58 protein-coding genes, 1 tRNA gene and 1 pseudogene are annotated in these 50111 nt (G+C 60.2%); 17 read left to right on the top strand and 43 right to left on the bottom strand.

What is annotated here, in order from left to right; translation table 11 throughout:
* Window positions 1-800, top strand: an 800-nt coding sequence (locus tag MHM97_RS22125; RefSeq protein WP_239325724.1) for a sulfatase-like hydrolase/transferase, incomplete at its 5' end; no start/stop codon positions are given.
* A 103-nt stretch (window positions 801-903) separates the two neighbouring features.
* A complete protein-coding gene (betI, locus tag MHM97_RS22120; RefSeq protein ID WP_239325722.1) occupies window positions 904-1485 on the top strand; it encodes a choline-binding transcriptional repressor BetI in 582 nt (193 codons plus the stop codon).
* 27 nt (window positions 1486-1512) lie between these two features.
* Here the strand turns inward: betI and MHM97_RS22115 are convergent, their stop codons facing one another.
* The 31 genes and pseudogenes from MHM97_RS22115 to MHM97_RS21970 all read right to left on the bottom strand — a co-directional run bounded on the left by MHM97_RS22115 (window position 1513) and on the right by MHM97_RS21970 (window position 28482).
* Window positions 1513-3888, bottom strand: coding sequence for a methyl-accepting chemotaxis protein (locus MHM97_RS22115; protein WP_239325720.1), 2376 nt, complete (start codon window positions 3886-3888; stop codon window positions 1513-1515).
* 394 nt (window positions 3889-4282) lie between these two features.
* Window positions 4283-4756 (bottom strand): hypothetical protein, encoded by a 474-nt coding sequence (locus tag MHM97_RS22110; RefSeq protein ID WP_239325718.1) that lies wholly within the window; start codon window positions 4754-4756, stop codon window positions 4283-4285.
* A 136-nt stretch (window positions 4757-4892) separates the two neighbouring features.
* Complete coding sequence (locus MHM97_RS22105; protein ID WP_239325716.1) at window positions 4893-5153, bottom strand: hypothetical protein; 261 nt, start codon at window positions 5151-5153, stop codon at window positions 4893-4895.
* A 155-nt stretch (window positions 5154-5308) separates the two neighbouring features.
* A complete protein-coding gene (gene ssb, locus MHM97_RS22100) occupies window positions 5309-5764 on the bottom strand; it encodes a single-stranded DNA-binding protein (RefSeq protein WP_239325714.1) in 456 nt (151 codons plus the stop codon).
* Window positions 5765-5908: 144 nt separating this feature from the next.
* A complete protein-coding gene (locus tag MHM97_RS22095) occupies window positions 5909-7147 on the bottom strand; it encodes a hypothetical protein (RefSeq protein WP_239325712.1) in 1239 nt (412 codons plus the stop codon).
* Entirely contained in the window at window positions 7137-7505 is a 369-nt protein-coding gene (locus tag MHM97_RS22090) for a bacteriophage spanin2 family protein (RefSeq protein WP_239325710.1), read from the bottom strand. The genes MHM97_RS22095 and MHM97_RS22090 overlap by 11 nt, the downstream gene beginning before the upstream one ends.
* A 29-nt stretch (window positions 7506-7534) precedes the next feature.
* Window positions 7535-8278: a M15 family metallopeptidase gene (locus tag MHM97_RS22085; RefSeq protein ID WP_239325708.1), complete on the bottom strand. Its 744-nt coding sequence runs from the start codon at window positions 8276-8278 to the stop codon at window positions 7535-7537.
* Between the two features lie 101 nt (window positions 8279-8379).
* On the bottom strand, window positions 8380-8727 hold the full coding sequence (locus tag MHM97_RS22080) for a hypothetical protein (protein ID WP_239325707.1): 348 nt from the start codon (window positions 8725-8727) through the stop codon (window positions 8380-8382).
* Entirely contained in the window at window positions 8717-9154 is a 438-nt protein-coding gene (locus MHM97_RS22075; protein ID WP_239325706.1) for a transglutaminase-like cysteine peptidase, read from the bottom strand. Before MHM97_RS22075 ends, MHM97_RS22080 begins: the two co-directional genes overlap by 11 nt.
* Complete coding sequence (locus tag MHM97_RS22070; protein WP_239325705.1) at window positions 9151-9558, bottom strand: DUF4376 domain-containing protein; 408 nt, start codon at window positions 9556-9558, stop codon at window positions 9151-9153. Before MHM97_RS22070 ends, MHM97_RS22075 begins: the two co-directional genes overlap by 4 nt.
* Window positions 9555-9878 carry a hypothetical protein gene (locus MHM97_RS22065; RefSeq protein WP_239325704.1) on the bottom strand — a complete coding sequence of 108 codons (324 nt, stop codon included), beginning with the start codon at window positions 9876-9878 and terminating at the stop codon, window positions 9555-9557. The genes MHM97_RS22070 and MHM97_RS22065 overlap by 4 nt, the downstream gene beginning before the upstream one ends.
* 12 nt (window positions 9879-9890) lie before the next feature.
* The gene (locus tag MHM97_RS22060) at window positions 9891-11024 is read right to left on the bottom strand and encodes a hypothetical protein (RefSeq protein ID WP_239325703.1); all 1134 of its coding nucleotides are present in this window, start codon (window positions 11022-11024) and stop codon (window positions 9891-9893) included.
* Between the two features lie 11 nt (window positions 11025-11035).
* Entirely contained in the window at window positions 11036-15019 is a 3984-nt protein-coding gene (locus MHM97_RS22055; protein WP_239325702.1) for a phage tail tip fiber protein, read from the bottom strand.
* Window positions 15016-15447 (bottom strand): DUF6950 family protein, encoded by a 432-nt coding sequence (locus MHM97_RS22050; protein WP_239325701.1) that lies wholly within the window; start codon window positions 15445-15447, stop codon window positions 15016-15018. Before MHM97_RS22050 ends, MHM97_RS22055 begins: the two co-directional genes overlap by 4 nt.
* Complete coding sequence (locus MHM97_RS22045; RefSeq protein WP_239325700.1) at window positions 15444-16046, bottom strand: hypothetical protein; 603 nt, start codon at window positions 16044-16046, stop codon at window positions 15444-15446. The genes MHM97_RS22050 and MHM97_RS22045 overlap by 4 nt, the downstream gene beginning before the upstream one ends.
* Window positions 16047-16051: 5 nt before the next feature.
* Window positions 16052-16513 carry a hypothetical protein gene (locus MHM97_RS22040; RefSeq protein WP_239325698.1) on the bottom strand — a complete coding sequence of 154 codons (462 nt, stop codon included), beginning with the start codon at window positions 16511-16513 and terminating at the stop codon, window positions 16052-16054.
* A gap of 203 nt (window positions 16514-16716) precedes the next feature.
* Window positions 16717-18786, bottom strand: a complete 2070-nt coding sequence (locus tag MHM97_RS22035) for a hypothetical protein (RefSeq protein ID WP_239325696.1) — start codon at window positions 18784-18786, stop codon at window positions 16717-16719.
* A gap of 175 nt (window positions 18787-18961) precedes the next feature.
* Window positions 18962-19366, bottom strand: coding sequence for a gene transfer agent family protein (locus MHM97_RS22030; RefSeq protein ID WP_239325694.1), 405 nt, complete (start codon window positions 19364-19366; stop codon window positions 18962-18964).
* 3 nt (window positions 19367-19369) lie between these two features.
* The gene (locus tag MHM97_RS22025; protein WP_239325692.1) at window positions 19370-19792 is read right to left on the bottom strand and encodes a phage tail tube protein; all 423 of its coding nucleotides are present in this window, start codon (window positions 19790-19792) and stop codon (window positions 19370-19372) included.
* A 56-nt stretch (window positions 19793-19848) separates the two neighbouring features.
* Window positions 19849-20265 (bottom strand): DUF3168 domain-containing protein, encoded by a 417-nt coding sequence (locus MHM97_RS22020; protein ID WP_239325689.1) that lies wholly within the window; start codon window positions 20263-20265, stop codon window positions 19849-19851.
* The gene (locus MHM97_RS22015; RefSeq protein ID WP_239325687.1) at window positions 20258-20659 is read right to left on the bottom strand and encodes a hypothetical protein; all 402 of its coding nucleotides are present in this window, start codon (window positions 20657-20659) and stop codon (window positions 20258-20260) included. The genes MHM97_RS22020 and MHM97_RS22015 overlap by 8 nt, the downstream gene beginning before the upstream one ends.
* On the bottom strand, window positions 20656-21009 hold the full coding sequence (locus tag MHM97_RS22010; RefSeq protein ID WP_239325685.1) for a phage head closure protein: 354 nt from the start codon (window positions 21007-21009) through the stop codon (window positions 20656-20658). Before MHM97_RS22010 ends, MHM97_RS22015 begins: the two co-directional genes overlap by 4 nt.
* Window positions 21010-21011: 2 nt before the next feature.
* Complete coding sequence (locus MHM97_RS22005) at window positions 21012-21311, bottom strand: head-tail connector protein (protein ID WP_239325683.1); 300 nt, start codon at window positions 21309-21311, stop codon at window positions 21012-21014.
* Complete coding sequence (locus MHM97_RS22000; RefSeq protein ID WP_239325682.1) at window positions 21311-21619, bottom strand: hypothetical protein; 309 nt, start codon at window positions 21617-21619, stop codon at window positions 21311-21313. The genes MHM97_RS22005 and MHM97_RS22000 overlap by 1 nt, the downstream gene beginning before the upstream one ends.
* 79 nt (window positions 21620-21698) lie before the next feature.
* The gene (locus MHM97_RS21995; protein WP_239325681.1) at window positions 21699-23018 is read right to left on the bottom strand and encodes a phage major capsid protein; all 1320 of its coding nucleotides are present in this window, start codon (window positions 23016-23018) and stop codon (window positions 21699-21701) included.
* 15 nt (window positions 23019-23033) lie between these two features.
* Entirely contained in the window at window positions 23034-23888 is an 855-nt protein-coding gene (locus tag MHM97_RS21990; protein WP_239325680.1) for a head maturation protease, ClpP-related, read from the bottom strand.
* A 3-nt stretch (window positions 23889-23891) separates the two neighbouring features.
* Window positions 23892-25067, bottom strand: a complete 1176-nt coding sequence (locus MHM97_RS21985) for a phage portal protein (RefSeq protein ID WP_239325678.1) — start codon at window positions 25065-25067, stop codon at window positions 23892-23894.
* 35 nt (window positions 25068-25102) lie between these two features.
* Window positions 25103-26818, bottom strand: coding sequence for a terminase large subunit (locus tag MHM97_RS21980; RefSeq protein ID WP_239325676.1), 1716 nt, complete (start codon window positions 26816-26818; stop codon window positions 25103-25105).
* Complete coding sequence (locus tag MHM97_RS21975; RefSeq protein WP_239325674.1) at window positions 26819-27289, bottom strand: hypothetical protein; 471 nt, start codon at window positions 27287-27289, stop codon at window positions 26819-26821.
* A 388-nt stretch (window positions 27290-27677) separates the two neighbouring features.
* Window positions 27678-27752, bottom strand: a pseudogene (locus MHM97_RS22930) (hypothetical protein); the annotation flags it as partial.
* Between the two features lie 106 nt (window positions 27753-27858).
* A complete protein-coding gene (locus MHM97_RS21970) occupies window positions 27859-28482 on the bottom strand; it encodes a hypothetical protein (protein ID WP_239325672.1) in 624 nt (207 codons plus the stop codon).
* Window positions 28483-29147: 665 nt separating this feature from the next.
* On the opposite strand from MHM97_RS21970, the gene MHM97_RS21965 reads away from it, so the two are divergent.
* Both MHM97_RS21965 and MHM97_RS21960 read left to right on the top strand, forming a co-directional pair.
* The gene (locus MHM97_RS21965; RefSeq protein ID WP_239325670.1) at window positions 29148-29519 is read left to right on the top strand and encodes a hypothetical protein; all 372 of its coding nucleotides are present in this window, start codon (window positions 29148-29150) and stop codon (window positions 29517-29519) included.
* 332 nt (window positions 29520-29851) lie between these two features.
* Window positions 29852-30733 (top strand): hypothetical protein, encoded by an 882-nt coding sequence (locus MHM97_RS21960; protein WP_239325669.1) that lies wholly within the window; start codon window positions 29852-29854, stop codon window positions 30731-30733.
* A gap of 196 nt (window positions 30734-30929) precedes the next feature.
* On the opposite strand, the gene MHM97_RS21955 is transcribed toward MHM97_RS21960, so the two are convergent.
* Window positions 30930-32063 carry a DUF2971 domain-containing protein gene (locus MHM97_RS21955; protein WP_239325668.1) on the bottom strand — a complete coding sequence of 378 codons (1134 nt, stop codon included), beginning with the start codon at window positions 32061-32063 and terminating at the stop codon, window positions 30930-30932.
* 41 nt (window positions 32064-32104) lie between these two features.
* Here MHM97_RS21955 and MHM97_RS21950 point away from each other — a divergent pair, with 41 nt between their 5' ends.
* A complete protein-coding gene (locus tag MHM97_RS21950; protein WP_239325667.1) occupies window positions 32105-32323 on the top strand; it encodes a hypothetical protein in 219 nt (72 codons plus the stop codon).
* Window positions 32324-32354: 31 nt separating this feature from the next.
* On the opposite strand, the gene MHM97_RS21945 is transcribed toward MHM97_RS21950, so the two are convergent.
* From MHM97_RS21945 to MHM97_RS21915, 7 genes are all read right to left on the bottom strand, one after another.
* A complete protein-coding gene (locus MHM97_RS21945; RefSeq protein ID WP_239325666.1) occupies window positions 32355-32597 on the bottom strand; it encodes a hypothetical protein in 243 nt (80 codons plus the stop codon).
* The gene (locus tag MHM97_RS21940; RefSeq protein WP_239325665.1) at window positions 32594-33292 is read right to left on the bottom strand and encodes a hypothetical protein; all 699 of its coding nucleotides are present in this window, start codon (window positions 33290-33292) and stop codon (window positions 32594-32596) included. The genes MHM97_RS21945 and MHM97_RS21940 overlap by 4 nt, the downstream gene beginning before the upstream one ends.
* Complete coding sequence (locus MHM97_RS21935; RefSeq protein ID WP_239325664.1) at window positions 33289-35109, bottom strand: DNA primase family protein; 1821 nt, start codon at window positions 35107-35109, stop codon at window positions 33289-33291. The genes MHM97_RS21940 and MHM97_RS21935 overlap by 4 nt, the downstream gene beginning before the upstream one ends.
* A complete protein-coding gene (locus tag MHM97_RS21930; RefSeq protein WP_239325663.1) occupies window positions 35099-36253 on the bottom strand; it encodes a DUF7146 domain-containing protein in 1155 nt (384 codons plus the stop codon). The genes MHM97_RS21935 and MHM97_RS21930 overlap by 11 nt, the downstream gene beginning before the upstream one ends.
* Complete coding sequence (locus MHM97_RS21925) at window positions 36250-36672, bottom strand: hypothetical protein (RefSeq protein WP_239325661.1); 423 nt, start codon at window positions 36670-36672, stop codon at window positions 36250-36252. The genes MHM97_RS21930 and MHM97_RS21925 overlap by 4 nt, the downstream gene beginning before the upstream one ends.
* Window positions 36673-36915: 243 nt before the next feature.
* Window positions 36916-37137: a hypothetical protein gene (locus MHM97_RS21920; RefSeq protein WP_239325659.1), complete on the bottom strand. Its 222-nt coding sequence runs from the start codon at window positions 37135-37137 to the stop codon at window positions 36916-36918.
* Window positions 37130-37447 (bottom strand): hypothetical protein, encoded by a 318-nt coding sequence (locus MHM97_RS21915; protein WP_239325657.1) that lies wholly within the window; start codon window positions 37445-37447, stop codon window positions 37130-37132. Before MHM97_RS21915 ends, MHM97_RS21920 begins: the two co-directional genes overlap by 8 nt.
* 269 nt (window positions 37448-37716) lie before the next feature.
* On the opposite strand from MHM97_RS21915, the gene MHM97_RS21910 reads away from it, so the two are divergent.
* Both MHM97_RS21910 and MHM97_RS21905 read left to right on the top strand, forming a co-directional pair.
* On the top strand, window positions 37717-38058 hold the full coding sequence (locus tag MHM97_RS21910) for a helix-turn-helix domain-containing protein (protein ID WP_239325655.1): 342 nt from the start codon (window positions 37717-37719) through the stop codon (window positions 38056-38058).
* A 604-nt stretch (window positions 38059-38662) separates the two neighbouring features.
* Window positions 38663-39718: a tyrosine-type recombinase/integrase gene (locus tag MHM97_RS21905; RefSeq protein WP_239325653.1), complete on the top strand. Its 1056-nt coding sequence runs from the start codon at window positions 38663-38665 to the stop codon at window positions 39716-39718.
* An 86-nt stretch (window positions 39719-39804) separates the two neighbouring features.
* Here the strand turns inward: MHM97_RS21905 and MHM97_RS21900 are convergent, their stop codons facing one another.
* Window positions 39805-40548 carry a hypothetical protein gene (locus tag MHM97_RS21900; protein ID WP_239325651.1) on the bottom strand — a complete coding sequence of 248 codons (744 nt, stop codon included), beginning with the start codon at window positions 40546-40548 and terminating at the stop codon, window positions 39805-39807.
* Between MHM97_RS21900 and MHM97_RS21895 the strand changes: the two genes are divergently transcribed.
* Window positions 40538-40774, top strand: a complete 237-nt coding sequence (locus MHM97_RS21895; RefSeq protein ID WP_239325649.1) for a hypothetical protein — start codon at window positions 40538-40540, stop codon at window positions 40772-40774. The genes MHM97_RS21900 and MHM97_RS21895 overlap by 11 nt on opposite strands.
* A 256-nt stretch (window positions 40775-41030) precedes the next feature.
* Here MHM97_RS21895 and MHM97_RS21890 read toward each other — a convergent pair.
* A tRNA-Thr gene (locus tag MHM97_RS21890) sits at window positions 41031-41105 on the bottom strand.
* 83 nt (window positions 41106-41188) lie between these two features.
* On the opposite strand from MHM97_RS21890, the gene MHM97_RS21885 reads away from it, so the two are divergent.
* The 9 genes from MHM97_RS21885 (at window position 41189) to MHM97_RS21845 (ending at window position 47229) form a co-directional block, all read left to right on the top strand.
* Window positions 41189-41344 carry a hypothetical protein gene (locus MHM97_RS21885; RefSeq protein WP_239325647.1) on the top strand — a complete coding sequence of 52 codons (156 nt, stop codon included), beginning with the start codon at window positions 41189-41191 and terminating at the stop codon, window positions 41342-41344.
* Between the two features lie 5 nt (window positions 41345-41349).
* The gene (gene murA, locus MHM97_RS21880; protein WP_239325645.1) at window positions 41350-42621 is read left to right on the top strand and encodes a UDP-N-acetylglucosamine 1-carboxyvinyltransferase; all 1272 of its coding nucleotides are present in this window, start codon (window positions 41350-41352) and stop codon (window positions 42619-42621) included.
* Window positions 42621-43097: a DUF2948 family protein gene (locus MHM97_RS21875; RefSeq protein ID WP_239325643.1), complete on the top strand. Its 477-nt coding sequence runs from the start codon at window positions 42621-42623 to the stop codon at window positions 43095-43097. Before murA ends, MHM97_RS21875 begins: the two co-directional genes overlap by 1 nt.
* Complete coding sequence (locus tag MHM97_RS21870) at window positions 43094-43636, top strand: GNAT family N-acetyltransferase (protein ID WP_239325640.1); 543 nt, start codon at window positions 43094-43096, stop codon at window positions 43634-43636. Before MHM97_RS21875 ends, MHM97_RS21870 begins: the two co-directional genes overlap by 4 nt.
* A gap of 73 nt (window positions 43637-43709) precedes the next feature.
* The gene (gene hisD / locus MHM97_RS21865) at window positions 43710-45014 is read left to right on the top strand and encodes a histidinol dehydrogenase (RefSeq protein ID WP_239325638.1); all 1305 of its coding nucleotides are present in this window, start codon (window positions 43710-43712) and stop codon (window positions 45012-45014) included.
* A 281-nt stretch (window positions 45015-45295) separates the two neighbouring features.
* Entirely contained in the window at window positions 45296-45775 is a 480-nt protein-coding gene (locus MHM97_RS21860) for a UPF0262 family protein (RefSeq protein ID WP_239325636.1), read from the top strand.
* A 3-nt stretch (window positions 45776-45778) separates the two neighbouring features.
* Entirely contained in the window at window positions 45779-46234 is a 456-nt protein-coding gene (locus MHM97_RS21855; RefSeq protein WP_239325634.1) for an arsenate-mycothiol transferase ArsC, read from the top strand.
* Window positions 46235-46630: a ketosteroid isomerase-related protein gene (locus MHM97_RS21850; protein ID WP_239325631.1), complete on the top strand. Its 396-nt coding sequence runs from the start codon at window positions 46235-46237 to the stop codon at window positions 46628-46630.
* Window positions 46630-47229: a GNAT family N-acetyltransferase gene (locus tag MHM97_RS21845; RefSeq protein ID WP_239325628.1), complete on the top strand. Its 600-nt coding sequence runs from the start codon at window positions 46630-46632 to the stop codon at window positions 47227-47229. Before MHM97_RS21850 ends, MHM97_RS21845 begins: the two co-directional genes overlap by 1 nt.
* A 581-nt stretch (window positions 47230-47810) precedes the next feature.
* Here MHM97_RS21845 and MHM97_RS21835 read toward each other — a convergent pair.
* Both MHM97_RS21835 and MHM97_RS21830 read right to left on the bottom strand, forming a co-directional pair.
* On the bottom strand, window positions 47811-48419 hold the full coding sequence (locus tag MHM97_RS21835; protein ID WP_239325625.1) for an acyltransferase: 609 nt from the start codon (window positions 48417-48419) through the stop codon (window positions 47811-47813).
* 56 nt (window positions 48420-48475) lie between these two features.
* Window positions 48476-49588 carry an aminotransferase class I/II-fold pyridoxal phosphate-dependent enzyme gene (locus tag MHM97_RS21830; protein WP_239325622.1) on the bottom strand — a complete coding sequence of 371 codons (1113 nt, stop codon included), beginning with the start codon at window positions 49586-49588 and terminating at the stop codon, window positions 48476-48478.
* Window positions 49589-50111 lie beyond the last annotated feature (523 nt).

Genomic DNA, 50111 nt, shown 5'->3' with positions numbered 1-50111 from the left:
ACTGGCGCAACTTCGACATTTCCGAAGAGGACGTGCGCCGCTCCCGCCGGGCCTATTTCGGCAATATCTCCTATCTCGACGACAAGATCGGCGAGGTGATGGAGGCGCTGCGCGGCACCCGTCAGGACCAGGACACCATCATCCTGTTTGTCGCCGATCACGGCGACATGCTGGGCGAGCGCGGGCTGTGGTTCAAGATGAGCTTTTACGAGGGTTCGTCGCGGGTGCCGATGATGGTGTCGGCGCCGCAGATGGCGCCGGGGCTGGTCACCGATCCGGTCTCCAACATCGATGTCTGCCCGACGCTCTGTGATCTGGCCGGGGTCAGCATGGAGGAGGTGATGCCCTGGACCGCGGGCGAGAGCGTGGTGCCGCTGGGCCAGGGCGCAGAGCGGCAGAGCCCGGTGGCGATGGAATACGCCGCCGAGGCCTCTTATGCGCCGATGGTGTCGCTGCGGCAGGGGCGCTACAAGCTCAACCTCTGCGCGCTGGACCCCGATCAGCTGTTCGACCTGGAGGCTGACCCGCACGAGCTGACCAACCTGGCCGGGGATCCCGCCCATGCCGAGGGCTATGCGGCGCTGAAGGCGATCGCCGCCGACCGCTGGGATCTGGACCGTTTCGACGCCGAGGTGCGCGCCAGCCAGGCCCGCCGCTGGGTGGTCTACGAGGCCCTGCGCCAGGGCGGCTATTTCCCCTGGGATTACCAGCCGCTGCAAAAGGCCTCGGAGCGGTACATGCGAAACCACATGGATCTCAACATCGTCGAGGAACAGGCGCGGTTCCCCCGGGGCGAGTAGTACACTTCCCTCAGGCCGTCCTGCGATCAGCGGGCCGGCGAATTCAGTTGACCCGCCTCCCCCTGCTTGCCATGAGCCAAGGGGCGCAAGACAGGAGAGAGCAATGCCCAAACTGGGGATGGAGCCCAAGCGCCGGGCGGCGCTGGTATCAGCCGTGATCGACGAGATTGGCGAGACCCGCTCTCTCGACGTGACGGTTGCGCAGATCGCGCGTCGGGCCGGCATGAGCAGCGGCCTTGCACATCATTATTTCGGCAGCAAGGAACAGATGCTGATCGCCGCCATGCGGCACATCCTGTCGGAATTTTCCGCCAAGGTTCGGGCCGGCCTGCAAGACGCCGAAGGGCCACGTGCCCGCCTGGAGGCGATCCTGCGTGCAAACTTTGCGCCACATGTATTCGATCCGCGCAAGACCTCTGCCTGGCTCAGCTTCTACGCCCTTGCGCAGTCGAAATCGGACGCCTCTCATCTGATGCAAGTCTACCAGCGCCGCCTGAGAAGCAATCTGCTGTTTGACCTCCGCAAACTGAGCCCCGACGCCGAGCGGGTGGCCGACACACTGGCGGCGCTGATTGACGGGGTCTATTTGCGGGCTGCGCTGACGGACGGAGCGCGCAGTGATGCGGCCTTTGGCACGGTCTCCCATGCCCTTGCGGTGTTTCTGGACCAGTCTCAACCGGGCTGATCCATCTGCACCGCGCGCTTGTGCGGATCAGAAGTCGTCCCAAAGCGCCTTGGCGGCATTTCCATCCGTGGCGGCCTGCGCCGCGACCGGCGTGATGTCGTGCCAGTCTTCGCCATGCGCCGTTGCCGCCGGTCCGGCATCTTGCCTCTCCGCCTCGCTCGGGGCCGCCGGTGCCACGGCGGCGTGGGCGGAGCCGGTCTCGAACCGGGTCACCAGAGCGGCGAGGTTGTCGGCATCGCCATTCAGCAGCTGGCTGGCTGCGGTGGCTTGTTCGACCATGGCAGCATTCTGCTGGGTCACCTGATCCAGTTGCGTCATCCCGGTGTTGATTTCAGAGATTCCGGTGGACTGCTCCGCAGCACCCTCGGCAATCTCCGACACCAAGGTGGAAATATGGGTCACCCGCTCGACGATGCTGGACAGTGCCGCCCCCGCCTTGCCGACCAGATCAACGCCACGCTCGACATGCTCGCCAGAGTTTCCGATCAACGTCTTGATCTCACTCGCCGCTCCCGCTGATCGTTGCGCCAGAGACTGAACTTCGCTGGCCACAACAGCAAACCCGCGGCCGGCCTCACCGGCGCGCGCGGCTTCCACCCCCGCATTCAACGCCAGCAGATTGGTCTGGAAGGCAATGTCATCAATGACGGAAATGATCTGGCCGATTTGCTGCGAGGACTGTTCGATCTCCGACATCGCCGACACCGCATTCTGTACAACCGTGCCACTCGACTCGGCCTCCGCGCGCGCTTCCTTGACGATGGTTTCGACACTCTGCGCCCCATCGGCCGAGGATTTGACGCTGGCCGTCAATTCATCAAGCGCGGCGACCGTTTGCTCCAAGGTGGCCGCCTGTGCCTCGGTCCGCTGTGACAGGTCCCCCGAGGAGGTACTGATTTCCGAGGCACCGTTGCGAATGCTCTGCGCGGCCTCGACCACATCTGTGACCAGTGTTCTCAGCTGGGAGATCGCAGTGTTGAAATCCTGCCGCAAGTGCTCGTGCGGCTCCGGGAAAGGCTCGGAGATCTCATGTGTCAGATCCCCCTTAGCAAGCTGCACCAGGCCGCGGCTCAACGCGCTCACAACGAGGTTCTGCTCTTCCTGCTTGCGCATGCGATCCTGCTCGGCCAGTTCGGCAGATTTGAGATCGCCACGGAAGACTTCCAGCGCGCGGGCAATCACGCCGATCTCGTCACGGTAGTCCGTGCCCCGCACGTCGGTATCATATTGACGATCCGCCACCGCCCCCATGTCTTCGCTCAGAACCTGCACACGTCCCGTCACTGTGCGCGCCGCAAGCCAGGAGAACAGCAGTACGCCGATCGACACGACCACGGCGGTAATCAGGGAGTTGCGCACCAGTTCCGCACTGTTGGCAGAGGCTTCGGCGTGGTCGATTTCCAGCACGATGCCCCAGGTTTCTCCGTTGGGCACCTGGATGCTGTCCGTCACCGCAATGACATCCCCGCCTTCCAGGCCTGTTGTATGTTCAAAATACTGGCGTTCACCACCAAGGGCGGCCGATATCGCTGCGGTCGAGGCCAACTGGTCAAAAACGCGATGCCCTTCCTCATGCGGCGAAGAGGATGTCGCGGACCCATCGGACGCCACGGTATAGACAAGCCCGGTTTCACCCAGAAGATCCGACTGCGCCAGAATCTCGTTGAGGCGGTTGATCGGAACCTGCACCGCCACAACACCAAAGACCGACATGCCATTGTAGACCGGTGCGGCCACAAAAATCGCGGGGGCGTCCTGACTTGGCGCATAGGGTGACAGCCGGGTCATATAGACCTGCCCGGCTTCCAGATCGACCGCGGCCCGAAAGGCCTCACCCAAGCCGCTGTCCTTGTACGGCCCGTCGACAAAGTTGGTGGCAAAGTCGTCTTCCTTGAATACCGAGTAGATCATGTTCCCGCTCGGATCGAACAGGAACATGTCATAAAAGCCGCGGGCCCTCTGATAGGCGCGGAAGCCTTCGTGGTATTTCTTGTGGCGCAGGGTCCAGACAGATTTGTCGCCCGCGCTCAGCAATTCGTCTTTCTCGCCAACCGGATGCGGGTTCTCATCCAGGTAGAGACGGCGCAGATAGTCCCCAGGCTCTTCGTCCTTGACCGGCATCCACCCGCGACCGAAGTCCTTGACCCCGAGCGCGACTGATCCGTTCAAAGCCAGCGCACTGACCTCGGCCGCTACATCGTCCAGCCAGGTTTCCAACGCGTTCGAACGTTCGCGCAGCAAGGTTTCATAGGCCGCCTTGCGCTCATTGCCGAATTCCGTGACCGCCCGGAACGTGACAACGCTGCCCGCCGCGAGCAACAGGACAATAGCCGGGATCGCGATGATCACCGGCAACTTGAGACTCATCGCGGTGGTTTTCCAGAGGCGGCTAAACACGGGCATCAGGCGCATTCCTTTTCCAACAATTGGAATCACGGCGCAGATCGCCGAACGCAGGAAAGCTTGCCGAAAATTGCTTGAGCAACGCTTAACACTGACGGTGTGGTTGGTCGCTTGACGCAAAATGCTGGAAAATGGTGCTGCTGGAGAGAATTGAACTCTCGACCTCTCCCTTACCAAGGGAACCGATCCAATACAAAAAAGTTCATAAAAACAATTTTTTACGCGCATCCCAAAAGGCACCTGCACGCGCATTGCACCACTTTGGTTTTCAAATGCAGCGCTCTGCCCTTTAGTGGGTGCACAAAAAAGAGGGCCGCACCAGCTGGCGCGGCCCCAAGTTAGCACGGCGGACCCTCAAAACACCGTGCAAAGGCATCAAAAACGTGCATGCGTGCTATGTGTTTACCAGCCCCCAAATCGTTTCGGTTAACTCTGACAGACCTCGATTGTTATCCACTATCAAATCTGCATCGTGCTTAGTGAGATCCATGCTTGAAAATGGCTCCAATGGCAGGCGCTTGGATGCATCCACCCAAATCACCACATCAAACAAACTCTTGCTGCGGTCGAACTCGGCACGGCTGCGCATCCCCACGTAAATGGGGGCCAGCGCCAATACCTGTTCCGCCAAAGATGGACCCGGGCGAAGATTATAAGCCTCGATTGCGTGGCGCCACATAGCCCGATGATTGCGCCTATCCTCAAAGCAAGCGCGCCAATCAGGATACAGATCTGACACCAGAGGATAGACGGCCCTAGCCGCACAAAACTCTGAGCTAGAGATAAACTCGACACCCAACTCACGCCCCAGACACTGCGCTGCAGTGTCTTTCCCGTGTTCCGCGTGCCCGATCACAAGGATTTTCATACCCGACCGAATGGCAGAGGCACGCTGCCCGGGCGGCGGCACCACACCCCAGCCACGACAAGCGCCACATTCGTGCATCACGCCACCTCGGCTTGTCTCGCCCCTTGTACCGCCGCAGGCGGGGCAAACCATTCGCTTACCTTGCATTCTTAAGATCCTCCACCGCACTCTCCAGCCGCCGCGACGCCTGGCCGAACTTTCCGGCCTCCACGTCCTCCGTCACCTGCTCCAAACTATTCAGCAGCTGGATGGAAACCTGCAGCTGCGTAATCTCTGTTTGCAACTGGTGCCGGTCACGCGATGCGCGGAGATAGGCTATCGCCATTTGGCGCTTGGAATAACCGCGAGCGAGGACCTTAGCGATTTGTGCCTCCGATGGCTGGAACTTTTCACCCATTGCCGTGGACCTCCACCAATCGACAAACGAACATCGCCCCGCCAAAGGTGACGACACAGAACAGCAGCAAAAGGCCAAGGAAGCCCCCAGCGTGGGCAGCCCGTGCCCATGGGCGCAATTCAACGCGGTATGTCACATTCATCATGGCGCGCACCTCAGAACGGGATTTCATCGTCAATGGGTGGGTTTGGGCCAGCGGTCTGGCCTCCGCCAGATTGGCCGCCGTAGCCGCCAGTCTGCCCTCCACCAGACTGGCCACCGGCCCCATTTGGATCCTTTCGGTCCAGCATTTCCAATGTGCCGTTGCGCCCACGCAGCACAACCTCGGTGGCATAGCGATCCTGCCCGTTCTGGTCCTGCCACTTGCGGGTTTCCAGCTTACCCTCGATCAGCACCTTGGCGCCCTTGCGCAGATACTGCTGACAGACCCGCGCCAGCGGGCCAAAGATCGCGACACGGTGCCATTCTGTCTTTTCGCGCCGCTCTCCGGTCGCCTGATCTTTCCACGTTTCTGTGGTCGCCACGTTAAAATTGGCGACCATGCTGCTGTCAGGGAAAGTTCGCACCTCGGGATCCCGGCCGAGGTGCCCGGTCAAGAAAACCTTGTTCATGTTTTGGGGCCTCATTTTGTTTGAACTGCCCCAGCACTACTCGGGCAACATACCCCGGAAAAACTCACCTAGACAGAATGAGCGGATCTTGCGATCCGCAGGGCGATGCCACCCCAGCGGATGAAATGCCCCTTGTCGGCAGTTTTAAAACCACTCCGTGAACCGGCCCACCTGCCCATCATGCGGGTGGTGGAGGTAGCACTCGACCGCTTGACGGTTCACGTATCCATTGCGGTCATGCCAACCGTCAGGCGGGCTTGGACTGCGCACGTATTCGATTTCCGGCGCACGGGATCCGGCCGGATCTGGCGCCACATGCAGCGCGGTCATTCCGATCAAGTCTTTCTCAGTCAAACGACGCAGGGATCCGCCGCCGCGCTTTCGATCCTTGTGGTGGACGTGGTGCAAATACCAATATCGCCACTGCGCCGCGCCGAGATGATCGGCGACCTCATCCAGCATTAGCGCGGGCAGATCCGCCTCTTTCGCACCATCCGCATGGGTAAAGCCCAACAGGTTTCCACCGAAGCGGTAATACTTCCGGTGCCGGGGGCTGGTGTTGTAATCGGTTGCGCTGACCTCGGGACAATCCCGATACCATGCAGCCAGCGATCGGGCCAAAGCAAAGCCCGCAAACCAGTCGTGATTGCTCGGGCAATACAGCAGTGAGACAGGCGCCACAGCCCGGCACATATCAACGCAGGCCACGTAAAACGCCAGCGCGTCATCCCACATCACATGCAGGGTGCCGTCTGTATCCTGCGGGGTGCCACTGGTGGTGGTTCGGTTCGGCTTGTCGATGTGAATTACATCATTGCCGACCACAAACAGGATATGCGCCACCCCATGCGCCTGCGCCCGCTGCAGCAGCGCCCGGCACCCTTCGATCCCGCGTCGCAGCGCCTCGGCCCGGTCATAGGAAAAGCCGGTTTCTGAGGCCACGCACAGCTTGCCTATGTGAAGATCCGCAATGTCGATCACCAGCAGATGATCACCGGCCGCCTGCGGGCGGGCGGGCGTGGCCAGATCGCCGCGAAACACCTTTTCCACGGCCGAGGCCATCACGGCCTCCAGATCTGCCTCGGCCGGTTGCCCGTCTTTTCCAAGGTAGTAATAGACAGAGGCCCATTCGCCGGTTTCGGGATCCTCTTTATGGACCCACCCAGAATGCTGACCGGCCAGATCCTGCAGGCCGAGATTGCCAAGCACCTTGTGCACACCGGGATCAAGCGATGCCTGTTTCTCGGCCAGCTTCTTTTTCGCCGCCTTATAGGTGCGCTGCATCTGCGCGCGATCCTTTCCCAGATGGCCAGCAATCTGGCCCCACGACTGTTCCTGACGGTCGCGCAGGTCAATCACTCTCCGCTGTAAATCAGTCAGCATTGGCCGGCCCTTTTCGTTTGCGCGCCAGACGGTCGCGGATTTCATCAGATACGGCCCAGACGGCCGCAGCGGTAAAGAACAACACCAACAGCCAAACCCACGGCGGCGCCTCATTGCGCACGGTGATGGACTGAACCGCCTCGGCCCGCACGCCGGTTTCGCCGGTGCTTTGCTCGATGCTGCGCGCCTGCGGCCGCACCAGCCGCAGATCATTTTGGGTGGAGGTGCCCCCGACCACCTGCGCATTGCTGCGGCCCGCCTGCACATTGGCGGCCACGTTCGCACCACCACCAGGCAGGACACCGCTTACCAGCTGCTTAGACAGGGATCCGCAACTGGTAAGCGCGGCCATGACCATGGCCGCCGCCCAAAGTTTCGCCCCGCGCGTCACAGACCCACCGCCTGCACGTGCATCCAATCGAAATCACGGGCACGGCCAAGGCTTGTCCAGCCCTCGGCCGCCCACACGTCCCAGAAGGGCACAGCATCCCGCTGCGCCAGACGCGCACGATCCTTGTCCCAATTCAGACGGTTTCGCGCAGGGTCAAAGTCAATCGCGATCCCATAAGCATGGGTGGACAGGCTGGTGCCGCCCCGCTTTGGCCGGTGGTTGTAACAACCGCCATACAGATGCAGGCCGAGGTCTTCGATCTGCGCCCGGGAGTAGATCGCCGCGATCCGGTCAAAGGCACGCTGTGCGCTCGGGGCCACCAGTTCGTGACAGCTGAAAGAGGTAATAACCTGTGCCGGATCCCATGCCAGCACCATGCGCCACGGCACGTTGACACGCCCGGCGGTGCAGCGGGCAGATCCCGCCGGACCAAAGAGGCCCGCCATATCCGCCTGGCGCCAAGGCAAATCCGCACCCGACCACGCCAGATAGGCCGCATCCGTTTGCGGACCCCAGCGACCATCCATCGGGCCGGGATCATGGCCGAGGCTGGCCAAGATCGCCTGACCGGCCGCGACCAGCTGGCGATCCACGCCGATCAGATCCGGTCGGTTACGCACCTCGGGCACACGGGCCACCGCCGACAGGGTGCGGGCGCCCGTGATCCCGTCGATTGCGCCGGTATATCCGGCCTCCACGCGCAGCAACCGCTGCACGCGCTTCACGCGGTCAGAGTACATTTGACCCCTCCAATGTCAGATAGATGATCCACAGGGCGACACAGATCGCCGCCCCGATCCAAAATCGGCCTTCGCGGCGCGCGGCCTGCTTTGCCGCCTCCTTAGCCTTGCGCATCGCCCGCCCCTTTGGCGGCCCGAAACCGCCGCAACAGGTCGATCCCGAAACCAGCAAAACCGATCCCACCAAGGCCGACCACGAAAGACGAAAACCCAACCGGATCCGCCGGGCTGATCTTGCCGATAACCGGCGCCAGCAGTGGCTCGACCAGCGGGCCGAGGTACAGGGCGCAAATGCAACCCACCACCAGCGACACCACGCCATCCGCAAGGCTTTCGCGCAGGGTCAGCCAGCGGACCAACCCCCCAGCCGCGCCCGCAAGGGCCATCTGTCCCGCATCAGAGTGCAGCCAAACCCAGAGACCCGACAGGATCCCATCTTTACCGATCATTTTGACCGCCTTTCTGTGCGTTATGCACGTTTTTGTGTTCACTCAGGGCGCGCAAAAACCGGCCAATAATCAGCTTCAACACGACAGCAATAACAGGGAACGGCCAATGCCGACGATGACGCGGCCTCGCCGACCAGATTGGAAAAATGTTGTCGGCCCAACCGGCGCCACGGTGCCAAAGAACCGCATGACCGCCGCCGGTGGACGTAGTGCAGTACCAGATCACCGATTTCCTGATCAGTAGCTGCCAGAGAAACCGGGGCCACGATCCACCAGCGAGGCGAAAGGCCAATGTCAGCGCGAAGTCCTCGCAATCCCCGACAACCGGACCGGATCGGGTGCATACACGCCACCAATCCATGCCCGGATCCGCGCGATAAGTGAACGATTTGGCCAAGGCCGACAAAATACTGCGCTCGCGGCTCATGGCGCCACCTCCGCATCAAATGCCGCTTCAACGTCAAATCCAGCCGGATCGTCCGCCGCCTCGATCTGCGCGGCCACGGTGGCCTCGGCGGCAAAGCAGGTCTGGACGTGCTGCACCACCGCCGCTGCTGCGGCCTCGATCTCGGACTGTGTAAGCTCGACAAAGCCCGCCGGTGTCTTCCAGGCGACCGGCTCTGCGATCATGCCCTGTTGCAGCGCGCTGACCGCGCCAGAGAGCGCGAGGCGGGTGGTTTCATCGCCGGGCATGTGCAGGCCCCCGGGCAAGGTCGCACCGGCCACCGAGCGCTGCCAGCGCAGATCTGCCAGATCGGCCAGCGCCTGCGCCCGTGCCGCCTCGGTGCGGTCCTGGGCGGTGATGACCTGGGAGAAGTCGATATTGCTCATGGCGCGGGGTCCTCTGTTGTGGTGGCCTGATAGGCGGGGAGCGGCACCGGCCCGTCGCTGGTGAGGCTCAGCGGCTGCGGAAAGCGGGTGGCCTCCGGTGCCTCCGGCCCATGGGGCAGGATCAGGGTCAGGCGGATCTCGCCGCCTGTACGGGTCACATCGGAGGCCAGCCAGTCGCAGGCCACAGCCGCGCGGGGCAGCACGTCGCCCTCCTGGAGCGGCGCGAAGTCGAAGGTCTCGCCATTGATTGTCAGGCTGTCACCCTGGCGGGTGACGCTCAGCGCCTGGTCTAGGCGCATGGGGGTGAGTGAGATTTGCATGCGGTGTCTCCTTTAGAACCAGCGGCCGACGGCCATGGCGCGAACGGTGCGATTGGTAGCGGCGCTGGGTGCAAACACGGTTATGTCGGCGTCCGCAAAGCCAAGCACGCGAAAGCTGCCCCAGTGTGTCTGGCTGTTCCCCATGGACGTAACGGCTCCGGTCACCGAACCGGCACCGCCGGAGAAGGTGGCCGGAAACGTCCAGGCGAGAGGCGAGGCGTTACGATAGATGGCTCCGGTGGCCGTTGTGACATCAACAGATGCAAAGTCGGGCGAGATGCAAATCTGGGTGCCATCGGCGAAGCGAACATATTCACCATTGGCGTTGCTACCGCGCTCGACCACCGCGCCCGTGGGGGTGCCACCGCTTTCGGATACGGTGCCGAGCAGGTTTTCGGTATGGATCAACCGCGCCCACCCGCCAAAGCTGTTGCCGGAGGTGCGCACAAGGATCTCGCTGGAGGCATTGGGAGCCGAGGACGATCCCCGCGCCGCGATCTGAACCCCGCGCCCCGCGTTCCGCCGCAGTTGCAGGAGCGCGCCGTCAAAGGGCCAACCGTCCGACGCGGCAATGCTGTAGAGACCGGCGGGCACATCCAGTTGCGCGGGGTTTGCGAGGTTCGGCGGGTTGGTGTCCAGAATGCCCCCTGCCCCGACCTTCAGCAGTTTGCCGTCGCTCGCATCTGTCGCATTCGCCTGAACCGCCGCGCCGGAGGCTTGCCCATCCGTCAGGCGCAGCTGCCAGTCACCACCTGCTTTCAGCGCGACCTCATTGGAGCTGGGGTTGCCCATGCCGGTGTCACGGTCTGCGTCAAACACCACATCGCCGGGGAACCGCCCCTGTCCGACGGTGTCAAACATACCCTGGTGGTTGGCGATCAGCGCCTGCACCGAGGCGGCAAGATCCACCGACAGCGACCCGGTCGGGAAGGCGGCATAGATCTGCCCCGCTGCCGTTGCGCCCTGGTACGTCGTCTTGAGCGTCAGGGCCGTGGCATCATCCACCGTCAAGATCTCGTAGACCCGCCCGTCAGGCCCAACAAAGCCCCAGCCGTTTTGCAGCCCCCCGAACCAGCTGGTGCCGGTGCCAGTCACGGTGCTGCTGCCATTGGTCACGCTCACCGTGCCCGTTGATACCCATGCCATTTATAGCCTCCTTATGTGACCTGTTTGACGGTCCAGTCGATCTTGGGATTTTCGATCCAGGGGATGCCCTCCAGCACCACCTCGATGTCCAGCCAGACCCGTTGATCGGTGCCGGTGGCCCAATAGGGATCCACCAGATCGGCCGGGTCCTGGCGATAGCTGACGGCGGGCTGCGGCCGGGAAGCATTGAAGCCGAACCAGCGCGGCCCGTTCAAAAGGCTGCATTTGGCGCTCCACCAGGCATTGTTGCCATCAAAGCCACCCGCCGCCTGGCCGAAGGAGACGATGCCTGCCTCGACCACCAGCGAGGCGTCGGTGACGGAGCGCACATCCTGCGAGGACACGCGAATGCCGGTATTCACAAAGCGGAACCGCGCCCCGTCGGAGACCTGCCCGATATAGGTAAAGGAGCCACTGGCCAGCACCTGATCGCGGGACAGGACCATCCCGACCGCCTTCATCTCGCCGTTCCGGAAATCCAGCTTCAAACCCGCCGTGGGACGCCCGCCGCTTTCGGCGTAGTTGTCGCTTTGCATCGTGTCGGTGATCTGGCCCCGACCGATCATCGCATGGCCGATATAACCGCGTTCCAGATAGACGCCGGGCGGGTAGTAGATACCGCCAATCGTGCGCCCGCTGGTGTAGACCGCAAAGGGCGATGTTGCCTGCTGACCAGCCGGGCCGGACACCGTGAAAGCATCCGCTGAAAGCGCGATATTGGACTGCACCGCGCCGTCGTCATCCGCCTCCGCTGCGATCACCATGCCGGTGGCCACGCCGTTCACATTGACGCGCAGCATATGCCGCCCCAGCATCCCGTCCACGCTTTCCGAGACGGTCTGCACGGTGCTGGTGTTTTCCCCCACTGTGGTGGTCAGTGAGGCCAGAGATTGCGCCTGCGCCGTCAGGGTGCCCTCTGCATCGGACATGCGCACCGTCAGCGATTGCAGGGCCGAGGCCTGATCTGCCTGGTCATCCTCCGCAGCCCCGATCCGGGCCGTGAGCGAGGCGATGGATTGCGCCTGGCTGGTGGTGGTGCCTTCGAGCGTGGTCACGCGCGAGGACAGTTGGGATTGCGCCTGTGCCTGCCCGGTGATTGCCCCCTCGGCATTCTCCAGCCGGGTGTCCAGCGTCACCACATCCGACGCCAGCGCATCATCCGCGCTGGCCCGCGCGAGGCTCTCCGCCTCCAGCAGCGCCATGGCGTTGTCGATGGAGGCCCCCAGGGCAACCGCGCGAGCCGCCTCGGCCACCCGGTCCTCATCCACACGGGCGCGCAGATCCTGTGTGGCATAGGCAATGTCCTGGCGGATGCGCTCGCCCGCCTCATGGGCCTGCAACAGATTGGCCAGCGTCTGGGTGGCCGCCGCCTCATCGCTGTCGATCAGGTGTCGCGTATCGGCGACCGTCTGCGTGATCGCGGGGCCGTCCAGCGCCGAGATTTGCACTTCTGCGGTCTGCACCCGGCCTTGCAGGTCATCGAATTGCGACTGCTCGGCCTTCAGGGCAATCGCCGCCTCGGCCGCATCCAGATTCGCCTCGGCGGTGGAGAGGCGCACATCCAGCCCGTCAACTTCGGTCTGTGAGGCCGTCAGCGCCAGCGTGGCCTCGACCGCATCCAGATCCGCCTGCACCTGGTTGACCTGCAATTGCAGATCCTCGACCAGCGGGATCTGTGAAGGGTCAAGGATGGCGAGTGAGATCTGCTCATTGACCCAAGCTTGGGTGGCAGAAAGGGCCAGAGACGCCTCGGCGGCGTTCAGACGGATTTCCGCCTCGCTGATCCGCTCCGCCTCCTGTTCCAGCGCGTAGATGCGCAGATTGCCGGTTTCGGGATCGGTGACGATCCCCGCATCCGCAAGCCGCCCGTCCACATCGGACAGCCGCGTGACCGCCCAAAGCACCTGATCGCCGATCATGGCCACGGCCTCGGCCACCGTGCGCTGTTCAACGGCGCGCAGATCCAGATCCTGCGCCATGGGCGCGATGACGCTGGCGTCATAGTCCGTCAGAAGGGCCGAGGCGGTGGCCGTGGCGTCGGCGCTGATGGCATCAAACACCGCATCGGACAGATCGGAAGCCGCGAAACGTGTACTCCCGGTTGTGGCCTCGACCCACGACGACCAAACACCGCCCTGCAAGGCCCGCAGGCGCGCCCGCGCCCTGTAGTTTGTGTCTGGCAAGATCCCACCGGACAGGATTAACTCGCCAGATCCCAGATCAGCCTCGACGCCCGACGCAACCGGCGTGCCATCCGTCAGCTGCAGCCGCCACTCCAGCAACTCATCCGCAGAAATCGCGGACGGATCCCAGACCAGGCGCAAGGCAACACGGCGCGCCTCGCCCACACCGTCGATCAGGATATGATCCCGCAGATCAAAACCGGGCACCGTGCGCGGGGCAGGGACAACAACAACAGGGCTGGGCGTCAGTGGCACAACCTCACTCGATGGATCCCAGACAAAATCCCCTGCCTCGCGCTCACGCAAAGCCACGGTCTGCAAACAGGACACCAGATCATCGGTCAAATCACCAATTTCAAAGATCTTGGCCGTGTAGCCCTCCCGGACACTTGTCCAGCTACAACTATCCAACGGCTCCAGCACCATCGCATCCGGTGGCAGGGCCAAACCGTGGCGCTGAAACCGGCGTTCATCCTCGATCCATGCCCGCATCAAGCGCTGCGCCTGATTGCTGGAATTCACGGCAGGCAAACCCACCTGTGCGACCAATTGGCGGCCGCCATCCTCCGCTTCCCACTCGGCATTATACCGGGGCGGCGCATCACGGATTTCCCACAACGCATCCGGGTCGGGATAGCTGGCATGGATCGCATTATGGACCCCATCCAATCCGGGATAGGGCGTCAGCGTCTGGCTGCGATCCGCGACCACATCATCATCCGTGAAGAAATAGACGGGCAGCGTCGGCGGCCCGACGCGAACCTTATAGACGCCCCCGAACTCGACAAGTTCGGCACTGGCGGCATTCTTCAACTGGTCGATCACATCGGCGGGCTGGTCATCCGTTGAAACCTCAAGGCCCGCCCGATACTGCGGTACATAACTGCCGTCTGCAGTTTCGATCTGCACGTCGCATTCGTTCATTGCAGCGAACCAATTCGACAGCGGCAGATCATCAGCATGGACCTGACCGCCCCACACAGAACCATCCGGCAAGGTGATACCGCGCAGAATGTTGTAGATCATCACTATGGGGTTTTCGGAAAACGCCCACGTGGAACGATCATGCCAACGCTGCGCACCCTCGCCCCCAACAGAACTATCCAGACGCGGATCATACAAGGGGATACCCAAGACCTCGAAGCGGACAGCGGGCAACTGGTTGAACAGCGAACGATTGTAAAGAAAGACCAGAACGGCATAACAAACATCCCGCCCAACCATATCGCCGGTCCACGGCCGCTCGGGGTAATCAGAAAACTGTGATACCAGAAAGGGATCCGCTGCGTTCTGGCTTCCATCGTGCCACGTCAGGTAAAAGTGATGGATGCCATCTTTCTCTAACCCCCGCAGATCTAGCTGGCTACCGGCCGCAGCCTCCAGATCCCCCACATATTCGCCAGCGACCATCACACGCGAAAGCTGACAGCCTGGACTGTCAGAAATATCCACCACATAGGTCAGGTATCGGTTCGGCTCGTCCCCGCTGTTGGGATACGAATAAGGCGGGCAAACCATATTCCCCGCAGTGGCATAGCGCCCGAGGATAAAGGTTTGCGCATTTACGCCGCCGGTTGTTGTGGTTTCCGTTCTGATCCCCGGCGCACGCTGTTTTTTGCTTCCCTGCAGGGCGGTGGACAGCGCAGACAAGGCCAGCGAAACACCAATACGCACCACAAAAGCGGCCACGGCAGAGGATGCCGCGAATGTTTGTATGGCGGTAATCGCGGCTGCCAGCGGTCCTGCAGCTGCCGCACCGGGCGACAGGACAAAGACGCAGACAAGGGCCGCGAAGAAAAGCGCATTGATCATACCGAAAACGCCCTTTCAACAGACAGGCGATCTGCCACGACCAAACCGGACGGGCGCAGCACGTAGACGCCTGCACCCTGAAAGATCCCCAGAGCGCCACGCTCTCCAGGCACCGCGCTCGGCATCACCGCCAGATCGCCCACCTGCGCCAAGGCAGGTGCGACCGCAGGAAAAACAGCCTCGACAAAGGCGATATGGTCCGCAAAACCGCGCGACTGCAGCGCCTCTTGCCCGGCAGCAAGGCTGCGATAAGTGCCGCGATACGCCGACGCCAGATCCACATCCGTCATCGCCTGAACCGCACCGGCCGCAAACAATGCGCAATCATGTTTGCCGGGGCGAAAACTCGCGCGCGCCACATCGTTCAGGTAAGCACTCAGGCGCGGCCGCCAGTCTGCCAGGCGCCGAGGTCGATCAGGCGTGATCATGAACGGATTTCCCCCCAATAGACCGGGACAGATCCCGAAATATCGCCGTATTTTCGGAACGCATCTTGCTGATCCCGGCGACGGTGGCTTTCGTCCGATTTCTTGAGTGGCAGCGGGCGGGTCAGCACGCGGGTTTCGCTCACCAGCTGCAGGGAAACACTCGGCGTCCCATTCGGTTCAGCCCGGGGAAAGTCGATCCCGTCGATCACACCGCGAAAGACACGGTGCGGCTGACCGACCTGCAGCCGGGTCGCAGGATCCAGAAACATTCGGTGGATCTCCACAGGCGCAAATCGCGTCTGATACCCCTTGACCAGATCCTCAACCTCGGGAGCGACGGCAGAGAGGTGCAGGCGATGCACCCGCACCTGCAATCCTGAACCTGCGGAAATCGGCTCAGACTGCAAAAGAGGCCCGGCGCCAAGATACGTGCGATCCTGCCCACCAACCTGCACCGCCAGATCATCCTCGGCGCTGCAGAGGCCGAGGGTTTCAACACCGCCGGAAAGATTACGGGCAGCGATCCAAACCAGGCGCACGGAAACCAGCCCCTCGCGCCCCGAAAGATATGCAAGGGTCTCTGCATCATAAATCCGCATTTCTGCTACCTCCGCAGGCTCTGCCGGAACTCAAATCCCATTCCGCTTGTGGTGTTGCCCTCGGTTGTGCCGTAACTGACCGATCCCGGAACAATCCCGGCAAGACAAAACGGCTTGATAAGATCCACAGAGGCGCCGGGCTGCGCCCCGCTGCGAATAGGCGGCGTCACCGTCATGAAAGGCGTTTCGCCGCTGCTGTCAGATGTGCCACCCGACACAACGCGATGTAATGCGCGCCGCCCGCCATTGCCCGGGTCATAGTCAAATGACAAAAGATCACCGGGCTGCAACACGTAGCCATCGGGCAATGACTGCAATCTGAGGCGTTGCGGATCGAGAGGATCCACAGCAAGGATCTGCGGATCAGCCCCCTGCAGTGCCACCCCAACAGGATCTGCAGCTGGCCCGATTTGCTGCGATTTGCAGGCTTCGAACTTGCGACCCGGCACCTCAAGCATGGACAGCAAGGCGGCCACCCTGTCAGCCTCGCGCTTGCCCATCGGAGCAAGCGAAATGGCCCCCTGCCAGAGCGGGGGTGCCACCTCGGCAGACAGGATTTCACCACCAGTCAAACCCGTGTGCTGATCCTGACGCGACAGCCAAAACCGAACCTCACGAACGGGCAGCTGATCGAGAAAGACCGCCCGAGACAGCGGAAACGTCATCGACATTATCCAATCCTCCGAGGATCATTCTGGATCGCAGCGACAGAACGCGGCAGCACCTGCCGGTCATAGTGCTGCACCACCTCCTGCGCGCCCTGGCGGGCCATGTCACGGATCTGCGCATCCGTGTTTGCGCCGTAAACATTGACGGTCAACTGAGGGCGACCAGAGGATGCGGCCGAGGAAACCGGCGCACGCTGGCCCTTGGTGTGATCAATGACGCTTTCCTGCGGGTGGATCATGGCCAGCATGCCGCCTTTGCCATCAAGGCCGCCGCTGCGCGGAGCGTTTCCGGTGTATCCACCCCCCTCGAAATTCAGGAGAGACCCCACACTGTCAAAAATCCCCACATCCTTCAAAAGCCCGCCGATGGCCGCGTTTGCAAACATCCCAGCCAAATTGCCCAATAGACCGGCGACAGCATCGCTGGCGCTGCTGGCGTTAGTCACAATGTCAGTGAGTGCCCGGGTGGCCGAGGTCCGCAGGCTTTCAGCTGCAGATTTCGCCGCCTCGAACTTGCCCTCGACCGCGCCCACCGCCTCCTCATATTCGGCGGCAGACAGCTTACCTGCGCGATAGAGCGCATCCAGCTGCGCGAGTTGATCCCGGTAGCCACCTCCGGCCACTGCGGCATCACCAAACACGCCCCGGATCCGCTCAACCACGGCAGCATAATCCGTCAGTTCCGGCACGGCGGCCGAGGCCGCCCGGCCGCTGGTCTCGACGGGATCTCTCAAACCGGGTTCAATCGGATTGATCGCCGTTCCCTCGACCGAAACCAGCCCTCCCCCGGATTGGCCGATGGCCCCCTCCAGAGCGGTCATATTGCTGGCGGTACGCTCCAGATGCGCCTGCAACTCGCCGTCCACTTTGATCAGTTCCTGCCGCTGCACGATCAGCGCGGCAAGCCTCTGCTGCTCTTGCTCGTAAGCATCTGCGCGCGTGCTGGTGGCAATATCGCCATGAAAGCCAGAGGCCATCAGTGCCGACTGTGCGTCATTGATCTGCGAGGTCAGGCTGGCCCAATCTTCGGACCCGAGGACCATCGCCTTATGCTCAGAAATCGCGGCCTTGGCGTTTTCATGCCGGGTGCGGGCCTCCTCCAACTTGGCCTTGGCGACCGCCTGGCTCATGGTCACACCACGCCCTAGCGCCTGATCCAGCAGTTGCGACTGGCGGATCTCATCGGCCATCGCCATCACCAGATTGTCGGTGGCCTGCTGCAGCTGGGTCTGCGGCTCAAGAAAATTCTGCACCGCATCGACGCTTGAATTTACGAACCGCGCGAAATCGGCCAGTGCGGTGGCGCCCCCCACCAGAAGCGGCGCCAGTTCGATCAAGGCGCTATTCAACTGCGCACTAATCACCCGGCTCATCAGATCCAGTTTGGTCTGCGCATCCTCTGCACCGCGGATCAGGCTTTCATCAATGATGATCCCAAGATCCCGCGCCTCTTGACGCATGCGATCCATGCCTGCGCTGCCCTCGCGCAAAAGGTTGACCATGGCCACGCCCTCGCGCCCAAACAGGGCCGCAGCTGCGGCCGCGCGCTCAGTAGGATCGGCCAGACCGGCGATCTGATCGGCCACCCGCTTCATGGCCTCATCCAGGCCAGCGGTGGCCAACTCGCCCGCGTCCAACCCCAACTGTTTCAGCATCTTGGAGGCCGCGCCGCCGCCTTGCTGCGCCTCACCCAACCGTTTGTTAAACCGCTCCAGAGAACTATCCAGCGCGCCCTGTGCCACACCTGCACTCTCGGCAATCGTGCGCCATTCCTGCAGCGCGTCGGTGGTCAGGCCAATTTTGTCGGCGGTTTTGCCAATGTCATCCAGCGTCGAAACCGTCCGCTGCAGCTTGCCGATCACCGCACCCGCGCCAAGGGCCGCGATCAACGGTCCCATCCGCTTGGCTGCAAACCCAAGCATGTCAAAGCGTTTGGAAGTCTTGGAAAGGTCGCGCTGTGAGCGGGCCGCAAACCGCTCCACCCGGCGGATATTGCGATCCATCGCGCGGGCAAATTCACGGTCCCGCGCCGCCAGCACGATGTTCAGGCGCTCAAAATCTGTTCCGCTCATCCGTACAGCCTTACCAATTCGTCCACCTCGGCCTTGCTCGGCGCATTCCCGCCGGGCTTCAACGCTTGCGCCTGGTCCTCATAGCCGCGCTTGATCAGCAGCCAGTCACTTGGACACATCGCCCGCACTTGGTCCGGCAGGATCCCCAGCGGCGCCGCGCTGCGAATGATCCGCCTCACACTCCAAGCGCGGGATCGGTCTTTTTTTCGGGATCATCCTCGGGCGGGCCGTCCGGCTCATCGCCGCCGCCCTCGACGCTATCCGGCATGAACGCCACGCCGATCAGCCCCTGCGCGATCTGATAGAGGAACAGGTTTTGATCCGGGCCAAGACCCGCCACAAGTCCATCCGCCGCCGCGTCCAGCATGCCGCCGCCGACAAGCCCCAGCGCCACCATGTCGCGCACCTCGCGCGCGGTGGGCTTCGCAGACCGACCAAAAAAACCATCCCACACATCGAAGATCCCCCGGTGATGATCTTCAAACCGTTCAATCTCTGCGTTCCGCAGGACCAACGGGCGCGACGATCCGGCCAATTCCTCGACCAGACCGCCCCGGGGCGCTTGTGCCGCGATACCCATAGATTAGGCGGGCGCCATGGTGGTGAACTGCACCGCGCCGTTGCTGGCCCCGGTGATCGAGAACGTCACCGTCCCATCATCGCCCAGCTGCAGGGTGATGGAAAAAACGCCCTCATAGGTGCCCCAACCGGGGACAACCAGCTGGAAGGTGTCCTCCATGCTGGTGCCATGAACCGACGCCTTCAGCAGCTCCTCTGCGGCATCATTGACCACACGCCCATCGCCGGAGAACCCGATACTGCGGACACCATCCAGCGATTTTGCCCACAGCGGCCCCTCGGGGTTCAGGGCATCCGGCACGGTGGCGTCAATGCGTTCGCCGTTAATGTCCAACGACTTGCCATTGATCCCGGTCAAGGCGACGAACCCGCCCGCCCCATCAGAGATTTTCAAGAGCCACGCGCGGCCCACATTCGGTCCAGCCATGCCGGATCCTCCTCGTTTTTTTCAGATTGAAAGGAAAACCACCCCGCCGGGCAGCGTCAGGCGCTAAGGCGCACAGTCAGGGCCACGCGGCCCTCGTAGGATTTGCCGTCCCGGGCACGATCAACGGCCCAGGTCTGCACCTCCACATCCACGACAGTGAAACCGTCGCAAATCAGCGTTTCAGAACGATGCAATGCGGCTTGGATCGCCTCACAGATCTGCGCAGCTTCCACCCGCCCACCGGATTGGCCGGGGCGCGAGTGTACTTCCAGCCCGGCCTGCACAAGAGCGCCCTGCGTGCCGTCTGTATCATCGGCCACCGGCTCCAATCTCCCCAGGCGGATATAGGGAAATCCAATCCCCTCGCCCGGCTCATCCACCACCCGATCCCCGACAATCCCGGTCACACCGGGATCGGCCAGAAGCGCGGCGATCAGCCCCGCCATGGTCGCTGTCACATATCCGTCAGCCACGGCTCGCCACCTCTTTTGCAGCCTTTCGCACGGCGCGGCTAATGCGGTTGCGAAACTTCTTGCCGAGGTACTGCCGGGTGCGCTGCACGTGATGGCTCCCCTCGGTGGTGCCCCGGTCGCCCTTCTTGCGGCCATGTTCGATGGAATATGCGCGGTCTTTATCCGCCTGCGGCGCATCCGAGGCGATCACCACCACCTCGCCCATCATGCCGTTGTCATGGTATTCCGTGGTGATCTCATCGCGGGTTTCGCCGGTGGTATTTGGCGCCAACACGCGCGCCACCCGGGCGCCTTCCTCGGTGCTGGTGGCGATGGCCTTTCGGACGTGGCCCCGCTGCGCATCGGGCAGCGCCGACAGCTTGCGGATCAGCTTTTTATGGCCCTCAACTTTCATTCAACCGCACCCCCGCGCTCCAACAGCAATTCCACGCATTCGCCACGTCCCTCGGGGTCAATCGGCGCGCCTTTAATGGCCCAGATCTGACCGCGCACCCTAACGCGATCCGCGCCAGTGATCCCCCACGCCGGGCTTGTCAGACTTGCGCGGATCCGCAGCGTTGCCGTTGCTGTGTCCTCCAGCCGACCGGCTGCGATTTTCTCTTTGCCAGACGTCTGGCGCAGCCACCCCCGGGCCGAGAACAGCGTCACCCAGCCACCGGGCTGCAAATTTCCGTAACGGTCACGACCGCCACCTGCGGCCATGCGCTCGACCAGCGCGGCATCGCGATACTTGCCCGCCCCCATGCCTACGCCCCGAACTCACGATAGGGTGCCAGCATGGCTTTCACCCCATAAGGCACCTCTGCCATGACACCGGGCGCGACCGCCTCGCGGTTCGAGTACCAATGCGCAACCAGCAGGCGAATGGCCTGCAAAACGCTCGGCGGCCACCCCTCGGGGAATTCCTCATCCAAATCGCGCCGGAGGTGGCGAAGCACGTGATCCTCGGCCGCGTCCACATAACCAGCGATCAGCAGATCATGGCCCGGATCATCGGCAGGCACCCCAAGGTGCAATTTCATATTCTCCAGCGCGATCTGGGTCATTACTCAGTCGCCTGGCCTGTTGCGCCCTCACCGGACGCAGCTGTCTGCGCATCAGCGGCCGCATCAGGGTCGGATGTCGCAGCAGGTCCGACTTTCAGATCCTCGACTTTCGTCGGCATAAGCGATTTGACCTTGGCCAATTCGGCGGTGGCTTCCTTTTTGCTGATCTCCTTCAAGGCCGGATCCTGGGCCTCGATCAGCGCCTTGATCACCTTGGCACCCTCCGCGCCCAGCTTGGCCTTTTCATAGACCCCGGGCCGCAGGGTGCCGATTTTGGTATGGCGGGTTTGGCTTACTCTCACGAACACGGGCTTTCCCCCTTTGCGTTGAATGGAAAACCCGCCCGGATCCCCCGGGCGGGTCATATTAGATCGAAAAGCGGACAGATCAGGCGAAGGTGAAATCGCCAGCAACCATGGCGGCCGGGCGCTTGTGCGCCAACGCGGCCCGCTTGCGCGCTTTCATGGTCAGCATGTCCTCGACAAAATTCTGATCGTGCTCCGAGGAAATCAGCACCTCGGCCTCGCCGCGATCATAGTAGGTCGCGGCCATTTCCAGATCGCCGGTCAGCCATTCATTCTGGGTCATGGTGGCGCTTTCCACCACATCCTTGCCCCAAAGCATCGGCGTGGACTGTGCGTGCGGATTGCCGAAGATATAGCGGCCCTCTGCGTCCTTCAGCAGGTCGATGGCCGCCCAATCCAGCGGGTTCAGCACAAAGGCGGTGGGGATGTAATCCGCCAGAACCACCTGCAGCACCGCAAGACGCAGACGGTCGATCCGGGTCTGGTTCGGCAGACCTGCGGCCGCAGCAAAGGCGGTGGCGTTTGGGATCAGGCCATGCAGGTTTTCGCCGATACCATCCCCTGCGAGGACCTGCTTTTCCTCCTCCAGATCCAGACCATAGCGCAATTCCACGTCGATCTCGGTCTGGAGTTGATCCGCGTCTGCCATGGTTTCCTCGGTGATGTTGGTCACAGCACCGATTTTCTTCACCTTGGCGTCCGATTTTTCCCAACCAAAGGCCGAGGCCGGATAGGTGCCGCCCTCTGCGATGGCTGCCGTGCCATCGGTGCGCAGCACCTGTTTGCGAAACGTCACAAGATTGGACCCGGTACGCCCACGGCTCAAGAGGTTGACGATCCGCAGGCGGCGGCGGGCCATGTTCACCGGCGCGCGTTCCTCCTCGCCGGTGATCAGACCACCGCCAGACCCAGAGGCCGAGGTGATGGCATTGTTGACCGGGATCTGCAGGCTGCCTTTTGCACCGTTGTCCAGGAATGCCTTGATCTGCTCGCTCCCCTCGGCGACTGCTGCCTGCCCCATGGTCATGACTGCGCCGGCCCCACCGCGCCCGGCACCTGCGGCCACCGACTGCGACAGTTCAAGGATCTGCGCCGATTGCCCCTCCAGCTGTTCGGTGATCTTGTCAGCGGTCTGTTTCAGCGCATTTTGCGCGGTCAGCAGCTGATCGGCCTGGCGCTTGGTTTCCTGCGAAACATCACCGGCCTGTTTGGCCTGTTTCAGCGCATCCTCTGCGGTCTGTTTGACCTCGCCATTCAGGCTGTCCAGTTTCTGATTGACCTCACGCAGCAGGCGCTCAGGGTCCACCGCCTCATTGCGCAAACCGGACAGCAGAACAGCCGAGGACGGCGCAGCCGGGATCATTGCCGCCACTGCGATGGCGGGCATCATGGATTTTTTCATGTCTGATTTCCTCAGTTACAGTGAGTTGATTTTGGCAAGCGCACCTTGCGCCCACTCAGCCACGGCAGCGCCAGACGTGCCGTTTGCGGGGGCAGCGCCAGACGTGCCCCCGCCTTTGATCGCCGCCACAAGATCGCGGCGGTCAGATTTCGGAATGCGGATCCCGCAGGCAAGAAACAGATCAAGCTTTTTCTGCGCGGCCATGGGCGACAGGTCGGCGGAGGCTTGCGCGGTTTCCACCACATCACTGTCCAGCAACCCATCGGCAAACCCCTGCTCCACCGCAGCACCACCGCCGATCCACGTTTCCCGGTCCAGCTGCTGCGCGATCTGCGCGACGGTCTGGCCGGTGCGGGCCGCGTACACCTCGGCCGCCGCCTGGTCGAACGGCTCCAGCCAATCCGCCACATCGCGGAACGCATGGCGGTCGCCAGCGGCGGCAACCCATGTGTTATGGATCATCAGGAAGGCCGCCCGGCCGATCAGAACCTGATCACCGGCCATCGCAATCACCGACGCGGCCGAGGCCGCCATGCCAAGGATCCGCACCGTCACCTTGCCCTTGTGTTCACGCAACAGATTGTAGATGGCCAGCCCCTCGAAATAGTCACCGCCCGGGCTATTGATATTCACCACCACGTCACGATCCCCAATGGACCGCAGCGCCGCCGCGATCCGCTTGGACGTGACACCATCGCCCCACATGTCCGCGCCAATCGGATCAAGTACCGACACCGTGGCCACCTCGGGATCCTCAGATGCAGCGGCCCGCAATTCCGGGTTCCATCGCTGCGCCGCGCTTGGCGTCAGGTTGCTGGAAACACCGGGGCGGCCCGGAATTGTAGCACGTGGCAGATTGCGATTTCCCATGGATTAGTCCTTTCCCAAATCCTGAATTGGAAGCATGGCGCCCTGCGCCAGCAGGTCATTGGCCGAGGGGTCCGAATGGGGTGGCAGGTTCAGCTTTGCCCGCCGCTCATTCGCAGTCATGGTCGCAGAGCTTGCCATTTTGCTCAGAAACTCGCCCTTGGCCTTGCTGTCCATTTGCAGCAACGCCTCGCGGTTAAACTCGACAAACCACCGGCGGCGGCGTTCGCGCGGGATCAGGTCCAGACGCGCCTGCGCCTCGATCTTGCGCAGGCTCGGGTTCAGGCCCAGCGTCAGCCATGACAGCATGATCGCCTCAACACCGCTGCCCCACATGGTCTGCCCCTGCGCCGCGTGCCCCACGATCACCGGCGGCGTCCCGAACCAGCGGCACACGTCCTCGACATTGAACCGGCGCGTGTCCAGCAGCTGCACGTCCTCGGGGTTCATCTGCAGCGGTTGAAACTTCAATCCCGCTTCCAGCGCCATGATCTTGCCGCCGTTCTTGGACCCTCGGTAGGTCTCCAAAATGCGCTCCAAGGTCTTACGCTGGGGTTCCGTCAGGGTCTGATCAGACGTCACCACCCCGCTTGCCATCAGCCCGGATTTGAACACCTCACTGGCGGAATTGTCCGCCGCCACCGCAGCCCCAAAGGCATTTGCCCCATATTTGATCGCCGACAAGCCAAGGCCCGTCCCGGCCCCAAATCCACGAACATGAAACACTTTCTGCGCGGGAAGCACCTCACGCTTGCCGCGATCTATGAACGAATATTCAAACTCACCATTCGGCAGGCGCCGGGGCGTTACACCCTGCAACGGGCGCAGGCCCACCAGCCGGTTGCCGATTTCCAGACGCTCCGAATAGCCATTGCCATTCAAAACCGTTTGGGCGGCCATGCCCTCCCAATAGTCCACCGCCGTCATACCCGGGCAGGGCGAAACCGTCAGGATCTCTGACAGTTCGGTGTCGATCCGGTGTTTTGACCCATCGGGCTGTCGCTCATAGACAGCCAGCGGCAACGTGGCGACTGCCTGCGCGTTCTTGCGCACACAATCAAACGCAGCCGAGACGGTCATTGCAGTGGACTGGCTGACCGCAACGCCCGATACAGTCACCGATGCGGCTGCATCATCCGCGTTGACCCAACCAGATTGCCCGGCCGCCAGTTCGTTTCGCACGGCGCGAGCGGCCGCTTTGATTAGTCTCGCTGCGATCATATCACCAACACCGGATTGCTTAGAAAATCATCCAGGCCGCCACCCCTGGCGACCGGATTGCGGCTCATCAGAAAAACCGCGTTGAAAATCCCGATCAGGGGATCGATCTTGGCGCGGCCCGAAACCGCCTTTTCAACCGCCACCGCATTGCCGCGATCCACGGTTTTTGCGTTGCCGACGCACCATGTCAGCATTTCCTGACCGCAGGGCACGAATGACCCATCACGCAGCTTGCGCTCCAGCCCCTGAATGGCTGGCGACAGACGCCACCCCTGGCTGATCGAGGACAGCAGATCATCCTGCATTTCCCGCGCCACCAGTTCATCAACCAGCGCCGTGATCCCGGCGGGATCCAGACCGATCCCGTATTTCTCAGGGAACAACCCCGCCTTGTGGACCCGGCTGCAAATCTCGGCCACCTCGCGCAAATCCTGCGAGGCGTCATCGCACAGGATCACATCGCCCTGTTTCGCGAAGTCCTCCAGCTGGCTGGCAATGTCCTGGCGCCGCTTTAGAACCTCGGGCTGCGCCCAGGCGCGCGCCCATCCGTACCAACGCCGTGTTTCCTTGTGGCGCCCCACCAGTCCCAGCCCCAAAAGGTCATCCAGACCGCCGCCGTCGATCCCGGCCGTGATGCAGTCCGACTGCTCCAGCAGCTGATCCAGCGTAACCAGCGGCACATCCTGCGGCCAGACGCTCGCGCCAATCCACGTTTCCGCGTGGGTGCCCATCCCGATCTGAATATTCAGATGCTGGGTGGCCCAAACCAACTCCTCATCAATCCCCTTGGCCTCGGCCATGCGGTAGAGGTTCATCAGGCGATCAATGGTGATGGATCGGCCGAGGTTCGGCAGCACCATCGGCCAAAGGCGCGGATCGCGCCACGCCTTATCCTTGCTCTTTTGGAGCGCCTCGGGAAACTCATAGAGCATCGCCAAAAGGCGGCCGCCCTTGTGCTTTCCGTCGCGCACCTCTCGGGCGTACTTCAGTTCCTGACGAAACACGCCCTTTGGCGGCTCATCGCTTTGCGTGGTGATGACCAGCAGCAGCGTGTCCGGCTGGGTAATCATCCCGCCGCGCAGCTGCGCCAACACCTTGGCCGCGTAGGCGTTGCCGCCCAGCACGTGCAATTCGTCAATGATCACCAATTTCGGGATCTTGCCCGTCACCACCTTGCGATCAAACGACTTGACCGCCAGCGTGGCGCCGGTCCAGCGATCAACGATTTCCTGCGTGCCCTCGCGCACGTTGAAACGGTCCTGCAGGTAACTGCGGCCCGTCTCGGGATCCTCGGGATCAGCCTCGATCATGCCCGCCATCTGGCTGAAACAGGTATCCGCCACATCCTTTGTCGGACCAACGATCAACATCGTGGCGTTAGGCGTTTGGTTCATCAGCAGCGCCGTGATCCCCAGCGCCGCTGAATTGGTGGTTTTGCTGTTCTTCTTTGGGACGAGGCAAAAGATCTCGCCCACCCGGTTATCGCCGGTCTCAGGATCCCGGCTGCCAAAGGCCGCCCGCACCAGCGCACGGAACCAATCGCCGCAGGCGGTTTCCATGCGCGGCTGCCCTGGCACATCAGGCAGCCGCAGTTCATTAAAAACATCCACCGCCTTCCCGGCCGCCGCCTCATCCAGCGGTAGATCCGGGATCGGCGGCAACCCGGCCTTTAGCCGGTCCTCCCAATCGGGGCAGGCAAAATCAAACGGCATTTATTGCAGGATGCTGCCCCACCGCCCGGTGGGTTTTTGCGCAGCCTCTGCCAGCTGCTCTTTCTTGCCTTTCGGCAGGGATTTCTCCTGCTCGGGCGTGTCTGCCTCGGGCTGTGTAGGGCGCAGAGGTGGTGCGGCGCGACCCTTTTCTGCCATCGCGATCACACGATTTGCGGCCGTCACGTTGCCGTCGCGCATCCGCCGGTGGATAGCCAAAATCGCCTCACCCTCGACCCGATCCGATGCCTCGGTTAGCTCTAGGGAAAAATGATTTCGCAACGTCTTAACATCGCACCCCAGATAACGCGCAATCCTCTGCTGGGTCCAGCCAGCCGCCGACAACGCAATGACAGCCTCTTGTTTTTCCTTAGTTTTTTCAAACTTCGGACGCCCCCAGCTTTCCCTGTTTTGATTATACGGATCCCCCAACAGGTCACGGGGGCCGTCTTCCTGTTGAAAATCGTCACTCATAGGGAAAAAAAATCTCCAAATGCGGTGGAGTGCGGGTTCGCGCGCTCGCCAGTTTTAGACTTTTGACCCACCCCCCGGCGCAGATGCCCGGGCGGCCGCATGTTCAGCGCGCTGCTTCTCTGTGTCGTGGTACTGTTTGCACACGGCTTGTAGATTGTTCGGATCCCAGAACAGCGCAAGATTTCCCCGGTGCGGTTCGATGTGGTCAACCACCGGACTGTTGGGGGCAGGCGCTTTGCCTGCCAGAAGGTGCGGCACCTCGCAGCCCTGGCACATCCAGCCAGCGCGGGTCAGGATCTCCAACCGCAGATCCCGCCAACGCTTGCGCCGATAGAGGTGGCGCAAGTTGTTACCTGCGGCCCTTGCCCGGTCGCGGGCACGTTCAGCCTCAGAACGATCCACATAGCCCACAGCGCGAGGGGCAAACCCCAAGCGCTTGGGCGGCCCTTTCAGACGCCCCATGTCGTTTCCTATGTCTGGAATAAGAAACCCGGCGCCGAGGGGCTGCCGGGTCGCTGGCGCACCTCTGCGCCGTTGTTCAAATGTATGGGCGAAACGGTCAGTTTCTGTCAATTCGTTTTCTCGGCGGCGGGCGTGTTACCCATTTCAACCGCGATCCGATCAAGCGTTTTCAACACTGCATCCCGCACCCTGTTGCGGTACTCCATGCGGGCGGGCCAACCGTGGCGGCGCAGGATTTCGTCGAGGCTCAGACACTCCACGCAGGCCAGACGAACTGCGTCAAACGCCTTCACACTATGACGACCTGCCACGCGGCGACGCACAGCGAGGGCCACAAGCGGCACCCGTTTGGCACGGGCTTTGCGGCGATCCAAAGGCCAGCCATTCGCCAACGCCTCATAATCACGCAAGCGCGCCGCATGCTTCACCCGCGTGGTTGCGCCACCGTCTGAGATTTCGCCCTTACTGTCCGATCCCGCAAAATTGGACCCGGGCACAGCATCCACGCGCTCGGCCGCATCAGCGATCTGCTGCGCCACCATCAGGCGCGGATCGTCAGGATCCAAAGAAGACAGCAGACGCGGCAGAGTGCGGCGCGCTGTTTTGTATCCCACCGGCGTGACCCGCTCGGCCTTTTCCCCGGGGATCGGTCGGGACAATTCCACCAAATGAACCGGCGCCCCCTGCACCGCCCCCGGCAGCCGCGCACCGGCACCTTTGCCCACGCGCATTCGGCGCGCCCCGGCCGCCTTCACCAACTGCAAATTCAATTTCGACAGATAGAGGGCAGCGCGCCCCAACTCAGCCCCTGACAACACGGCAAATCCTCCAAATATAGCGTAATCCCTCAAATACACCCACAACATCTATTAAACATTGGGACTGATCCCATTCCTTTGGGATTAAAATGGGATCAGTGTGGGATTAGTGGATCAAATTAAGGCACTGATTTAATTGATAAACGTGCAAACTTGGGATCAATGGGACCAATACTCGCGCCCTACATGCGCGACCTTTCCACGCCACCCCGCACCCCTTTTCACGTAATAGGCGCAGCCCTGAAAATTGGTCCCAATGATCCCAAACAACCCCAGCGATCATTTATTCCGTTGGAAAAAAACAGAAAATCCATGGGATCACAGCGCGAATATCGCGCCCAACCTTGGGATTAGCGGGATCAGTGGCGGGCGCGTGACCTCATTAGAGTGCAGGGGTCCGGGGATTTGGTGACAATTTGCCCGGCCAAACCCTCCCGCAACCGCGCCATCCGCCCCGCTTTCGCCGCGCCCACCGGCGCAGATCCCAGCGAGAGACAGGGGCACGAGGGGCACAACTGTTGCGGGATCGAGCGTGCTCGCGCATAGTCGCGCGACGTTGAACAGATTGAGAGCGCGCAATGATCCGCATGCCACTTGCCGCACTGACGGTCGCAGCCATCACCGTCACCGCCTGCCAAGACGACAGCGAAACAGAATCTAGATGCAGCAAGCCCGATGCATACCTGCAGGCAAAGGACGCCATGCGTCAGCGCCTTCAATCCCCCAGCAGCGCAAAGTTTCCAGCGCTGCCCGATGGTCCTCTGTATAGCAGTGGCGAGGTTATCCTGGCGACCAAAGAAAAGGGGGACGACTGCCTGATCGGTGTCTCCGCATGGGTGGACGCACAGAACGCTTTCGGCGCCACTCTGCGAACGCAATGGAGCGCAGACCTTCGGTATGACGCAAGCTCAGATCGCTGGAGGGTTGAAAATTTGGTGACAGCGCAATAGCCGCACGGCGCCCTGACGACGTAACATGCAAACCAAGCAAGAAGACGTCCGGAACGCGCAGAAAGCACCATTTGCAAAGTCGCGGGATCTGGCGGCACGGCTTAGGCGGAACGCCGCACACGCAAACGCAAAAGCCGCCCTTCGCCGCAGGTGCAGCCTACACTCAGGGTCGAACGGTAGAGACGCGGACTTTCCCGCCAATCGTGGCATTGCATGCTGGCCATGACGGCTCCCAATCTGAAGTGGACATTGTCGAAAGATAGAAAATCGATCATACATGGAACCTATGTGATCACCCACAAGTGAACAGACAGGCGCAAAGGGCAATTTGAATGGAGAAGACTCTCCAGCTTGGACTGTTAGAAAACAGCCATCGCTTTCTGCGCGAAGCCGCAAAAAAAGCACGCTTGGCCGAACAACAATCAGATCAATGGATGTTCGCTGCTTCGGCGCTTGTTCAGTCCGTCGAACTTGCACTTAAAGCTGCCTTAGCCGACATTCATCCCGTCCTAATCTATGAGAACATAGATAATCCGAAACGTTCTGTGACCATCGCAATCGCTATAAGCCGACTAAAAAATAAGAATATCGGTAAATTCGAGTTTACCTCCAAAGATGATAAGCGCCTTAACCGCGCCATAGCGATCAGGAACGAAATCACGCACTCTGATTTCTCCCTCAACTTGTCCCAAGTCGAAGCAAACTTCCATGAGGTTTTCGCATTTCTAGCTGAATTTAATCGGCGCCATCTAGAAACGAACATCGACGAAATCATCGCCCCAGCTGACCTCGCAGCGTTTCTGAGCAACCGAAAACACCATCAAGAGATGTTGTTGCGCGCTCGAACTCGCCTTGAGGATGAAGGCATTGAAGCGCATAATTTGCGAAATTGCAGCTATTGCACGGAAGATACATTCGTCCAAGAGTTCGACGGCTTTCGTTGCTACCTGTGCTATCATCTCGAACCATCAGTACAATGTCAAAACTGTGGGGAAAGATTCTTGGAAGAAGAATTGGAAGATTTCTCTGATGCATTCCAAGCCGACTACTCAGAAGGCCGTTACGACGTGTTCAACAGCTATGGCTATGACTTTCACAAAGCCTGCCCAGAATGCGCTGCTGAAATAAAACAGCGCATATATGAGTTAGAGCAGCAATACTACTATGAACAAATGATGGAAGATGAATACCAAGACCGAGCGCGGGGAACCTAGCAAAACAAGCGTCCTGCGCGTAGCTGCCGTTGGGGGCAGGTCGCAGCATCCGTCAATTTGGGCTCACAGCCGCCTTGCGGCGGCGCGGCAGCCGGGTAGCGGCGAATCCGCACTGGACCCAAGCCGCCAAGTGACGCCAGCCAGCCCGGAGCGGACATAGCTATTGGGTAAGTCGAGCTATAAGTTCCAACAGATACTAAGTTCTGAACGGCGCCTCAGATAGAGCAACCTCCACATCATGATATCCCTCAGCGCTGAGCAAGTTGCGCATCCCGTTGGCCAGCGCCTCCGCCTGTGCCACTGGACCGATAACAACTGATTTAAGAGGAAGCTTTGGGGGAAGTTGCTCTTCATCGGAAAAGGGGGCTGGGTCGTACATGTTAAACGTGTCGGTGAAAGGAACGATCAGACCACCGGAAGCCCGAAACTGCCTCTTTGCAGTTTCTTGTCTAAAGTTTTCCATATTTTCTAATAGTTCTGAGTACACAAGTCGGACTTCTCTCTCATCAGAGAATGCGCGGTGTTTAAAGAAGGATGCAATTTGCAACAAGTGACTAGTCAGATAGTCTGCCGGGGCTAGTTTTGATTCGTCGCTCTTGATCCATGCTACGTCTTTTTGTTCACTTTGTTTCAGGATATCAAAAAATGTCTGGATCAGCCGGACTTGTTTTTCTGGGTCATAGACAACATGATCGAAACGAATGTCGCCCTTGAAGAAACCGAAGCCGTTTGGGTTCGCTTCAAATCCCAACGCTACGGGACCATAGAGCCGAAATTGGCTCAGACTATCAGAATCCGACGAAAAAGAAGTCGTATATATGTTGTAGCGAGAGGAGGGATCTACATCTTCTAAATGCGCCTTCAGCTTGGTCAAAGTGGGCGAGCCAGCGGTATGTGTCTCATCTTCGAGTACAGAGCGAATAACATCAAGACCGTGGGTGATCTCTCGCATATCGTTCAGATAGGCGTAGTCCGTAAAGCGCATACGCCCGGATTGAAGGATCGCCAGAGCGCCATCCGCAGATGTATAATGGAACATTTGATCAAGTTTCACGCTCTCTTTGATCTTATCCGCAAAATAGCCGAAAGGGCGACCCATTTGGAACCAAGTAGGTAGCTTATTGGTTTGCCAGTCGTGATATTCATTTCCATTCAGATCATGCCATGAGACCCTGTGAAAAACCTTGGCCTCCATGCTAGGTGGGGTCCCAGCTTCAACGAAGTCTTCTTGTATACCATGGTCGCAATTCGGCCACGCGCATAAATTAAGATTTCCGAATCCGCCATGAACCGGACAGCTCCAACCTATTGATTGATAATATTTTTTCACAAGAACCCACCTTCTTATGCGAGGCAATCGGAACATAGCGCATGCTGGAAGCACTTTGCAAAGCCCACTTTCTGCGCTTCGCTGCCCCTGGAGCTGACCGCAGCATCAGCCAGGGCTGCCACCGCCTGCTGAACGACGGCTTTCGGGAAAGCTCTCGCGCTCGCAGCAGCGCCTTCGCTGCACCCTGCATGAATGTCGTGATTGGGCTGGAAGGCGTCATTCTCCAAACAAGGTACGCGTTGCGCCGGACAGAGGTGTAAAACGAAGACTTTAAGTCAAGCGCAACCAAGATCACAAAAGCGAAGGCTGACGATCCTCCGGCGTGGGATCCGGCGCCTTGCGGCGGGTGGCCCGCTGCGGCGCCAGTGGATCCTTGGCATCCACCAGCGCCCTGCAGTGGGCGCGCGCCTGGGCTTTGCACCCCTCGGCCGCACAGGTTTTGATCGGGCGCTGAACCGGGATCCCGAGACGGGGCGCGGGGGCAAAGCCAAAGGGTGCCACGGGGGCGTGACAGAAATCACAGGGGTGCATCATGCGGCCACCTGCTTTAGCGCCTGGCCCGTCCACTGGAGCGCGGCAGCTTCCATCATGCCCGGAAAGGACCGGCTGCGCAGGCGCGCCCTTTCGGCGCTAGGTGACATTCGGTGTATCTTGTTCCAGCGCTTCCATTCGTCGGAATCGCGCTCGGGTTCCGCCAGCATATTTGTGGGCGCAAGAGGCCGCAGGTTTCTCAGATACCAGCCCGTTGATTTGTAGGCAGGTTCGCCGAACCAAAACGGCTGCACCAGTTGCGGCCCCGGCAAATCATGCGGCATCCGATCCCGCGCCAAATCATTCATTTCGGGGTTTTCGATGGCGATCCGCTCGATTGGCGCGGTCCAACAGGCGGTAAACACACTGACCCCCAATTCGAACTCCTCCAGCATACTGTCCAGCGTGCGACCCTTGGGCAGCTTCTTTGGTGGCGTCCATTTGCCGGGGCCAGACATCCAGCGGCGGCCGGATCTGCACAGACGGGTGCAAGGCGGATGCATCACAGCCAGCAGATCCCAACCATCATGCAGGATCCCGTCGCGAATATCGCAGCGGATATGGCGATTTGACCCATCCTCGGCCGCCTCCAGATCGCAGGACCAAACGTCATGCCCCAGACGGTCGAAGGCCCGGCGGGCGATCCCTGACGTTTCGCATCCCACAAGGATCTTGAGGCGTTTGACTGGCGCGCTCATTTCCACGCCTCCAGCCGTTCCCGGTACACGTTCAGACGATCCAAAGCGGCATCCTTTAGACGGATCCCGCGATAGACATAGTTGCTGGATTTGACGCGCTCGAATGTCTCGCCATTCGGCCCTTTGACCGCGCCGACCCGCAAAAGCATCTGATTGGATAGGTGGCGCGACGTCCAAGCTGCGTTGCCGTTATCCAGCTGCCACGCGTTGAATGCATCATTCATCACGCGAGCCATCACATCATTCTCGGGGGATCCAGTGATTTCGCACTCATCCTCTAGGAACTGGCGCACAGGGTCACTTGTCAGGCGGTATTCGGCGGTTGCTTCCAAAATGACCTCGGGCGGGCGCAATCCCCCCTGCATCCAGTCCAATGCGCCCTGCACCATCCACGACAGGATCCCATCCCGTTCATCCCACAGTTTTTGCGGCAGGAGGGGATCCACCTCATCCTGCGGGATCTGCTGGAGGAAGGGCACCAACATGATGCGACGCCAAATCCCGTCATCCGCCCCGCGCACCTCGGGTCGATAGTTGCCACCAATGGTCAGCTTGAACTCGGGAACAACCTCTACAAACTCCTGCATCATACGGCGGATCATGATGGCCTCACCGCCGGTCAGAGACTTGATTAGCGCCTCTTTCATCTTCTGACCCTGTTCCGGCTCAGAGGCACGCACGTAGCGGGCACCGGGCAAGCGCACCAAATCAGGAGTAGCGTCGGACCCCTTGCGCTGCTCGGATCCGGTCAGCGTCTCAATCGGGATCGTGGTTCCGTAATCGTCCATAATGCGGCCGATCAGATCCATCAGGGTGGATTTCCCATTCCGGCCCCCACCATAAAAAAACGCCAGTTTTTGCTCGGTGGTCACGCCGGTCAGATTGTAGCCAAACCAGCGCTGCAGAAAGTCACGGATTTCACGGTCTGGCAGGATCCTCTTGAAAAAGGCATGGAAATTTTGACAACTCGCACCCGGGTCATACTTGGCGCGAGCCATTTTGGTGATCATGTCGGCGCGCGCGTGATCCTCCAACGTGACGCGCGGGACCAGCTGCGCCCTTTCGCCCCACTCGGCCGCGTGTTCATCCTCGGCCATACCAAAGCGCAACACGCCGTTTTCAACGCACAGCGCCATTTTATCCGCGTTCAGATCATCAACACGCACAGCCTTGGCTGGTTGCGCCTCCTGCAGCATGTTGGAAATCTTGCTGCTGTTGCCCGAGGATCTGGCGTGATCTCGGTGGCTCTTTTTCAGGCCCGCCAGCGCCTTTTCGGCCGTCACACCTTTTTCGCGGATCCCCTCCAACTCCTCCAGCCGCTCCGCATCGCCCTCGGCCCGATCTTTGACCTTCACGCTGATCAATTTGCGATATTCGGCTTTGACCTCGCGCCAAAGGTCCAGCGCTTCGCGTTGCCAATCATCCAGCGCAACGAACGGAATTTCGTGCAGTATGCGGTCAGAAATTTGCTGCGCGTCCCGGCGCACCAAGATTTCATCCTCATCCGCCTGCCAACGGCGACCATCCCAGCGATACCAGCCGAGGCGCGGCACCCAGACGAAATCCTGCCCAAAATAATGGATAAGGCGTTGCCCGTTGCCGTAGTCAGTCAACGGAAAGCCTGCGCCTTTCGCTTCGGGCTTGTCCTCCAGATAGGCATCATCTGGCGGGTTTTCGTCACAAGGGGGCAGAGGGCTGCCCTGATCATCCTGCGAGACTTCACTGTATGGCGGGGGCATATCGGCAGGCCCATGGCCGCCCATGTCCACCTGTTCAGCCTGCGCAAATGCCTCGCGGATCCCGTTTTCATTCGTCATTCTCTGGGGCCTTTCGCAGCATGTCGTTCAAATCTCGGCCATCCTCGGCCTTCACAATCCAGCCTTTCAGGCCGGGCCGGTGATGTGCGGCCCGGCGCAGACCGGACAGCAGTTTTGCGCGGGTAGATGTGGGGTCGCTGTCACCGTCCTGTAGAAACACCAACCGGGTGATCCCCTCGGGCGGCAGCCATGCCTCGCTGTCCTCAAGATCGGGCTGGCCGCTCCAGCGGATGCCCTGTTCTTTTGCCATCCGGCCGCCCATATTCCCAAGGTCCACACCGGCCCAATACACAGCGTCACGGCGGATCCCGGCCGTCAGTGGCGAGAGTGTGGTCTCAATCCCCTCGCCCATGATCATCAGGCCCGTATCATTGAACCGCGTCAGGCGAATGGCGCCGCCCTTCTTGGATCCGCGCACCAGCTTGGCAGGCCACGGCTTGCCCTTTTCGTCGCACGCACTGCCATCCGGCGCGATCACCCGGCTCTTGTGCCCAACCCGGTCAGGATCCAGAAAGGTTTGATGCACCGCCGTCAGCCGGCCGTTTTGATCTTGGATGGCCGCGATCATGCAAGGGCCACGGAACCAATCGACCACCCCCCGATCTGCAAAATGCTTGCGGTAAGCATGATCCGGCAAGAAACGCAGCGTTGGCGGCCACTCGGGCAGATGGATCCCGCGACCGGACAGATATGCCTCGGCCGCGGTACCTACACCGGGCTGCGCGGCGTGCCAAATTTCGCGGGCATCACGGATCGCCTTGGCGCGCGATCGTGCGGCATACTCCGCCTGTTTGCGTGCCTGCTCCTCGGCCGCTGCGCGACGTCGGGCCAACTCCACTGGATCCGGCTGCATATCTTCCTCACCGGCCAGATAGGACAGCGCCGACTTGAAATCACAACTAAGAACAAACTGCACAAGGGCCAGACCATCACCGCCGCTGGAACACTGGCGGCAGATATAGACACCGCGTGCCGGATTGATCGCAAACCTGTCAGGGTGGCGCTTACCACCATCGCCGCACACCGGGCAGGCCCCCACATGCTCGACACCGGCGCGGCTCAGGCCGCAGATCCCGAGGCGGTGTGCCACGTCCATGATCGGAATGGATTTCGCCAGATCGCGGCGACCATCATCCCGCGTCATGATGACACCGGCGGGGCCACCCCGTCCTCAAATCGGAAATGCTCGGGCGCTTCTAAGCAATAGCCAAGGGTTTTGAATGTGATGATCGTAACCGGCAGGCGGCGCTGTTTCATGACACTGCGCAGCTTCCCGATACAAGAAATCACCTTTTGCGGCGGGGCCCAATCATCCACTGCCCGATCCAACGACCGGGCGGCGATCAGGCTTTGCATCGAAACGATATACCCGCGCCGCGCATCAAGCGCTCGCAGCACCCGCACATCAGCGGGCTGCAGACCAAATCCAAGGCGATGCACACCAGTGAAGAACTCGGGCACCGGGTCCAAGTAGTGACGCAACAGATCAAGCGCATATTCCACGCGCTCCTCGGGCGGTTGCGCCATGACCTCGGCGCGCAGAGGGGCCAACGGATCCCGCATGTCAGCCTCGCCTTGTCCACTGGTGGCACTGCATAGCATCGGCACGCGGGGTCTTTTCGGTGCCAAAATACTCACAGCGAGCGCGATCCGGTTCACCGTCAGACGGACGCAGCTGCCCACGATAATGGGCACACGTCCCACAGATACGCCGCAGCGCCAGGGCACATTGCGGGTGACGGGGGTTTGCATTGGACTGGCGATAGGCTGCAAAGGTTGCAAAACCGCGAGCGTCAAGGGATCCCATCATGTTTTCTCCCTCCGATTGGCCGCAGATTGGGCACGGCGGCGTAAGGGATCATCCGGCAACGTTTCAGGCGCGGCGCGCATCAGGCCAAGATAGGCGCGGGTTATCTGCAACATCATTGCATCAGGCGAGGTTTCAGCCTCCACCGCCATCATGTCCAGCAATCGGCGATCACTGCGCGGCAACTGATCCACCAAGTCCGAGGTGTCTGGATTACACATTGTCCTGCACTCCTTTTGACCGCGCCAAACGGATGGCACCCAAACGGGGCAGGACTTTACCCTGATCATGCGCGGCTTCATGTAGTTTGCACGTTAAAACGTTCGCTGTGTCCATATTGATCCCGCGCGTCGGATCGCTCAGGAATGTCCGCAGCGTGTTCGGCCCCATTTCGACCGATACGGCCAGCGACCGTGCCGACACATCAAGCACCCCGAGACAATCCTGCACCCAAGCACGAAATTCGGTGGATTTGGGAATAATCGCGGGTGCGACCTGCGGCGATTGAGGGCTGGAATTCCTTACCTGCATTGTATGCTCCTTTCAGAACCGGGCGATTTAGCCCCAACATGTAGTCTATAAATTGCATTGCACACATTAATGTGCGCAGCAAGAACTAAACCTAGGAGGGCTGCACGATTTTGTGCAACATGCCCGCAATAAAAAGAAAATCCTTGAAGTGCGGCACAATCTAATGCCTTAACTGCTATGCACACAAAATAGTGCATAGCAGAGGGCCACCAGCGTTGCGATTCGCGCTGGCAGCATTGGAAAACCGAACACATAAAACGGATAAAATAATGGAAAGCAAAGACGCGAAGGCCGATCCGCGTGTTGACATTGCCCGGAAAAATCTTCGGATGGCTGCGGCCCTGAAAGATATGAACCTCTCGGAAGTTTCCCGCCAGGCTGGGATGTCACGCAACGGCCTTAGCCAGTTTATTTCAGGTCGAACAACCCTTTCATATGCCAACATGCTCCGCGTCTGCGACGTGCTGGGCGTACCGATCAGCCTAGTTCATAGGGCTGACGCGATCACAGAGGCAAAAATTAGGCTTCACCGTACACTTGAGCGTTTGCCAGATCATCTAACTCAGCGCGCTCTTGAGATTGCCCGCGAAGAGACCGGCGGGGCGCATTAGCCGCCGCCTCCAAAGCCTCCAAGCGATCAGCAATACGGTGCAATGCCTGTTCGTCCTGGCCCTCCAGCTCCTTCCATAACTTATCAATATCGGCGCTGTTCATTATTCATTTCCTTAATCTAGTTGCCGGACCACTCAGCCCGCCCCTAACCACCGTCCCAATCGTTAGACCGCCGCAATCCGCGTTTGCAATGTTTTTTTAACTTGTCGATGCACTTTTTTGTGTGCTACGCAAGTTGCACACAAAAAAGATCAGGGCACGCTATGACAGACAATGAGCCGGAAAACCTGCGCCTCAAGATTGCTCGCGTCGGTTTGGTAACAACTGAATGGCTGGGCGGACTATGCATTGCCGCAGCCATAGCCGTGATCATCGGGAAGCACACGGGGCTACTATGACAGATCAGCCGACACCGACCGCAGAACTTCTATCCACCCCCGAGGCCGTGGCTCACCTGGCAAGCCTTGGCGTGAGAACATCGCGCCGCAAGCTGGATGACCTCAGAGCGCAAGGGAAATTACCATATGTTGCCGCCCACGGCCGGGTGCGGATCCTGTACCGGAAAGAGGATCTGCGCGCCGCCTTCTTAGAGGACAAAATCACATGCCCCTCAAACTCTCAAAGCGCACGAAAAACGGCCCGTACTACGCACGGGGCACCGTCGCCGGACACAAGATTTTTGAAAGCACTGGACTTAGCAACAAAAGGCAAGCCGAAGCATGGGCGATCCGCAAAGAGCATCAAATCCTCGAACGTCACGCCCTTGGCAGCAAGGCAACGCTGACCTTTGCCGAGGCGGCGCATGACTACATGATGACAGGCGGGGACACGCGGTTTCTCGAAAAGATCCTGCTGCACCTCGGCCCGGATCAGCTGGTGTCGAGCATCGACAACCACTTCTTGCTGCAGCTGGCGGAAACGCTCTATCCAGACGGATCGGCCGCGACCAAAAACCGGCAGGTGATCACGCCGGTCAGCGCGATCATCAACATGGCGGCCGACAATGGCAAAGCTGATCACCGCCGCTTTCGCAGGCTCAAGGCCAAAGGTGCGAGAACGCGATGGCTGACCCCAGAAGAATTTGAGGCGCTGTGCGATCAGGCTCCGCCGCACCTTAAAGTGATCCTGACCTTTATGATCGGGACCGGCTGCCGAACCTCCGAAGCCCTCGCCGCAGATGTGCGCTATTGGCACGCCTCGACCGGGGAAATCTGGCTGCCCGAGACAAAGAACGGCCACGCCCGCATGGTACAAATGCCGCAGCGTGCGCGGGATCTTATCGTGTCGCACGGGGTGCCGCGATCCGGTGCCCTACTGCGCAACCACAAGGGCCACCCCTATGTGGCACGCGAGAACAGCGGCGGGCATATCAAGAAAGCCTTTTGCAACGCCCGCGAGAATGCCCGGCTTGGGGCAGACGTTACCCCGCACGTCCTGCGCCACACATGGGCCACGTGGTTCTATGCGTCCACCCGCGACTATGGGCGGCTGCTGGACCTTGGAGGCTGGCGCACCAGCAGCACCGCAGAGCGCTACCGCAAACTTGCGCCCTCAGATCTTGGCGACCGGCTCAAGGTTTACGGTTGGGATTTTTCACGGCTGGGCGACCAAATGCCAAAGCCCGACGAACGCCGCGAGACTATGAGGGCGGTCGTCTGAGCGACGGGCTGAATGTTGAGCGGTCAGCACGACAGGTAACCAGGCGTAGCGTAGGGCATGTGAATTTGACGATGCACTAATGGATGTTAGCACCAATCAGGACCATCATAGTCATCCGGTGGTTCAATACCATCCCACAGCGCTGCGATTTCGGCACAGGAGTCAGTAACATCCTGACGAAATCGCGTGTGAGAAGCACTCGCTTTTACAGCATTGTGCTCTGCTAGATCGACCGCCATGCACAACCTTGGCAAAGGCTCCATCTGACCGCCCTCCAACGCCCATAGAAGAAGACCCGCAGCATTCGCCAGTTCTTTACTGACCGACGAACGATCAGCGCCAAATGCATACTTCAGTATCAACCCACCAGCGAATGTGGTTCCCTTGTGATCCTGTGTAAGCGCGGCGTCCATTGAGACGTTAAGCTTTACCCCGCTAATTCTTACCGAAAGGTTCTTCGGCGCGGGAGCAATGACGTATTTCCTGAACGATTTTTGCTTGAATGTTTCCTGAAAGGCTCGAACAGCTTGAGCTGATCTGAGAGCTTCACTCTTATGCCAGCCGCTTTCCCTTCTCGCTTTGGCATCCATACGATCAGCCAGAACGCCAAGGTCACTATGACCGAAATCTGACTTGAACAGCGACTTCTTGAGCGCGTCCCGAACCTGAGAGTACGCCGCGATTTCAACCTTCTTCGGGAACTTCGCGGACCTAATCACGCGTCCTCTCTGTGTCGCGTTAGAGGTAGCCAAGTATTGAGAAATATGATTCACCGAAAACTGTGGACGACGATTAAACCTATAGTTGGGATCTGAAATCATGGATGACATTACTCTGGTTGCACAACTAGACAGTGACACGACGCTATACGTGTCTCCCATGCATGACCAGATGTATGATGAGTTTGTAGATGCGGATAACCTCGGCGGACCGCAGGGCTATTTCATCGCAAGAGAGCGACGTAACCAATTTGAGATATTGGGGAAAGCCGCAAACCTTGATGCGGCGCGAGAGATATTCGGCATGCTTACCTCAGCCTACCGTTCGGCTCGCTGAGTAGACAAGCACCACTAGCAAGTGGTGCGCTGCACGATTTCAACATCAACGCCCAAAACCTTGCGAATCGATATTTTCTCATGGGCGATCAAGGGCCGGAATCGCACGAACTAGTTGCACGCGATTTGCACACAATCGCTGTTGAACGTCGGGGAAAACAGGTGCAAACCGTGCGTTGCACGTTAACGTGTACACCCCAAGGAGAAAGAAATCTATCGAAAAGCCATTTCTTTTCAATGCGCTAATTGTCGTGAAATGGTGCTGCTGGAGAGAATTGAACTCTCGACCTCTCCCTTACCAAGGGAGTGCTCTACCTCTGAGCTACAGCAGCGCCGTGAAGGGGCTTCTATGCATATTCGCTGAAGAGCGCAAGAGGATCTGGACGGTTTTTTTGGACTAAGTTAGACACTCTCTATGGCAGACAAAAAGAAACCCTCCGGCAACCGATCCGAGGCCGCTCGCGAGGACCGCCTGAAAGCGGCCCTGAAGGCGAATATGGCCCGGCGCAAGGCGCAAGCCAAGGCACGGTCCGCACAAAAAGACGACGCCCCGGGCGACGCAAAAGGATAGAGCAGATGGATTCGATTCTGGTAACTGGCAACGGCCCGCTGAACGGAGTGATTCCGATTGCCGGGGCCAAGAACGCGTGCCTGACGCTGATGCCCGCCACATTGTTGAGCGAAGACCCGCTGACGCTGACCAACGCGCCACGCCTCAGCGACATCCGTACCATGACCGCGCTGCTGCAATCGCTGGGCGCAGAGGTGTCCGCGTTGCAGGAGGGCCAGGTGTTGGCCATGTCGAGCCATGGTCTCGACAACCACACGGCGCATTACGATATCGTCCGCAAGATGCGCGCCTCGATCCTCGTGCTGGGGCCGATGCTGGCGCGTGAAGGTCACGCGGTCGTCTCACTGCCGGGCGGCTGTGCCATTGGCGCGCGCCCCGTTGATCTGCACCTCAAGGCACTCGAAGCGCTTGGCGCGGAAATGGATCTGCGTGATGGTTACGTGCACGCCAAGGCCCCCGGTGGGCGGCTCAAGGGCGGCACTGTCGACTTCCCCATCGTATCGGTCGGGGCGACCGAAAACGCGCTGCTGGCCGCGACCCTGGCGAAAGGGACCACGGTTCTGAAGAATGCCGCACGGGAACCCGAAATCATCGATCTGGCCGAATGCCTCATCAAGATGGGTGCCCAGATCGAGGGCCACGGCACCAGCACCATAACCATTCAGGGCGTTGATCGGCTGAACGGGGCAACGCACCCGGTGGTCACCGACCGGATTGAACTGGGCACCTATATGCTGGCGCCCGCGATCTGCGGCGGCGAGGTGGAACTGCTGGGTGGTCGGCGCAATCTGCTGGAGGCCTTCTGCGCCAAGCTCGAAGAGGCCGGCGTGGAGATCTCGGAAACCGATGCGGGCCTGAAAGTGAGCCATAAATCTGGCCGCGTTAAAGCCGTCGATGTGGTCACGGAGCCCTTCCCCGGCTTTCCGACCGACCTGCAAGCGCAGATGATGGCATTGATGTGCACCGCCGAGGGTGAATCGGTGCTGGAAGAAAAGATCTTCGAGAACCGTTTCATGCACGCCCCGGAGCTGATGCGGATGGGGGCACAGATTGATGTCCATGGCGGCACCGCCAAGGTCACCGGCGTTGAGCGCCTGAAGGGGGCGCCCGTGATGGCGACGGATCTGCGCGCCTCCGTATCGCTGATCCTTGCAGGGCTGGCGGCAGAAGGTGAAACGCGCGTCAGCCGGGTCTATCACCTGGATCGCGGTTATGAACATGTGGTGCGCAAGCTCTCTGCGGTTGGTGCCAAGATCGAACGCATCAAGGAAGACTGATGTCCGATGCCAGCTTTGAAGACGGCCGCGAACGCCCCCTGAACCTCGGTGCCTATGAGGCTGAGGATCTGGAGGTCATCTCCTCGCTTGTTCAGGACGCGGTGTTTCCTGTCACGGAAATGAGCTGGCGCGCCTCTGCGCGCCGCTTCGCCATTCTATTGAACCGGTTTCGCTGGGAAGGCCGCGTCGCAGCCGAGCGTCGTGGGCGTGCCTATGAGCGGGTACAATCTGTGCTGGTTGCCGAAAACGTCCTGAACGTGGCCTCTCAGGGGATTGATCGCACCGACAAGGATATGATCCTGTCGGTGCTGTCGATCACCTTTGAGCCGGGCGAAGATGGCGCCGGGCATCTGTTGCTGACGCTCGCCGGGGACGGGGCAATCCGCCTGTCCGTGGAAGCACTTGAGGTCACGCTCAAGGACGTGACACGCCCCTACCGCGCACCGTCCAAACACATGCCACAGCACGATACATGACACCACGCGCACTCTCGAAGGGGGATGTCGTCGCCCTTCGCCGCCTGTGGCTGGATGGGCTTGAGCGCTTCCCAAGGGCGTTCCTGCTCACGCCCGCAGAAGCGCGCGCAACCTCTGATGCCACATTGGCAACCGGATGCGAGGCGGGGCAGTACTGGGGAGCCTTTATCGGAACGGAACTTGCGGGATTTGCAAAGATACGCCCGGGTGGGTCCGAGCGATTGCGCCACACGTGTGATCTCGGCCCGCTCTATGTCGCTCCGGAATATCAAGGCAAGGGCATTGCGCGCGCACTCATGTCCGCAGTCATTCAACACGCGCAATCACTGAATCTGAAACAGATGGAGCTGTGCGTAGATCAACAGAATGCAGCAGCGATCAGGCTCTATCGCGCTTGCGGTTTTGTGCCTTTTGGGATGCGCCCACGATCAGTGATCCTCGACGGCGAAGCACGCCACGACCTTCTCATGATCCGCATGTTGGATGCGGCCATTGATCCCGAACGAATTGCGCAAATGGCGCGCGCCGCTGTTGACTGAATTCAACCTGCTGCCAATCAAACTTGAGGCAGACGCACAGGCAGGGTAAGGCTCCGCACAAAGGAGTGCCGTAATGCCCGTATTTCTGACCTCTTCCGATGCCGACTTCGAACAGTCCTTCACCGCGCTGCTCGGCGCAAAGCGTGAGGACAGCCCGGATGTGGACGCAATTGTTGCAGATATCATTGCTGACGTGCGCCACCGGGGGGATGCCGCGCTGCTGGAGTTGACGGAAAAGTTCGACCGGCTCGCCCTCAAGGATGCAGATGCGCTGCGGATTTCGGCAGCGGAGGTCGATGCGGCCATCGCAACTGTATCGGACGCAGAGCGCAGCGCACTCGAACTCGCGGCCGACCGTATTCGCGCCTATCATGCCGAGCAGATGCCCGAGAACAAGACCTGGACCGATGCGAGCGGTGCAACGCTGGGTTGGCGCTGGTCGGCGGTGTCTGCGGCGGGGCTCTATGTGCCCGGTGGTCTGGCAAGCTACCCGTCGTCCGTGTTGATGAACGCCATTCCGGCCAAGGTTGCAGGTGTCGAGCGCCTCGCGGTGACCGTGCCGACCCCGGACGGGCAGATCAATCCGCTGGTTCTGTTGGCCTGCCGCATTTCCGGCGTGGACGAAATCTACCGCGTGGGGGGCGCGCAGGCCGTGGCCGCGTTGGCCTATGGCACCGACACCATCTCCCCTGTCGACAAGATCACCGGCCCCGGCAATGCCTTTGTCGCGGCGGCCAAGCGTCGTGTGTTTGGCAAGGTCGGCATCGATATGATTGCGGGGCCTTCGGAAATCCTTGTGATTGCCGACAAGGACAACAACCCCGACTGGATCGCGCTCGACCTTCTGAGCCAGGCCGAACATGACGAGAGCGCACAATCCATTCTGATCACGGATGATGCAGACTTCGGCAAGGCCGTCGCGGCTGCGGTGGACAAACGGCTGGAAACGCTGGACCGCCGCGCCATCGCGGGCATCAGCTGGCGCGATTTTGGTGCCGTCATCGTGGTGCGGGATCTGGATGAGGCGGCCGCGCTGTCCAACCGGATTGCCCCGGAGCATCTGGAGCTGTGCGTCGCCGATCCCCAATCGCTGAGCGAGAAAACCATCCATGCCGGTGCGATCTTTATGGGGCAATATACTCCGGAGGCAATCGGCGACTATGTCGGCGGCCCCAACCACGTCCTGCCCACCGCCCGTTCAGCCCGGTTTTCCTCCGGCCTGTCGGTGATGGATTTCATCAAGCGCACCACGCTCAGCCAGATGACCCCGGATGCGCTGCGCGCGATCGGACCCGCGGCTGCGACGCTGGCAGAGAGCGAAAGCCTCGAAGCGCATGGTTTGTCGGTGCTAGCGCGGCTTGAGGCACTCAACCAATAAAACAGCTAAGGCTCAGCGCGGAGGGCTGCCCTCCGCCGCGCTGAGCCTGTTGCTGGCCGAAACCCTTGAGTTTCGGGCATGTCACGATGAAACCCACTCAGGGTTAACAGAATGTTGACGCCAAGGCGCGACAGCGTGCCTTTTGCTCCTCCCCGCCTGAATTAACGCAGCGATGACGTCACACTTGCGCAATGATTGCGCAGGGTCAGCCCGTCCGCGCGATTGTGCGAGACGGAGCGATCCGCTAGGTCATGAAGGGAGACAGTACTGGGACCAGAGCCATGAGCCGGATCAGCCAAATTGAACTAGACGATCGCAACCTGCCGCCGCCAACGCCGGAGATCGAGCAGGAACGCAAAGTCGCGATATTCGATCTGATCGAGGACAATAGCTTTGTGCTGCCCAACCGCGAAGAGCGCGACACGCCGGAGGGGCCGTATCACCTCGCATTGTCGATCCGCGAAAAACGTCTGGTGTTCGACGTCCAGACCGAAGGCGGCGACAAGGCGGCGGAGTTCCACCTGTCGCTGTCGCCGTTTCGTCAGGTGGTCAAGGATTACTACCAGATCTGCGAAAGCTACTTCACCGCTGTCAAAACCCTCCCCCCCAGCCAGATCGAAACCATCGATATGGCCCGCCGGGGCATCCACAACGAAGGCAGCCGCGTCCTGCAAGAGCGCCTTGAAGGCAAAGCGGAGGTGGATACGGATACCGCCCGTCGCCTGTTCACCCTGATCTGCGTTCTGCACTTCGGAGGCTGATGCGTGACGGAGCTGCCGCAGTCCATTTTGTTCTGCTGTGACCACAACGCGGTCCGATCCCCGATGGCCGAGGGGATCATGAAAAAACTCTATGGCACCGGAACCTATGTGCAATCCGCCGGGGTCAAGAACGACCTGGAGATTGACGGGTTTTGCATTGCAGTCTGTCAGGAGATCGACGTGGAGCTGTCCCGGCATCGCTCGCGCTCCTTTGACGAGATGGAGCAATGGGGCGATGACATCTCTTCGTATGATCTGGTGATTGCGCTTTCGCCGGCGAGCCAGCGCCGCGCATTGGAACTCACCCGTTTTTTTCACCTCGATGTCGAATATTGGCCAATTATGGACCCAACTGGGCTCGGCGAGTCACGGAATGCCAAGTTAGAGAGCTACAGGCAAACCCGAGACCAGATCCTCGAGCGGCTGATTGCACGCTGGGGCAACCCGACGGAGACATAAATGAACGACACGATCGCGCGCTATTTCAACGCCTTCAACGCCGGTGACACCGATGGCATGCTTGCCTGCCTCGCCGATGATGTGGCCCATCACGTCAACGAGGGGAATATCCGTGTCGGCAAAGAAAAATTCGCCGAGTTCTGTGCGCATATGAGCCACTGCTACCGTGAAGAGCTGACCGACATGGTCATCTTCGCCACCCCGGACGCGACACGAGCGGCGGCGGAATACACCGTAAATGGCACCTACTTGCAGACCGATGAGGGCCTGCCCGACGCGCGCCAGCAGACTTACAAACTGCCCGCCGGGTCGTTTTTCAATCTGCGCGATGGCCTGATCACCCGCGTCACCACCTACTACAACCTCTCTGACTGGATCAAACAGGTCTCTGCCTGATGGTCCTGCGGATTGAACCCCTGACCGGCGCGGCATTGGAGGCCGCGCTGGACGATGTGGCACGCCTGCGGATCGAGGTGTTTCGCGCCTGGCCCTATCTCTATGATGGCGATCTCGCTTACGAGCGTGAGTACTTGCAGAGCTATCGCGACAGCGCAGGCGCGGTGGTTGTCGGCGCATTTGATGGGGATCGCCTGGTCGGAGCGGCAACCGGAACCCCCTTGACCGATCACGCGGATGACTTTGCCGCCGCTTTTGCAGGCAGCGGGCTGGATCTGAGGGAGATCTTCTATTGCGCAGAGTCGGTTCTGCTTCCGGCCTATCGTGGTCAGGGCGCAGGGCATGGTTTCTTTGACCTGCGCGAGGCGCATGCTCTCGCGCTCGGGTTTTCCAAATCGGCCTTCTGTAGCGTCCTGCGCCCCGACACCCATCCGCTGCGCCCACGCGACTATGCGCCGCTTGATCCATTCTGGCAGAAACGCGGATATGTGCCCCTGCCCGGCGTCAGGGCGGCATTCTCCTGGAAAGACATAGATCAGGCCGACGAGACAAAAAAGGATCTGCAATTCTGGATACGAGACCTGCCGGCGCGCGCATAGCCCTCGCCCGCGCGTCAAGTCAGCGATACTCCAGACCCCGAGACGCACCCCGAAGCACGCCAGACCAGGCTCGCCGTGGTCTGGCAGTCAACATTTCAGGTCCGACGTTTCAACTCTGCTGCCGGATTTCCGACAACTGTCGTATTCGGGGGCACGCTCTTGGTGACGACTGCCCACATACCAACCACGGTCCCAGCCCAGATGGTATTGGCGTCACATATGATAGACGTCAGCGCAAAACTGGAAAATCGCTCACAATTCTCGCCCTGAAGACGCTGGTGAATGTCTCTGCGCGCCACCGTTGATCCTATGGCAATGTGGTAGAATTTCTCATCACAATCCAGGTCAAGAACGTCAGCTTCGCTGATACAGTGATGGCCGTTGACAAGATCGTTCTGAGGATCAGTTTCGAAAATGCAGAGGTGGATCTCTTGCCCCGGAGTGGATATATGTGACATTTTGAAATTGTGATGCGTTCAGCGCACCGGGCAGACGGCGTCAGTTGTTGCGTCCCCCCTTAGGCCTAAATGGGCCTGTTTGCTCTTTCGGTCTTTCTTGAATGCCGAAGCGCCTGATTGCCTCTACAGAACCGGCAGTACGCGCCCTCTTGCTTGCAAAAGCTCTTCTTCCTGCTGCAGCAAGGCCTTGCTGCGTTCTTTTAGCCTGCGTGCAGGTGCACCGCAATAAACCCCCCAAGGTTCCAAGGGCTTGTTCACCAAAGACAGCGCACCAATGGATGCGCCGTCGCCGATTGATGCACCGGGCAGCACGACGCTTCCTGAGCCGATGATAACATGTTTTCCGATGTCGACAGCTGCAGTTGTGACATTCAGGAATGCACGTGGGACTGTCGGGTTGGTGAGGCAGTCTCCGGAGTAGTCGTCACTCACAGAATAGATGCGCACGCCCTGAGACAACCCGCTGAAGTCGCCCAACCTGATACCGCCGGAGCACGTGAGGTGGCAGTACCCTCCGATGTGGATGTAACTGCCGATGGTGAGGTCGCCAGTTGCACAAGCCAGGGTGGCCCCACCATCTATGCGTACATTGTCTCCGATAGAGATGTTTTCCAAACCAAGGATCGTGCAGTTTTTGGCGATCTGTACATCCTGACCAACATGTTTGAACCCCATACCTTGGAGCTCACTGGAAGAGTAGAATCCTGGATTAAATGGGTTGGCCTTTGTCACAGCTCTTCATCCTGCCAATCTAAACCGGGAACTGCCGCGCCCATGAAAATCCCAGTTCATGACACGCTCCGCATCTGTGCACTCACATAGGGCGATGTCCGCCCGATGACCTGCCCTGACAACACCTGGCATACCTCACGCACCACGCTGATCGCCTCGCGTGGCATATTCGGACCGGTGGGCAAGACAATCACCCGTTCGGCGAGATCCTCCGTAACCGGCAAAGAGCGCCCGGCGTTGGGCTGTAGTGAGCGATATGGCTCCATGCGATGGCAGCCCGGCCAGAAGTACTTACGTGCAAGGATGTTTTCTGCAGTGAGCGCATCGAGGACCTCATCCCGGGTGCGAGGAAAGCTGGCGTCGATCTCCAGCACCACATACTGGTGATTGCGCTCCTCATCTGGCGTAACCGGGGTCAACCGAAGCCCGGCAATATTCTCCAGCGCATTCGAATATGCAGCGTGACGTGCCTTATTGGTGGCCATGACGGCGTCCACGGCATCCAGATTGACCAATCCCATTGCGGCGTTCACTTCCGTCATTTTGCCGTTGGTTCCTGGGTGGATGACCTTATCCTGACCGGCAAATCCAAAGTTGCGCATCAGGCGGAGCTGATCTGCTAGCGCGTCATCATTGGTGGTGACCGCCCCGCCCTCTATCGTGTTAAAGAACTTGGTGGCATGGAAACTGAATACCTCGGCGTCTCCAAAGCCGCCGATACGCTGACCATCATATGAACAGCCAAAGGCATGCGCCGCATCAAAGACAAGCTTCAGGCCATGCTCCTGTGCAATCTTTTGCAATACGGCAATGTCACAGGTTCCGCCCCAGAGGTGCGTGGCAACGATTCCGGTTGTGCGCGGCGTGATCGCCCTGCGAACGGCCTCGGGGTCGATGCAATGATCCTGCCGACGAACGTCAGCGAAAACTGGGTGCAACCCTTGCCAGGATACGGCGTGCGCGGTGGCAACAAAGGTGTAGGAGGGAACGATCACCTCGCCAGACATTCCAACCGCGCGAATTGCCACCTCCAGCGCGATGGTTCCGTTACACATGGCTACACAGTGCCGGACGCCTAGATATTCGGCGATCCTGCTCTCCAGTTCACACACCAGCGGGCCATTGTTCGTCAGCCAGTTCCGCTCCAGAATATCATCGACATACCACATGAACTTGTCCCGGTCGGCGATATTTGGGCGCCCGACATGGGTTGGGTGCTCTAGCGCAGGGGGCGCTCCATTTACGGCCAGATCGGTCTCTGTGCGGATTATCTTTCGCGTCATCGGCTATGTCTCGCTCTCGCTGGGCGACTGGCCCAGAGTTCGCCAAGTTTCTCCTTGGCCATAGCAAACGTAACGCAGAGTTGGTTAAAAAGACTTGAACCGTTCAATTGGACGATCTCACCTTCGGCTGGATGCCCATGTCCTTTTAACGTACTCCGCTGAAATGTCCGCAGCTTGAAGGTGATTCAACTCGAATTGACCACCGCTTCCGGCGTGATTTTATACAATTCGGCAATCGACCTGTGCCGCGGGTTTCCGGCGGCATTCGGCCGGGCTTATTCTGTCACTGTGTTTTGGAGGTTGAGGCTGTTGCGAACTAAAGAAGCCGCCCATTTGGCGGCTGTAACGTCTTTATATTTATATGTAATTTGGTTGCGGGAGTAGGATTTGAACCTACGACCTTCAGGTT

Origin of the sequence: Epibacterium sp. Ofav1-8 (assembly GCF_022348185.1) — a bacterium.
Classification (GTDB): Bacteria; Pseudomonadota; Alphaproteobacteria; order Rhodobacterales; family Rhodobacteraceae; genus Epibacterium.
This window is presented reverse-complemented; position numbering and strand designations above follow the sequence as displayed.

Bases quoted from the DNA above. Each gene is read 5' to 3' on its own strand.
- MHM97_RS21920 (WP_239325659.1), bottom strand. From the start codon at position 37,137: ATGTGTAATCCAGACACCTCGGACTTGGTGGATCAGTTGCCGCGCAGT.
- MHM97_RS21925 (WP_239325661.1), bottom strand. From the start codon at position 36,672: ATGCGGGATCCGTTGGCCCCTCTGCGCGCCGAGGTCATGGCGCAACCG.
- MHM97_RS22110 (WP_239325718.1), bottom strand. From the start codon at position 4,756: ATGAAAATCCTTGTGATCGGGCACGCGGAACACGGGAAAGACACTGCA.
- MHM97_RS22015 (WP_239325687.1), bottom strand. From the start codon at position 20,659: ATGAAAGTTGAGGGCCATAAAAAGCTGATCCGCAAGCTGTCGGCGCTG.
- MHM97_RS21990 (WP_239325680.1), bottom strand. From the start codon at position 23,888: ATGGGAAATCGCAATCTGCCACGTGCTACAATTCCGGGCCGCCCCGGT.
- MHM97_RS21915 (WP_239325657.1), bottom strand. From the start codon at position 37,447: ATGCAGGTAAGGAATTCCAGCCCTCAATCGCCGCAGGTCGCACCCGCG.
- MHM97_RS22085 (WP_239325708.1), bottom strand. From the start codon at position 8,278: ATGTACTCTGACCGCGTGAAGCGCGTGCAGCGGTTGCTGCGCGTGGAG.
- MHM97_RS21830 (WP_239325622.1), bottom strand. From the start codon at position 49,588: ATGTGGTATGTCGATGATATTCTGGAGCGGAACTGGCTGACGAACAAT.
- MHM97_RS22090 (WP_239325710.1), bottom strand. From the start codon at position 7,505: ATGGTCATGGCCGCGCTTACCAGTTGCGGATCCCTGTCTAAGCAGCTG.
- MHM97_RS21875 (WP_239325643.1), top strand. From the start codon at position 42,621: ATGTCCGATGCCAGCTTTGAAGACGGCCGCGAACGCCCCCTGAACCTC.
- MHM97_RS22030 (WP_239325694.1), bottom strand. From the start codon at position 19,366: ATGGGTATCGCGGCACAAGCGCCCCGGGGCGGTCTGGTCGAGGAATTG.
- MHM97_RS22005 (WP_239325683.1), bottom strand. From the start codon at position 21,311: ATGACCCAGATCGCGCTGGAGAATATGAAATTGCACCTTGGGGTGCCT.
- MHM97_RS21900 (WP_239325651.1), bottom strand. From the start codon at position 40,548: ATGTCATCCATGATTTCAGATCCCAACTATAGGTTTAATCGTCGTCCA.
- ssb (WP_239325714.1), bottom strand. From the start codon at position 5,764: ATGAACAAGGTTTTCTTGACCGGGCACCTCGGCCGGGATCCCGAGGTG.
- MHM97_RS21935 (WP_239325664.1), bottom strand. From the start codon at position 35,109: ATGACGAATGAAAACGGGATCCGCGAGGCATTTGCGCAGGCTGAACAG.
- MHM97_RS22035 (WP_239325696.1), bottom strand. From the start codon at position 18,786: ATGAGCGGAACAGATTTTGAGCGCCTGAACATCGTGCTGGCGGCGCGG.
- murA (WP_239325645.1), top strand. From the start codon at position 41,350: ATGGATTCGATTCTGGTAACTGGCAACGGCCCGCTGAACGGAGTGATT.
- MHM97_RS21845 (WP_239325628.1), top strand. From the start codon at position 46,630: ATGGTCCTGCGGATTGAACCCCTGACCGGCGCGGCATTGGAGGCCGCG.
- MHM97_RS21980 (WP_239325676.1), bottom strand. From the start codon at position 26,818: ATGCCGTTTGATTTTGCCTGCCCCGATTGGGAGGACCGGCTAAAGGCC.
- MHM97_RS22065 (WP_239325704.1), bottom strand. From the start codon at position 9,878: ATGCAAATCTCACTCACCCCCATGCGCCTAGACCAGGCGCTGAGCGTC.
- MHM97_RS22075 (WP_239325706.1), bottom strand. From the start codon at position 9,154: ATGAGCCGCGAGCGCAGTATTTTGTCGGCCTTGGCCAAATCGTTCACT.
- MHM97_RS22025 (WP_239325692.1), bottom strand. From the start codon at position 19,792: ATGGCTGGACCGAATGTGGGCCGCGCGTGGCTCTTGAAAATCTCTGAT.
- MHM97_RS22055 (WP_239325702.1), bottom strand. From the start codon at position 15,019: ATGATCAATGCGCTTTTCTTCGCGGCCCTTGTCTGCGTCTTTGTCCTG.
- MHM97_RS21950 (WP_239325667.1), top strand. From the start codon at position 32,105: ATGCTGGAAGCACTTTGCAAAGCCCACTTTCTGCGCTTCGCTGCCCCT.
- MHM97_RS22045 (WP_239325700.1), bottom strand. From the start codon at position 16,046: ATGCGGATTTATGATGCAGAGACCCTTGCATATCTTTCGGGGCGCGAG.
- MHM97_RS21975 (WP_239325674.1), bottom strand. From the start codon at position 27,289: ATGAGTGACGATTTTCAACAGGAAGACGGCCCCCGTGACCTGTTGGGG.
- MHM97_RS21910 (WP_239325655.1), top strand. From the start codon at position 37,717: ATGGAAAGCAAAGACGCGAAGGCCGATCCGCGTGTTGACATTGCCCGG.
- MHM97_RS21970 (WP_239325672.1), bottom strand. From the start codon at position 28,482: ATGCGCGTGGGCAAAGGTGCCGGTGCGCGGCTGCCGGGGGCGGTGCAG.
- MHM97_RS21995 (WP_239325681.1), bottom strand. From the start codon at position 23,018: ATGAAAAAATCCATGATGCCCGCCATCGCAGTGGCGGCAATGATCCCG.
- MHM97_RS21895 (WP_239325649.1), top strand. From the start codon at position 40,538: ATGGATGACATTACTCTGGTTGCACAACTAGACAGTGACACGACGCTA.
- MHM97_RS21930 (WP_239325663.1), bottom strand. From the start codon at position 36,253: ATGACGCGGGATGATGGTCGCCGCGATCTGGCGAAATCCATTCCGATC.
- MHM97_RS21860 (WP_239325636.1), top strand. From the start codon at position 45,296: ATGAGCCGGATCAGCCAAATTGAACTAGACGATCGCAACCTGCCGCCG.
- MHM97_RS21965 (WP_239325670.1), top strand. From the start codon at position 29,148: ATGATCCGCATGCCACTTGCCGCACTGACGGTCGCAGCCATCACCGTC.
- MHM97_RS22010 (WP_239325685.1), bottom strand. From the start codon at position 21,009: ATGGGGGCGGGCAAGTATCGCGATGCCGCGCTGGTCGAGCGCATGGCC.
- MHM97_RS21905 (WP_239325653.1), top strand. From the start codon at position 38,663: ATGCCCCTCAAACTCTCAAAGCGCACGAAAAACGGCCCGTACTACGCA.
- MHM97_RS21940 (WP_239325665.1), bottom strand. From the start codon at position 33,292: ATGAGCGCGCCAGTCAAACGCCTCAAGATCCTTGTGGGATGCGAAACG.
- MHM97_RS21945 (WP_239325666.1), bottom strand. From the start codon at position 32,597: ATGATGCACCCCTGTGATTTCTGTCACGCCCCCGTGGCACCCTTTGGC.
- MHM97_RS22115 (WP_239325720.1), bottom strand. From the start codon at position 3,888: ATGCCCGTGTTTAGCCGCCTCTGGAAAACCACCGCGATGAGTCTCAAG.
- MHM97_RS22080 (WP_239325707.1), bottom strand. From the start codon at position 8,727: ATGATCGGTAAAGATGGGATCCTGTCGGGTCTCTGGGTTTGGCTGCAC.
- MHM97_RS22060 (WP_239325703.1), bottom strand. From the start codon at position 11,024: ATGGCATGGGTATCAACGGGCACGGTGAGCGTGACCAATGGCAGCAGC.
- MHM97_RS21870 (WP_239325640.1), top strand. From the start codon at position 43,094: ATGACACCACGCGCACTCTCGAAGGGGGATGTCGTCGCCCTTCGCCGC.
- MHM97_RS22095 (WP_239325712.1), bottom strand. From the start codon at position 7,147: ATGCTGACTGATTTACAGCGGAGAGTGATTGACCTGCGCGACCGTCAG.
- hisD (WP_239325638.1), top strand. From the start codon at position 43,710: ATGCCCGTATTTCTGACCTCTTCCGATGCCGACTTCGAACAGTCCTTC.
- MHM97_RS22070 (WP_239325705.1), bottom strand. From the start codon at position 9,558: ATGAGCAATATCGACTTCTCCCAGGTCATCACCGCCCAGGACCGCACC.
- MHM97_RS22050 (WP_239325701.1), bottom strand. From the start codon at position 15,447: ATGATCACGCCTGATCGACCTCGGCGCCTGGCAGACTGGCGGCCGCGC.
- betI (WP_239325722.1), top strand. From the start codon at position 904: ATGCCCAAACTGGGGATGGAGCCCAAGCGCCGGGCGGCGCTGGTATCA.
- MHM97_RS21885 (WP_239325647.1), top strand. From the start codon at position 41,189: ATGGCAGACAAAAAGAAACCCTCCGGCAACCGATCCGAGGCCGCTCGC.
- MHM97_RS22105 (WP_239325716.1), bottom strand. From the start codon at position 5,153: ATGGGTGAAAAGTTCCAGCCATCGGAGGCACAAATCGCTAAGGTCCTC.
- MHM97_RS21960 (WP_239325669.1), top strand. From the start codon at position 29,852: ATGGAGAAGACTCTCCAGCTTGGACTGTTAGAAAACAGCCATCGCTTT.
- MHM97_RS21850 (WP_239325631.1), top strand. From the start codon at position 46,235: ATGAACGACACGATCGCGCGCTATTTCAACGCCTTCAACGCCGGTGAC.